General features: G+C 57.0%; 52 protein-coding genes and 1 tRNA gene (2 of these 53 running past the window's edge). 19 read left to right on the forward strand and 34 right to left on the reverse strand.

Annotated elements, in window-relative coordinates; all coding sequences use genetic code 11:
* The 3 genes in view from OZX73_RS04850 to OZX73_RS04860 are tightly spaced (at most 10 nt apart) and all read right to left on the reverse strand, a layout consistent with a single transcriptional unit that may run on beyond the window.
* Positions 1-980: the 5' portion of an ABC transporter permease gene (locus OZX73_RS04850; RefSeq protein WP_277148074.1), read on the reverse strand. Its footprint begins 301 nt before the window's first position; 980 of the gene's 1281 nt are visible here — the first part of the coding sequence; the start codon lies at positions 978-980; its stop codon lies beyond the left edge, outside the window.
* Positions 967-2196, reverse strand: coding sequence for an ABC transporter permease (locus OZX73_RS04855; RefSeq protein WP_277148076.1), 1230 nt, complete (start codon positions 2194-2196; stop codon positions 967-969). Before OZX73_RS04855 ends, OZX73_RS04850 begins: the two co-directional genes overlap by 14 nt.
* 10 nt (positions 2197-2206) lie before the next feature.
* Positions 2207-3178, reverse strand: coding sequence for an ABC transporter ATP-binding protein (locus OZX73_RS04860; protein ID WP_277148078.1), 972 nt, complete (start codon positions 3176-3178; stop codon positions 2207-2209).
* A gap of 304 nt (positions 3179-3482) precedes the next feature.
* Between OZX73_RS04860 and OZX73_RS04865 the strand changes: the two genes are divergently transcribed.
* The 4 genes from OZX73_RS04865 to OZX73_RS04880 all read left to right on the forward strand — a co-directional run bounded on the left by OZX73_RS04865 (position 3483) and on the right by OZX73_RS04880 (position 6355).
* On the forward strand, positions 3483-4784 hold the full coding sequence (locus OZX73_RS04865; RefSeq protein WP_277148080.1) for a histidine kinase: 1302 nt from the start codon (positions 3483-3485) through the stop codon (positions 4782-4784).
* Positions 4781-5527 (forward strand): response regulator transcription factor, encoded by a 747-nt coding sequence (locus OZX73_RS04870; protein WP_277148082.1) that lies wholly within the window; start codon positions 4781-4783, stop codon positions 5525-5527. The genes OZX73_RS04865 and OZX73_RS04870 overlap by 4 nt, the downstream gene beginning before the upstream one ends.
* Before the next feature lie 329 nt (positions 5528-5856).
* Positions 5857-6090 (forward strand): hypothetical protein, encoded by a 234-nt coding sequence (locus tag OZX73_RS04875; RefSeq protein WP_277148084.1) that lies wholly within the window; start codon positions 5857-5859, stop codon positions 6088-6090.
* Positions 6083-6355 carry a DUF4160 domain-containing protein gene (locus OZX73_RS04880; RefSeq protein WP_277148087.1) on the forward strand — a complete coding sequence of 91 codons (273 nt, stop codon included), beginning with the start codon at positions 6083-6085 and terminating at the stop codon, positions 6353-6355. The genes OZX73_RS04875 and OZX73_RS04880 overlap by 8 nt, the downstream gene beginning before the upstream one ends.
* 37 nt (positions 6356-6392) lie before the next feature.
* Here OZX73_RS04880 and OZX73_RS04885 read toward each other — a convergent pair whose 3' ends face one another.
* Both OZX73_RS04885 and lepA read right to left on the reverse strand, forming a co-directional pair.
* A complete protein-coding gene (locus OZX73_RS04885) occupies positions 6393-7076 on the reverse strand; it encodes a nitroreductase family protein (protein ID WP_277148089.1) in 684 nt (227 codons plus the stop codon).
* A gap of 101 nt (positions 7077-7177) precedes the next feature.
* Positions 7178-9070, reverse strand: a complete 1893-nt coding sequence (gene lepA / locus OZX73_RS04890) for a translation elongation factor 4 (protein WP_277148091.1) — start codon at positions 9068-9070, stop codon at positions 7178-7180.
* A 262-nt stretch (positions 9071-9332) separates the two neighbouring features.
* On the opposite strand from lepA, the gene rpsT reads away from it, so the two are divergent.
* The 3 genes from rpsT to OZX73_RS04905 all read left to right on the forward strand — a co-directional run bounded on the left by rpsT (position 9333) and on the right by OZX73_RS04905 (position 10943).
* Entirely contained in the window at positions 9333-9593 is a 261-nt protein-coding gene (gene rpsT, locus OZX73_RS04895; protein WP_277144664.1) for a 30S ribosomal protein S20, read from the forward strand.
* Positions 9594-9838: 245 nt separating this feature from the next.
* A complete protein-coding gene (locus OZX73_RS04900) occupies positions 9839-10480 on the forward strand; it encodes a hypothetical protein (protein ID WP_277148093.1) in 642 nt (213 codons plus the stop codon).
* 277 nt (positions 10481-10757) lie between these two features.
* A complete protein-coding gene (locus tag OZX73_RS04905) occupies positions 10758-10943 on the forward strand; it encodes a helix-turn-helix transcriptional regulator (RefSeq protein WP_277150933.1) in 186 nt (61 codons plus the stop codon).
* Positions 10944-11102: 159 nt separating this feature from the next.
* Here the strand turns inward: OZX73_RS04905 and OZX73_RS04910 are convergent, their stop codons facing one another.
* From OZX73_RS04910 to OZX73_RS04925, 4 genes are all read right to left on the reverse strand, one after another.
* Positions 11103-12986, reverse strand: coding sequence for an ABC transporter ATP-binding protein (locus OZX73_RS04910; RefSeq protein WP_277148096.1), 1884 nt, complete (start codon positions 12984-12986; stop codon positions 11103-11105).
* 320 nt (positions 12987-13306) lie between these two features.
* The gene (locus OZX73_RS04915) at positions 13307-14020 is read right to left on the reverse strand and encodes a TRIC cation channel family protein (protein ID WP_277148098.1); all 714 of its coding nucleotides are present in this window, start codon (positions 14018-14020) and stop codon (positions 13307-13309) included.
* 172 nt (positions 14021-14192) lie between these two features.
* Positions 14193-15320 carry a branched-chain amino acid aminotransferase gene (locus OZX73_RS04920; protein ID WP_277148100.1) on the reverse strand — a complete coding sequence of 376 codons (1128 nt, stop codon included), beginning with the start codon at positions 15318-15320 and terminating at the stop codon, positions 14193-14195.
* A gap of 267 nt (positions 15321-15587) precedes the next feature.
* Positions 15588-16271 (reverse strand): 50S ribosomal protein L25/general stress protein Ctc, encoded by a 684-nt coding sequence (locus tag OZX73_RS04925; RefSeq protein WP_277148102.1) that lies wholly within the window; start codon positions 16269-16271, stop codon positions 15588-15590.
* A 339-nt stretch (positions 16272-16610) separates the two neighbouring features.
* Between OZX73_RS04925 and OZX73_RS04930 the strand changes: the two genes are divergently transcribed.
* From OZX73_RS04930 to OZX73_RS04955, 6 genes are all read left to right on the forward strand, one after another.
* Positions 16611-17648 carry an alpha/beta fold hydrolase gene (locus tag OZX73_RS04930; protein ID WP_277148104.1) on the forward strand — a complete coding sequence of 346 codons (1038 nt, stop codon included), beginning with the start codon at positions 16611-16613 and terminating at the stop codon, positions 17646-17648.
* 244 nt (positions 17649-17892) lie between these two features.
* Positions 17893-19935, forward strand: a complete 2043-nt coding sequence (locus OZX73_RS04935; RefSeq protein WP_277148106.1) for an AMP-dependent synthetase/ligase — start codon at positions 17893-17895, stop codon at positions 19933-19935.
* Positions 19936-20198: 263 nt separating this feature from the next.
* Complete coding sequence (locus tag OZX73_RS04940) at positions 20199-20852, forward strand: amino acid ABC transporter permease (protein WP_277148108.1); 654 nt, start codon at positions 20199-20201, stop codon at positions 20850-20852.
* Positions 20839-21513 (forward strand): amino acid ABC transporter permease, encoded by a 675-nt coding sequence (locus OZX73_RS04945; RefSeq protein WP_277148110.1) that lies wholly within the window; start codon positions 20839-20841, stop codon positions 21511-21513. Before OZX73_RS04940 ends, OZX73_RS04945 begins: the two co-directional genes overlap by 14 nt.
* The gene (locus OZX73_RS04950) at positions 21506-22354 is read left to right on the forward strand and encodes an amino acid ABC transporter ATP-binding protein (protein ID WP_277148112.1); all 849 of its coding nucleotides are present in this window, start codon (positions 21506-21508) and stop codon (positions 22352-22354) included. Before OZX73_RS04945 ends, OZX73_RS04950 begins: the two co-directional genes overlap by 8 nt.
* 324 nt (positions 22355-22678) lie before the next feature.
* A complete protein-coding gene (locus OZX73_RS04955) occupies positions 22679-23584 on the forward strand; it encodes a cysteine ABC transporter substrate-binding protein (protein WP_277148114.1) in 906 nt (301 codons plus the stop codon).
* A 30-nt stretch (positions 23585-23614) separates the two neighbouring features.
* Here the strand turns inward: OZX73_RS04955 and xylB are convergent, their stop codons facing one another.
* The 9 genes from xylB to OZX73_RS05000 form a co-directional block, all read right to left on the reverse strand.
* On the reverse strand, positions 23615-25111 hold the full coding sequence (gene xylB, locus OZX73_RS04960; protein WP_277148116.1) for a xylulokinase: 1497 nt from the start codon (positions 25109-25111) through the stop codon (positions 23615-23617).
* Positions 25112-25183: 72 nt separating this feature from the next.
* The gene (locus tag OZX73_RS04965; RefSeq protein WP_277148118.1) at positions 25184-25789 is read right to left on the reverse strand and encodes an SIS domain-containing protein; all 606 of its coding nucleotides are present in this window, start codon (positions 25787-25789) and stop codon (positions 25184-25186) included.
* A gap of 557 nt (positions 25790-26346) precedes the next feature.
* The gene (gene era / locus OZX73_RS04970; protein ID WP_277148120.1) at positions 26347-27411 is read right to left on the reverse strand and encodes a GTPase Era; all 1065 of its coding nucleotides are present in this window, start codon (positions 27409-27411) and stop codon (positions 26347-26349) included.
* 1 nt (position 27412) lies between these two features.
* Positions 27413-28825, reverse strand: coding sequence for a CBS domain-containing protein (locus tag OZX73_RS04975; RefSeq protein WP_277148122.1), 1413 nt, complete (start codon positions 28823-28825; stop codon positions 27413-27415).
* 191 nt (positions 28826-29016) lie between these two features.
* Entirely contained in the window at positions 29017-29562 is a 546-nt protein-coding gene (gene ybeY / locus OZX73_RS04980; RefSeq protein WP_277148124.1) for an rRNA maturation RNase YbeY, read from the reverse strand.
* Positions 29559-30803, reverse strand: a complete 1245-nt coding sequence (locus OZX73_RS04985) for a PhoH family protein (protein ID WP_277148126.1) — start codon at positions 30801-30803, stop codon at positions 29559-29561. Before OZX73_RS04985 ends, ybeY begins: the two co-directional genes overlap by 4 nt.
* Before the next feature lie 7 nt (positions 30804-30810).
* Complete coding sequence (locus OZX73_RS04990; RefSeq protein WP_277148128.1) at positions 30811-31143, reverse strand: histidine triad nucleotide-binding protein; 333 nt, start codon at positions 31141-31143, stop codon at positions 30811-30813.
* Between the two features lie 96 nt (positions 31144-31239).
* Positions 31240-32037 (reverse strand): 16S rRNA (uracil(1498)-N(3))-methyltransferase, encoded by a 798-nt coding sequence (locus OZX73_RS04995; RefSeq protein WP_277148130.1) that lies wholly within the window; start codon positions 32035-32037, stop codon positions 31240-31242.
* Positions 32038-32168: 131 nt separating this feature from the next.
* Positions 32169-33554: a polysaccharide deacetylase family protein gene (locus OZX73_RS05000; RefSeq protein WP_277148132.1), complete on the reverse strand. Its 1386-nt coding sequence runs from the start codon at positions 33552-33554 to the stop codon at positions 32169-32171.
* Positions 33555-33688: 134 nt separating this feature from the next.
* Between OZX73_RS05000 and OZX73_RS05005 the strand changes: the two genes are divergently transcribed.
* From OZX73_RS05005 to glgC, 4 genes are all read left to right on the forward strand, one after another.
* Positions 33689-33777 (forward strand) — tRNA-Leu (locus OZX73_RS05005).
* Positions 33778-34054: 277 nt separating this feature from the next.
* The gene (locus OZX73_RS05010; protein ID WP_277148134.1) at positions 34055-35422 is read left to right on the forward strand and encodes a DUF2142 domain-containing protein; all 1368 of its coding nucleotides are present in this window, start codon (positions 34055-34057) and stop codon (positions 35420-35422) included.
* Positions 35423-35525: 103 nt separating this feature from the next.
* Positions 35526-36626 (forward strand): RNA methyltransferase, encoded by a 1101-nt coding sequence (locus OZX73_RS08815; RefSeq protein WP_348519450.1) that lies wholly within the window; start codon positions 35526-35528, stop codon positions 36624-36626.
* 186 nt (positions 36627-36812) lie between these two features.
* The gene (gene glgC, locus OZX73_RS05025) at positions 36813-38054 is read left to right on the forward strand and encodes a glucose-1-phosphate adenylyltransferase (RefSeq protein WP_277148136.1); all 1242 of its coding nucleotides are present in this window, start codon (positions 36813-36815) and stop codon (positions 38052-38054) included.
* Between the two features lie 92 nt (positions 38055-38146).
* Here glgC and OZX73_RS05030 read toward each other — a convergent pair whose 3' ends face one another.
* From OZX73_RS05030 to aroC, 10 genes are all read right to left on the reverse strand, one after another.
* Entirely contained in the window at positions 38147-38731 is a 585-nt protein-coding gene (locus tag OZX73_RS05030) for a metal-sulfur cluster assembly factor (RefSeq protein ID WP_277148138.1), read from the reverse strand.
* Between the two features lie 250 nt (positions 38732-38981).
* Positions 38982-39539 carry a Fe-S cluster assembly sulfur transfer protein SufU gene (sufU, locus tag OZX73_RS05035; protein WP_277148140.1) on the reverse strand — a complete coding sequence of 186 codons (558 nt, stop codon included), beginning with the start codon at positions 39537-39539 and terminating at the stop codon, positions 38982-38984.
* Between the two features lie 2 nt (positions 39540-39541).
* Complete coding sequence (locus OZX73_RS05040) at positions 39542-40813, reverse strand: SufS family cysteine desulfurase (protein WP_277150934.1); 1272 nt, start codon at positions 40811-40813, stop codon at positions 39542-39544.
* Positions 40814-41267: 454 nt separating this feature from the next.
* Positions 41268-42044, reverse strand: coding sequence for a Fe-S cluster assembly ATPase SufC (gene sufC / locus OZX73_RS05045; RefSeq protein ID WP_277148142.1), 777 nt, complete (start codon positions 42042-42044; stop codon positions 41268-41270).
* Positions 42044-43267, reverse strand: coding sequence for a Fe-S cluster assembly protein SufD (gene sufD, locus OZX73_RS05050; protein ID WP_277148144.1), 1224 nt, complete (start codon positions 43265-43267; stop codon positions 42044-42046). The genes sufC and sufD overlap by 1 nt, the downstream gene beginning before the upstream one ends.
* A 3-nt stretch (positions 43268-43270) precedes the next feature.
* Positions 43271-44725 (reverse strand): Fe-S cluster assembly protein SufB, encoded by a 1455-nt coding sequence (sufB, locus tag OZX73_RS05055; protein WP_277144921.1) that lies wholly within the window; start codon positions 44723-44725, stop codon positions 43271-43273.
* A 366-nt stretch (positions 44726-45091) separates the two neighbouring features.
* Positions 45092-46777: a CTP synthase gene (locus OZX73_RS05060; protein WP_277148146.1), complete on the reverse strand. Its 1686-nt coding sequence runs from the start codon at positions 46775-46777 to the stop codon at positions 45092-45094.
* A gap of 98 nt (positions 46778-46875) precedes the next feature.
* Positions 46876-47322, reverse strand: coding sequence for a type II 3-dehydroquinate dehydratase (locus OZX73_RS05065; protein ID WP_277148148.1), 447 nt, complete (start codon positions 47320-47322; stop codon positions 46876-46878).
* Between the two features lie 119 nt (positions 47323-47441).
* Positions 47442-49067 (reverse strand): bifunctional shikimate kinase/3-dehydroquinate synthase, encoded by a 1626-nt coding sequence (locus OZX73_RS05070; protein ID WP_277148150.1) that lies wholly within the window; start codon positions 49065-49067, stop codon positions 47442-47444.
* A gap of 94 nt (positions 49068-49161) precedes the next feature.
* The gene (gene aroC, locus OZX73_RS05075; protein WP_277148152.1) at positions 49162-50346 is read right to left on the reverse strand and encodes a chorismate synthase; all 1185 of its coding nucleotides are present in this window, start codon (positions 50344-50346) and stop codon (positions 49162-49164) included.
* A gap of 123 nt (positions 50347-50469) precedes the next feature.
* Here aroC and OZX73_RS05080 point away from each other — a divergent pair, with 123 nt between their 5' ends.
* Positions 50470-50934 carry a prepilin peptidase gene (locus OZX73_RS05080; RefSeq protein WP_277148154.1) on the forward strand — a complete coding sequence of 155 codons (465 nt, stop codon included), beginning with the start codon at positions 50470-50472 and terminating at the stop codon, positions 50932-50934.
* 353 nt (positions 50935-51287) lie between these two features.
* Here OZX73_RS05080 and mltG read toward each other — a convergent pair whose 3' ends face one another.
* The 6 genes from mltG to OZX73_RS05110 all read right to left on the reverse strand — a co-directional run bounded on the left by mltG (position 51288) and on the right by OZX73_RS05110 (position 57277).
* The gene (mltG, locus tag OZX73_RS05085; RefSeq protein WP_277148156.1) at positions 51288-52472 is read right to left on the reverse strand and encodes an endolytic transglycosylase MltG; all 1185 of its coding nucleotides are present in this window, start codon (positions 52470-52472) and stop codon (positions 51288-51290) included.
* A gap of 24 nt (positions 52473-52496) precedes the next feature.
* Positions 52497-52952, reverse strand: a complete 456-nt coding sequence (ruvX, locus tag OZX73_RS05090) for a Holliday junction resolvase RuvX (protein WP_277148158.1) — start codon at positions 52950-52952, stop codon at positions 52497-52499.
* Positions 52953-52960: 8 nt separating this feature from the next.
* Complete coding sequence (gene alaS / locus OZX73_RS05095; protein ID WP_277148160.1) at positions 52961-55642, reverse strand: alanine--tRNA ligase; 2682 nt, start codon at positions 55640-55642, stop codon at positions 52961-52963.
* A gap of 209 nt (positions 55643-55851) precedes the next feature.
* Positions 55852-56088 carry a hypothetical protein gene (locus tag OZX73_RS05100; RefSeq protein ID WP_277148161.1) on the reverse strand — a complete coding sequence of 79 codons (237 nt, stop codon included), beginning with the start codon at positions 56086-56088 and terminating at the stop codon, positions 55852-55854.
* A 2-nt stretch (positions 56089-56090) separates the two neighbouring features.
* Positions 56091-56516 (reverse strand): DUF948 domain-containing protein, encoded by a 426-nt coding sequence (locus OZX73_RS05105; protein ID WP_277148163.1) that lies wholly within the window; start codon positions 56514-56516, stop codon positions 56091-56093.
* An 86-nt stretch (positions 56517-56602) separates the two neighbouring features.
* A complete protein-coding gene (locus tag OZX73_RS05110) occupies positions 56603-57277 on the reverse strand; it encodes a histidine phosphatase family protein (RefSeq protein WP_277148164.1) in 675 nt (224 codons plus the stop codon).
* Positions 57278-57664: 387 nt separating this feature from the next.
* On the opposite strand from OZX73_RS05110, the gene trpX reads away from it, so the two are divergent.
* Positions 57665-57671, forward strand: the 5' end (the start) of a protein-coding gene (gene trpX / locus OZX73_RS05115) for a tryptophan ABC transporter substrate-binding protein (RefSeq protein ID WP_277148166.1). It continues 1082 nt past the right edge of the window; the window shows 7 of its 1089 coding nt (coding positions 1-7); it begins with the start codon at positions 57665-57667; its stop codon lies beyond the right edge, outside the window.

Raw genomic sequence — 57671 nt, forward strand, 5'->3', positions numbered from 1 at the left:
CTCGCGGAAACGGCCAGGCGCCCAAGCACAAAACCGATCGAGATGCCGAAAAACACATAGATGGCCATCGAACACGTCGCCAGCAGCACCGGGCGCAACGCCAATCCCGCGAGCGAACCGGTCATGATGCCTGTCACCGCAAGCGAGAGGAGCAGATAATAGATGGTCACCAGTACTCCGATGCCCGCGCAGGCCGTCAGCAGGCCGAGGCCGGTGGCACGTGGACGCTCCGGGGACACCTCCATGCGACGACGGGTCGATTCGATCGAGAAGGCACCGATCACCATGGCGATGACCACAATCATGGACGTGACAATCGGGTACGAGCCCAGCGAGAGCGAACGGCCGAATATCAACGTCGCCGAAGCGTTGCCGGAGGTGCGGTGTGTGGCGACTACGGAAACATGGGAGTCTGATTTGACCGAATTGCCGGCCTTCACGACCTCATGGACGGCGCTATGCATAACGGCGGAGTCGTCGACTCGGGAAGTCCCGTCCTGCGCAACATTTCCGGCAAGGTAGAAGGTACGCAGGTTCGAAAGGAACGTCGAAACCTTCGTTTCCGAAAGGTCTTGCGTATCCTGGCCTTTGAGGATCACATTAAGCGGTTTCGGAGCATGTCCATCAGAAGCGGCATCCGCGAAATCATCCATATAGCCTTTCGGCACCACGTAGATGGCGTCCGCGGCATCGGTGGCCATGGCGTCCTGCATCGCACGGCGGTTGTCATCGACGTGCACGACGGTATTCGTGTGGCCCAAGTAGTCCCGCAGCCCGGTCGCGATGCCGCCGGCGTCACCGTCCCGGTCGATGATCGCCACACGCGAGGTATACGACGAATACGTCGATGATGAGCCATGCGTGTCGGAGACGCTTTGGAACAGGATTGCCGTCATAATCAGGCTGAACGCCACCAAATAGAAGAGGATATAGGTCAGATGCCGTTTTGCTACGGTGAGCGCGGCTTTACAGATGTTCATAACGTTGCCTCCTCAGCATCGCCACGACAATCAGGACGAAGACGACCGTGGTGGCGGCCATGACGGCCAGGCCGATAAAGAACGGATGGTAATTGTCGTAATATAACAAGTCGTAGAACAGATCACTCACTTGTCGAGCGGGGTTGATCCGCGCGATGACAGGCGCTTTTCGCTGCAACGCATCCCCCAGCGCCATCGCGCCGGTTCCATAAAGCCCCGTGAACATCGACAGGAAGCAGGTGAGAATGACATTGACCGAAAGCTTGGCACGTGTCGAAAGCTTCGGCAAGGCACCAATAACAAGCCCCAGAGCACTGGCCATCAGGGTCGAGGCCGCCACCGCAAGTACCGCCGCCGGTTCCCGACCCGCGACGCCGACGCCGATGACGTAGCGCATCGCGAAGAAGGCGACCAGCATACAGACAAACGAGATGACCCAAGAGGCCAGAAGCGTGGCGACCGTCTGCCGGATCTTTGGCAACGGCGAGACGCTCGCGCGTATCCCCAAAGCGGTGAGATTGGCCTGGGTAAGCGTGATGAGGTAGATGGATATGGTCGCGCCGAGCAGACAGGCCATGCCGAGCATCGAGAAATAATAGCGCGCGAAACGATGCGGCTTGATGGTCGTTACGCTGACTTGCTTCATGAATCCGCTGGAAGCGCCGATACTCGACCTGACTTGCGGATTGGCCATGACGGCATGGTTTTTCGCCGCGACGGCACTGACCACCTGACCGGTCTCGTTGTATTGCTGCAGGGCGTAGTCAAGCGCGGTCACACTCATCGAAACGGCCTCGTCGCCGGAATTCACCGTCGTGTCCGCGAGCGCCATGCGCAGCGCTCCCGAATCGCTTACGTACAGGTAGCCTTTGGCTTTGCCGTCGGCGACCATGCGTTTGGCGTCCGCGACGCCGGATGCTTGTTTGATGGTGATGAGCTTCTCGTCATCGTTCTTGGTTGTCGTTCCCTTGGCCTGGCTCTTGCCGTCTGAATCGCCCGCAAGCGCCTTGACCACCTGTGCGGCCCCGCTCGCCTTGCCCCAGTTGGAGTCCTCGGCCACGGCCATGGGCTGTGGGTCGACATGAATCATATCGCTGATGTCACTGAACATGAGATGGAGCATCGCCAGCATGATCAGCGGAAAGGCGAACACCCAGAAGACGTTGCTGGGATTTCGCACCCCCGCTTTGAGAAATGTCTTGAAAGACGTGAACATGCCGCCCCCCCTAGTCTCTCAGCGCTTTGCCGGTCATCTCGAGGAACACGTCGTTCAACGTCGGCGGGTTCGAGGAGACGTGGCCGATATTGGCGCCGGAGCGTTCCAGGAGGTCGAGGATGTCGACCAGATTACGTTCGCCCGGCCTGCAGCGTACGGTCAGCGTCTTGCCGTCGTAGTCGGCGTCGACGATGGTCGGCAGTCCCTTGAGATCGGCAAGTGCCGTGTCGGCGAGATCGAGCGTTTCGATAAGTATGCGGTCGCCGGTGGAGACCATCGCCTTGAGCTCGGGGACCGTACCTTCCGCGACATGGCGGCCGTGGTCCATGATGAGTATCTGGTCGCAGATCTGCTCGACCTCTTCCATGTAATGACTCGTATAGACCACGGTGGCGCCGGCACGGTTAAGCCTCTGGATTCCTTCCAAAATCGCGTTGCGGCTCTGCGGGTCGACGGCCACGGTCGGCTCGTCGAAGAAGATGAGGTCGGGTTTGTGCGCGATGCCGCAGGCTATGTTCAAACGACGCTTCAATCCTCCGGAAAGTTTCTTCGGCCTGTATTTGCGGAAATCTTCAAGCCCGACCAATGCGATGGCCTCATCGACCAGCGGCTTGCGCTCGTCCTTCTTCGGCACATAGAGCGCACAGAAATAATCGATGTTCTCCTCGACCGTCAGCTCTTCGAGCACCGCGACATCCTGCGGCACCAAGCCGATGCGGGACTTGAGCGCGTAGGCGCTCGGTGTCATCGGTTCACCGAAAATCCTGATATCGCCCGAATCGTAAGTCAGAAGCGAAAGAATGCAATTGATCAACGTGGTCTTGCCGCTGCCGTTCGGGCCAAGCAGACCGAATATCCTGCCTTGCGGCACATCGAGGTCGAAATCGTCAAGCACCAGATGGTCGCCATAGCGTTTGACCAGATGGCTGATCTTCACCGCCGGAATGTCGGCGGTTCCGTTCGGGTCTTGTTTCGCGTCCATAGATGAACCTTCCTATCTATTGCGAACGTTGTGTATGTTGGTGGTTCCATTGTGACCTAGAAGAGCACGAAAGATATGGTGAGTGTCGTCATTTTCTTGCCATATCACTAATTACATTTGTCACCACTTTTGCTTTGACGTTTTTTCAGTGCACCACACGTGACATCGAAAACCGTTGAAACGCTATGGAAACAACGGTGGAACATGATCGGATTCGATACATCATTCGATTTTCCGCACGGAGACCGGGTGATACCCTCGAATCGTGAACAGACGCCATCTTGAGGACGCGGCCAGAGCCGCATTGCTGCTTTGCTGCGCCCTGCTCGAAGCGGCGAGACAACATGGTTCATTCGATGTCGCCGCCATCGCAGCCGTGCTTGCAGCAATATGCTGTTCGGCACTGAGCCAATGGCTCCGCAACGACGACCGATACTTTGGCGGCAATGCAACCGATTTCGCGCCGCTCCCCTTGCTACTGTTCTGTATACCATCGTTGTTATTCCCTGAATTTCTCGCGTTCATGCCATTGGTCGCGTTCGAATCGATGGCCATTCCAGCCAGTCAATCCGAAAATATCTGGCACAAGTTGATGTCATCATGCTGGATTCTTCCGCTGATATGTTCATATTGGATTTATCGTTATCACGGACTTCTCCCAGTCAGCAACAACAATCGCCCCGCGACCCATCCCGTATTGGATGCCGCCATAGCGATCCTTCTTTCGTGTCTCACTGCCCTACTGGGATATATTTTCTCCGCTGCGGACTCTGAGCACCATGCTTTGCTGTTCCTCAAAGACACCATCAGAATGACCCGCCGCCGCAACGCCATGCAGGTCGATTCGTTGCGCGAACAACAGGAGGAATCAACCCGTGTGGCGACCCTGCGCGAGCGCACGCGCATCGCCCGCGAGATTCACGACAACGTGGGCCACCTACTCACCCGTGCCCTGATGCAGACGCAAGCGGCCAGCGCTGTGGCCAGCGCAACCGGCGACGACACCGCAACCAAACAACTTGCCGGCATCAACGCAAGCCTCAACGAAGCGATGACCATGGTACGACGTTCGGTACATGACCTTGAAGATGACGGCACCGATTTCGAGACGCAGATCGCCGACGCCGTCCATGTTATGGATAGCGCAAGGCCGGATTTTTCCGTTACGCTGGATTGCGACATCCAAAACACCCCGGCCCCGGTGGCCCGTTGCTTCACCGCCGTCATCCGCGAGGCGCTCACCAACGTCATCCGACATTCGGATTCCGCTAGCGCTAATGTTTCCTTGCATGACTATCCGGCGTTCTGGCAACTCGCCGTATTCAACAAGACAACGACGAAACCGCTCACTCAAACCACGAACCAAATCAGCCAAGACCTTCGCGGCATGGGCCTGGCGGATATCGAACAACGTGTCCATGCCCTCGGCGGCACCTCGCTGTGCGGCCCGTACCGCGACGGCTGGCGCGTCTTCGTTTCCCTGCAGAAAGCTCCGTGGATGAGTTCAGATGCGATGAGTTCAAATGCTGGCAATAATGTTGAAACAACAACGAGTGAAGGAACCAGCACAGAAACAAATAAAGACAAGAAAGAGGAAACAGCATGAAAACGGCAATCGTCGACGACGACCCCATTGTCTGCTCGTCACTCACCACGATTCTCGAGGCGACGGACGCCGCGGAGGTCCTATGGACCGCAAACGACGGCGAGACGGCAGTGACGAACTATTTCGATAATCCTGCAAACCGTCCGGATGTGTTGCTCATCGACATTCAGATGCAGGGCGTCGACGGCCTAGAAGCCGCGCGCCGCATCCTCGAGCGCGACAAGGCCGCCCGTATCCTCTTCCTCACCACCTTCGACGACAAGGAATACATCGATCAGGCCATTGCCCTCGGTGCCAAAGGTTATCTCATCAAGCAGGATGCAGCTTCCGTGGGCCCGGCGCTTCAAGCCGTGATGGCCGGCCAGGTCGTCCTCGGCGCACAGGTACTTGGCAAACTGTCTTCAGCCTCTTCCGCAACCAGTAGACACGAGGTCGAAGGCAGCGCTGACATGAACCCTTCATCCACAGCCGACAAACGTGGTACCCGCATGGCCGTCTCATCGAACGCGCCTCAGGAAGGCGTTATCAATGTGCCAGCTTCAGCCTTCGCTGCGTTAAGCGCCCGCGAGCGCGACATCGCCAGTCTGGTAGCCCTTGGCCTCGATAACCACGACATCGCCGCCCAGCTCTACCTGAGCGAAGGCACCGTCCGCAACCGCATCACCAACATCCTCACCAAGCTCAGCCTCGCCAATCGCACCCAGCTGGCCATCGCCTGGCTCCAAACTCAGCAACGTCAATAGTGATGTAATAACGCAACTTCACACAAAACCAGAATCCAAAATTAGAACTACCCTTGATACGAGGTCACATTCATCTTTATCCTGAACCAAAACCGGTTGGATTAGTATACAAATATGAAACAAATCAGGTTGGATAAATGTAAAATTACCAGAAAATCCGGTTGTATTTATACCGGTTTCAATGCAAAATATGGTTGTATTCATCCTGTTTTTCGAGGAAAATCAGGTTGTATTCGTCCATAGAGAACAGAATTGGCAAGATAGGCAAGTTACTCTGCTATACGTTAAAATAGTATGAGTCAACAGTTAAAACACCCGAAGGAGGAGACATGAGCGACGACAATGTATTCATCATCGACGGTATCAAAACGCAATGGGACGATAATTCGCTTTGTATCTCCGAGCAGGGCTTTGACCGCACCGCCGTCATGGACAACCAAGGCAACATCATTTCCTCAACATTCGGTAAAGAAGGAATCCCGTTCCTGAAGCATTGGTTCGCCCGGGTCAAACCAATGATTGATGACTTCCGCGCCATCGACCGGGAATACGCTTATGTCTGAGGTCTTCTTCCTCGCGGGTTACAGCGTCTATTTCAGCACTCTTGACAAAGAACATGGTATCCATGTGCATGTAGCGAGTGGCTCGAAACGAGATTTTGCACGTTTTGTCCTTCAAAGTGACGGTACAGTGCTTCTGGCTCATAACCATGGCCATCTTCCGACGAAGCATATCAAACTGATTGAGGCAGCCATCAGGCAAAATTTCGGTGAGATTGTTGATGATTGGCGCCGACTTTTCGGTAATGACGTTCACTTCGATAAATAAAACAAAGTGCAGAGAACCTAAAACAGTTCGCTTTTAATCATCGCTTCCACGCAAAATCAGTATTGGGGCCGGCACCGATTTCGAAATGGTATTTGGCGATTCCCAGGTCGGTGTGTGTGCAGGGGCCCAGGCTGGCTTTGGCTGTGACGGTGCGACCGTCCGGTTGAAGGGTGAAGACGAATTTTTGCTGATTCAGGGACGTCGGAGCGAGTAACGCGGCTTCTATGCCGTTGCGGAACCATTCTGGAGTTTCCATGCCTTCAGGGACTCGCGCAACCTGGTCGTAACACTTGGAACGATGCTGGTGGCCGTGGTTGGTTCCATAGCCCATGACAATGGCGAAACGTGGCCGCTCCCCTTGTTCGAGCGCGACATGCTTGGAGAGGTGACGGCCGAACTGGCGCACCCAACCGGTGTCGAGTCCAAGTTGAGTAGCCCGCAACAGAACGTGCGCACCGTAATAGCCGCAACGTTCCTCCCAATCCGGCGTTTTATCCGAGACGATGGCGACAAGATTGCGGGCGCCCTTGTAGATGCCGTAACTGGTGAGGAAACCTTCAAATGCCGCCGGGTCGTTGAGCTTCAGTTGCATACTCAAGTTGCCTTCGCGATTGCACTGATCAATGGTTCGCTGCAGATCGTCGGCGATATCCTGCGGAATCGGCTTGTCGGTATAATGCCGAACCGCATGCCGTACCCGAATCGCTTCGTTCAGTTCCATACTTCCCTACTTTGCAACGCATTTCGATTTCATGAGGAATCGTATTCGCTTCCGCCAGATCGGAATCAGGAACAATTCGACATGCGATATTCCTGTAGCAGTTACTTAACCGCCTTTTCGGCGGCGCGTATCTTGTTCTTCGTGTCGATATCCATGGACTGGTTGGGGCCGGCCTCGCCGGTGGACAGTGCGGCGACGAACGCCTCCTGCGGGACCTCGACATGGCCGAGCATCTTCATGCGCTTCTTGCCGGCCTTCTGCTTCTCGAGCAACTTGCGCTTACGGGTGATGTCGCCGCCGTAGCACTTGGCGAGCACGTCCTTGCGCAGGGCGCGGATGGTCTCGCGGGCGATGACACGCGAGCCGATGGCCGCCTGGATCGGGATTTCGAACTGCTGGCGTGGAATGAGCTTCTGCAGCTTCTTGGTCATCATCACGCCGTAGCTGTACGACTTGTCGCGATGGACGATGGCGCTGAACGCATCGACCTTCTCCCCTTGGATCAGGATGTCGACCTTGACCAGGTCGGCGCTCTGCTCGCCGTCCTCGTGGTAGTCGAGCGAGGCGTAGCCTTTGGTGCGGCTTTTGAGCTGGTCGAAGAAATCGAAGACAATCTCGGCCAGCGGGATGCGATAGTGCATCTCGACGCGTTCGGGGCTCAGGTATTCCATCGTGCCCATTTCGCCGCGGTGGTCCTGGCACAGGTCCATCACCGAGCCGATAAACTCCTTGGGTGTGATGATGTCGGCCGCGACCATCGGTTCGACAATCTGCTTGATCTTCCCGTCGGGGAATTCGCTTGGGTTCTTGACCTCGTGCATCGTGCCGTCTTCGGTGGTGACTTTATAGGTCACGTTCGGGGCGGTGGAAATCAGGTCGAGCCCAAACTCGCGGCTCAGGCGCTCGACCACAATCTCCATGTGCAAGAGGCCGAGGAAGCCGCAACGGAAGCCGAAGCCCAACGCCACTGAAGTCTCCGGCTCGTAGATCAGCGCCGCATCGTTCAACTTGAGCTTGTCAAGCGCATCGCGCAGCTCCGGGAACTGGGCGTTGTCGATCGGGAAAATGCCGGCATAGACCATCGGATGCGGGTCTCGGTAGCCAGGCAACGGCTCAGAAGCAGGGCGTATGGCCGAGGTGACGGTGTCGCCGACCTTGGACTGGCTGACGTCCTTCGCGCCGGTGATGATATAGCCGACCTCTCCTGCGCCGAGCGCCTTGGTCGGGGTCATATCCGGGCTGATCACGCCAATCTCGATGGGTTCGTGCGTCATGCCGATACCCATCATGTGCACTTTCTCGCGGCTTTTGAGCTCGCCGTCGACCATACGGATGTAGGTGACGATGCCGCGATAGGTGTCATAGACGGAATCGAAAATCAAGGCGCGGGCGGGAGCCTTCGGGTCACCGTGCGGGGCAGAGATTTCCAAGACAATCTGGTCGAGCAGGTCCTTGATGCCTTCGCCGGTTTTGCCGGAAACGCGCAGCACATCGGAAGGTTTACAGCCCAGCAGGTTCGCGATTTCTTCGGCATGCTTGTCCGGTTCGGCGCTGGGGAGGTCAATCTTGTTCAGGACAGGGATGATGGTCAAATCGTCTTCGATGGCCATATACAGGTTGGAAAGCGTCTGCGCCTCGATGCCCTGCGTGGCGTCGACCAGAAGCACCGCACCTTCGCACGCGGCCAGGGCACGCGAGACCTCGTAAGTGAAATCGACGTGACCCGGAGTGTCGATCATACCGAGCGTGTATTCCTGCCCGTCGAAGGTCCACGGCACGCGCACGGCCTGCGATTTGATAGTGATGCCACGCTCCTGCTCGATATCCATGCGATCGAGGAATCGGTCGTGCATCTCGCGTTGCGGCACGATGCCGGAAAGCTGGAGGATGCGGTCGGCCACCGTGGACTTGCCGTGGTCGATATGCGCGATGATGCAGAAATTGCGAATCAGCGATTGATCGGTGAATCCCGGTTTGTTCTTCGCCTCAGTCACTGATGCCACTCCTTATCCACAAATACCCCATAGCGGAATCTCTCCGATTCCGCCTTTCCTATAGTAAGCCTTATTCTAACGGCCGCGGTAGGCAAAGGAATTACGTGACATGCAATGGACAAAGCGCCCCTGCATTGCGGAATCGTTAAGTCTCCACTGAAAAAGAAAGATGGAATATTCAACGAGAAGTACGGAAATATCGGCATGAGGTGTTATTCTTAACTTTTGTATGTCCTTATAGAAAACGTTGTTTGGAGAAATTGTGGCAAACATTAAGTCGCAGAAGAAGCGCGTGCTGACCAATGAAAAGGCGCACAAGCGCAACGTGTCCGTGAAGTCCAGCCTGAAGACTGCGATTCGCAAGACCCGTGAAGCCATCGAGTCCGGAGACAAGGCAGCAGCCCAGGCCGCTTACCAGATCGCCGGCCAGAAGCTCGACAAGGCCGCCAGCGCGGGCGTGGTTCACAAGAACCAGGCCGCCAACCGCAAGTCCAATCTCGCAGTCGCCATCAACAAGATGTGAGAAACGGCTTAAAGGTTAGATGCCTTTAGATCAGTGAAGTCCTGTGGGCTGTGAACGTATGGTTACGTTTGCAGCCCACAGGACTTTTTGCATTCCGTTATAAACTCCCCTACGTTTGACAGGACAGTTTATAAAGTTTTATTATAACGAAATTCAATATTATTTTAATGATTATCGTTAATTATTTGTTGATTAATGATATGCTCATGATATTCAAGAAGTTGAAATTGACTAAGGAGCACATCATGTACCAGCCCAATAAAACCGACACCGTCATCAAATGGGCGGCCAAGATCCTTCAATGGGTCAACATCGTGTCGGCGGTTCTGGTGCTGATCGGTTCGATCTACACGGGAATCCTCAACGGTTCGTTCCCGAAATCCTGGCAGCATACCCAACTGCCCAGCGTCTACGGATTCAGCATCGCCATCACCTTTGGCAATGCCTCACAACATAAAGGCGAACTGATCTGCTATGCCATCGGAGCCATCGCCATTCTGTGCATTTTCGCTTACGCCTTCATGAACCTTTATAAGGCATTCGACCGGATGCATCGCAATCCCGAATCCGGCGAGCCAACACCATTCAGCCCCGAAATCACGAAAGCCGTACGCAACATCGGAGTCGCTCTGGTCTTGGTCTGGGTCATCGGCACCTTGGTCGCGGCCGCGTTGCCATTTGGTCATGGCTTCTCAGAAGGATGGACGCAAGGAGCCTATGACTTGGATGGCACCACCACCTCTGCGCCATCCGTTAGCGTCAAGCCTGACATCAGCACCTCCCCTATCAGCATCATTTGGCTTGTAGCCGGCATCTTCATCTTCTGCGTCGCAAGAATCCTAAGATATGGAGAAACCTTGCAGCGTGAACACGATGAACTGATCTGAAGAGGACACCATGATTTTCAGAAAGCCGAAAAACACCCAATCAACTGGCGAGTCGCAGGAAGATTCCTCTTTTCGACTGACGGAAAGCAGCGCTGCTGGCGACTCCGTCGATGACACCACCGCCCGTGCCGATAACCAACACGAGACTTCAGCCGTACAACCACAGCACGCCACAACCGATGCCATCTCATTGCCCAATCAAAGCGAACAGGACAACGGTACCGACGAAACATCCCACCAGCCGACAGGCACTATCGTGCTCGAGCTTGACAAGGTGATGGTCGACCGGCATATGTCGCTCAAGGAGCTGGCGGACGAGGTCGGAATATCCAACGTCAACCTCTCGAAAATCAAGAACAACCGCGTGGCGGCCATCCGTTTCACGACACTGGCCGGCATCTGCGAAGCGCTGGAATGCCAGCCCGGCGACATCCTCAAGTACGAACCAAAACAGCCGACGTGATAAACGCCCGCCCACACGACGAAAAGCACGCTTTCGGGCCGTTTTTCGTGACTTTCGTCGTATGACAGGAATTCGAATACCTGGAATTCCAGCGATATGCGATGACAGAATCTGCGGGCAATCAATGATTGCAACAGGAAGTACCTGCACCGGCGAATCTTATTCTCCTTCGATATTCTCCGGACGCAGCATCGATGCGGGATCCTCGTGCCGCTGACTGACCACTTGGGCCTCATATAAACCGCGGTAATACGGGCAATCGGACAATAATGTCTCGTGATCACCCTCTCCGACTATATCGCCGTCACGCAGGACGACTATATGACTGGCGTGGGTGATGGTGGTGAAACGATGGGCGATGAGGATGGTGGTGCGCCGCGGCCCTTCCTCCGTACTATCCGCCCGATCCAGCGAGTCGAAGAAGTGCTTCTCGGAAAGGGCGTCCACGGATGCGGTCGGCTCATCCATAATAAGCAATGACGGCCGTCTGAACAAAGCGCGGGCCAGGGCGACGCGCTGCCATTGCCCGATGGAAAGTTGGTAGCCGCCCTCGAAGTGCCTTCCCAATACAGTATCCAAACCCTCGGGCAGTGACTGCCCCAGACCCTTCATCCCTACCAGATCAAGCGCATGTTCAATGGCATCATCATCGTTGATTCCATCCAGATCACCAAATCCCACATTCTCACGTAAGGGCCGCTCGTATCGTATGTAATCCTGGAAAATCGCAGAACACCTCTCGTACAATGACGCACGGGAATACTCACTGATATCCCTACCGTTAATGAGAATCGACCCGGAAGTGGGCTCATAGACACGTAAAATCAGTTTTGCGATAGTTGATTTACCGGCACCATTGAGTCCAACAAGAGCCGAACATTGACCGGCGGGAAGATCAAAAGAGACACCATGGAGAATTTCTTTGCCATCGGTGGAACCAGGATAGGCAAATCTTACTTTTCGGAAAGAAACGGTCACGGGCGTTCCATCATCGAGTTTCTCGCCGCCAGAGCGAATCACAGCCGGCTCAGTGTCCATGAGATGAACCCAATTGCCGGCGTAAAGCAGACTCTGATAAATGCTGGAGACCGAAACCAAAATGAGTAATACCGATTGCCCGAATGACCCTGTCGCACTGATATAACCGGCCAGCTGCCCGACATCGCCTGTATGCATAGCCTGAATCGCACCCACGGCGACCGCCCCGATATTGGCCAGAGTCGTAAGAATTCCCAAGCCAAGCGCAATCCACAGATAGGTACGTGACATAGCGAGATCCTGTTTGAGAAAACCACCGATAAGCGTCTTATAACGCCCTGATAACAAACCACCCAGACCAAACAGATGGATTTCCTTGGCTGCATTATCCGATGTCAGAATCGAACGATAATAGTCCGACAAGCGTTTTTCCCCTGCCCGCCGGTAATCGATATTGTACTGTTTGGAACTGGCCATCAATGTGCCGATGGTACCTGGAATAGGCGCCAGCAGAAGGAAAAAGGCCACCCATTTGTTCCATGAAACCAGTAAAGAGAATACGGATACAATAGTGAGGAACGACTGTAGAAAATCACGTGCACTATCAAATATATTGAAGATATGTCCGCCGGTATCTCCTCCGACCCGCTGTATGCGATCGAAGGTCTCCGCATCCTCGAACTGCTGCGTTTCGAGCGTAGTGAGCTTATCGACGATACTGCAATTAGCGCAGTAGGATAGTTTTTCTCGAATTGAGTCGGATAGATATTTAATGACGTTCTCGGTAACGAACATTCCCACTAGGACCACAGCGAAAAGTACCGCCGAATCGACAACCTTCGGAAGCAAACCCGTACCCACGGAATTCACGATCTGTGTCGTGGCCAAAATCTGAAGGGGCGACAGCAGGGCCCGCACCACAGTAAGAATGAGGAGGACAATGACGGCTATCGGCGCCACTGCCACGAGTAGCCGTAATGACTTCCGCAATGTCGTCAGAGACGAGATGCGAGAACGCTCCTTTGCCGAAGGCTTATCATCTCTCGTACTATCACCAATCGACATGCTGCCTCCTTCGAGTCGATTTCACGTGCTTGAGCTGAAGGTTTGGTGTCAGGTACCTCGATTTTCCCGCCCTGCTGGGACAACAAATGCTTGTAATAAGCCATGCATGGTTTTCCCGTTGCAAATAGTGATCTTTACTCTGATCATTCTTGATACCGGTACCCAATAATATATATGCGGAAAGCCATTCACGATTCACCCGCTCAAGCATGAAGTCGAAGGAGAACAGCAATAAACAATTAATCAGCTGATTGGCGAATGGAAACATAAAAGCAAAAACAATCAACCGATTAATCAGTCAACAATAACCAAAACGCATTTCACTTGCTACTATCGGTCTTCTCGTCATCCTGTTTTGCCGGCAATGGCAAGTACGCGTGATGCCGCTTGATCGCCCCCGGCACCTTCCAATCGAAGCGTACGGAAAGCACACGCAAGATGACAACGAAGGCCACGATGGCAATATCGAATGTCACCTCAAGACTGAACGGAATGTGCCCGGCTTGGTAGGCACGGGTGACGAAGACGGTCAGAATACTGCCGATCAACGCCGGAACCGCATACCAATGGCTGTCGCGGATGACCGACGGGACGTCGTTGATGAGGATGTCTCGAATAAGGCCTCCCCCGATTGCCGTAATCAGTCCCATGAAAACAGCTGTCATGCCGGACGTATGATAAATCAACGCCTTTTGTGTGCCGTTGACCGCATATAAACCAAGCGCCAGCGCGTCAAGACCGACCATGATCCATTTGAGCCGGTCAACTTCCGGGTAAATGATGGCGACCGTGACACTGGCCAGCAAGCAAGTGATGACCAGACCTTTATCCGAGACACCGACGGGTGGGAATATGCCCAGCAGCACATCACGGATGATTCCACCTCCGAGACCAGTGAGCCAGACGGTCATCAAAATGGCGATAAAATCGTATTTTTTCTTGACGGCACAGAGCCCACCCAAAAGGCCGCAGCAAAAGGTCGCGATGTATTCGATGGCCCAGAAAAAGACGTTACTTTCCAGCGCCAATTGCATACCGCACATCCTTCTTCGAATTGTATAAAAGCCAATAGCAAAGTATAGCAAACACCGGCCAAAACAACGAGCAAACGGCCTGTGCCGTCATCATGATGAATCATGCGACGGCACAGGCCGTTTTTAATACGAAACTTCAGAGTCTCAAGTTCGCTTTAACGCTTTCGAGCGCTCAGCAGACCTTCCACATCCAGTCGTGCGGATCCTCGATCTCGCCCATCTGGATGCCGAGCAGCTCGTCACGCAGCTTCAACGTCAAGTCGCCGGACTTGCCGCCGTTGACCTCAACATCGAACTTCTCGGACTTGAAGCGGCCGATGGGCGTGATGATCGCCGCGGTGCCGCAGGCGAAGACCTCGGTGACCTCGCCGGACTTGATGTCCTCGAGCAGCTGGTCAAGCTTGATCATGGTCTCGACGACGTCGTGGCCGTGGTCCTGCGCCAACTGGATGAGCGAACGGCGGGTGACGCCAGGCAGAATGTTGCCCGTGAGCGACGGGGTCTCCATGTGGCCGTCCTTGTGCACGGTGAACATGTTCATGCCGCCCAGTTCCTCAAGGTAGGTCTTGGTGGCCGCGTCGACGAAGCAGACCTGCTCGCAGCCGTGGTCGGCGCCGCGGTACTCGCCAAGAAGCGAGGCCGCGTAGTTGCCGCCGCACTTGGCGAAGCCGGTGCCGCCGGGGCCGGTGCGGAACCACTTGTCTTCCACCCAGATGCTCACCGGTTTGACGCCGCCCGGGAAGTACGGGCCGGAAGGCGAGGCGATGACGCAATAGTCGACGGTCTGCGGCGCACGCACGCCGAGGAACGCCTCGGAGGCGAACATAAACGGACGCATGTAGAGCGTGTATTCGCGGCGGGTCGGCACCCAGTCGACATCACGCTTGACCAGCGCGGCCACGGAGCCCAAGAAGTCTTCCTTGGAAAGTTCCGGCAGATAGAGACGCTTGGCGGAATTGGCGAAACGCTCGGCGTTCGCGTCCGGGCGGAACAGCCAGGTGCTGCCGTCGGCGTGGCGATAGGCCTTGAGGCCTTCGAAGCACTCCTGTGCGTAATGCAGGACGGAGGCGCCAGGGCTCATGGGCAGAGGACCGAAAGGCTCGACTTGGCGATCGCCCCAGCCGCTGTCCTTGTGCCAGACCATGTGGGTCATGTTATCGCTGAAAAGCTGGCCGAACGCCGGCTTGTCAATCAGCTTCGCGCGCTCGGCGTCGGAGGCGGGATTCGGGTTGTCGAGAACCTTGAACGGTTCGGTCAATTTCGACAACGCCGCTGGATCATGATGGGATTGCTCAGTCATTTGCACTTCTTCTTTACTTCAGCCGTCTGGCGGCCGGAATGGTGGTTTGCCATACGCTTGTGGCGCTTGGTTATGCTGCTACTTTCGCACATAACCGCACAGGTATGGTGAAATCGTTCACATTATGAAAAAGACAAGTGCCTGGGCGCACCCTGTTTTTCTATGAGTACAAAGAAAAAGGCCTGCACCTTCACCGTTATGGAAAAGGTACAGGCCGAACGAATCAACCGTATCAACGGAAGTGTTCACATCTGCTGAAAGACGGAATCACTTCTTGTCGGCGTCAGCGGCAGCGTCATCAGAGGCAGCGGCATCCGTGTCGCCCTCGGCGGCAGCGCCTTCCTCACCCTCGGCACCAGCAGCGGTGGCAGTGGCGTCCTCAGCGGAGACCGCGGTGGTGGCGGTGGCGTCCTCAGGAATCTCGACGGAGACGACGGACTCGTCGGCGTCGGTGTTGACGAACTCGACGCCCTTGGGCAGCTCAAGATCCTTAGCGAAGACCTTCTCGCCGTCCTGCAGGCCATCGACGTTGACATCGATGCGCTCGGGCAGGGCGTCGACGCTTGCGCGCACACGGAGCTGCTGGATGTCGACGAACGCGACGGCCGCGCCCTTCGGGGTGCCCACGGCGAAGACCGGGACGTCGACCTCGATCTTCTCGCCGGCCTTGACCTCGTAGAAGTCGATGTGCTCGACGATGCGCTTGACAGGGTTGCGCTGGACGTCCTTGACGACGGCCATCTTGGAATCCTTGCCGTACTTGATGGTGAACAGCGCGTTCGTGCGGCGCAGGGCCAGCGTGGTCTCGCGCATCGGCAGCTTCACGAAGATGGGGTCGTTGCCGCCGGCGTAGATGGTGGCCGGAATCTCCTTTGCCACGCGCATGCGGCGGGCAGCGCCCTTGCCGAACTGGTCGCGGACTTCGCCCTCGATGGTAATGGTGTTTGCCATAATGTAATCTCCTTGAGATCATTTACCTATATGTACTGCATTGTTCCGGTGCACCGACGCGCCGAAATCGCAGCCTCAAAGAGACCCAACACATTCAGCCCAGTCGATAACGGGAATCGCTTCCCCTCGCCAAAGCGCGACAGATATAAAAACCTGCCGAAACAACGTTATTAATAATAAGTCCTCAAGTAGACATGGCATATCGCGTATTCAAGTCAGAGCGTTGAAATAAACGCTGAACGTAACAAACATGGAAGATTCGCTAATCATCATCCAAGATTGTGAACCCAAACATTTATGATGGAAGATAATTCTTGGCCCAAAGGAAGGAAGCCCATCATGGCCCGACGTCGCCACACAACCACCGTTGTCCGCGCGCTTCTTTGCACAGGTGCCGCCACGGCCGGCGCGCTTTACCTGACGGCCGATTACCTCTTCCGGTTCGTCCTTGAGCCCGGCTGGAAGCATTCGCTCTTCCACAGCGACCAGCCAGACACCACCTTGGCCGCGCGCCAACCCCACCATGATGCCAAGGAGGAGGCCGAGGCCGCGCAATGGTTCGAGGACGCGAAACGAGAGACGACCATCACCGCTTTCGATGGCGTCCGCCTTCATGGCTGGGTGCTCGATCCGGATTGCTCCAATCCCCTGCAACATCTCTATGCCATTTGCTGCCATGGTTATTCAGGCGTTCCCGCCGAGATGGCGAAATACGCGCATCGCTTCTCCAAACTCGGTTTCACGGTGTTCACCCCGGCCCACCGTTGCCATGAGCGTAGCGACGGCAGATATATCGGCATGGGGACCCTCGAACACCGCGACCTGCTGCGTTGGATCGATGCCATCGTCGCCGATGACCCGAAAGCGAGAATTTTGCTGGATGGCAATTCCATGGGCGCGGCGACGGTGATGCTGGCCGCCGGTGATCCCAAACTGCCAAGCAACGTCAAGGCGGCGATAGCTGACTGCGGCTATACCAGCCTTCAAGACCAATTCCTTTACAGCGCCAGTCACCTTTACCATGCGCCGGAGCTCCTCGCCAAACCGGCGATCCACATCATGAGCTCCATCGCGCGTCGCCGCGCAGGATACGATTTCACCGAAGCCTCATGCGTCCAGGCGTTGCGCCATACCTCGATTCCCATGCTGTTCATCCACGGCTCAGCCGATGATTTCGTCAACCCGGCGAGCCTCGAGCGCAATTTCCGTGCCTGCGCCAGCCCAATCAAGCAGAAACTGATGATCCCAGGTGCGGCGCACGCGATGTCTGCCTCCACGGACCCCAAGCGCTATTGGAAGACCGTGACGGCTTTCGTGACCAAGATCTTCCACCTCAACAAACCCAAAGGCGTGTCGGGATACATCGTTTTCAACTGATAGCACAATCCCGAACGAATGAGTTTTCCTCGTCGACACAGGTTGAGCGACGAATATATATGGTCATTTTCGCTTGGTCGCACCGTTCCCACCCACACGTTCCACTGATGTGGAGATACGCTGGAGGCCTTGTGAAACATGGCTTCCCTTACGCTACCGTAAGGTGACGAAACGCGACAAACCCTATAGAATTGGCTTCATTGCTTGAATACAACGCCGCTATAGAAGGTCGAGGAGTGCACACGTGTCAGTCATCAACTCACTGAAAAAGGAAACACTGAAGCTGAGCCAGAAGGCCTTCCATTTGGGCAACGGTTTCGAGCATCCGGTCAACACCGAGGATCCGGAAACGCCGGACTTCAATGACGACCGTCATCTCGCCACTGTGAAGCCCGTCGATTATTCGACATTGCCGCACAGCCACGAATGGGGCCCCGGCTACCCCACCAAACTGTTCGTCGACGACAAGACCGGACTGCTCACCGTCACCACGGCCGGCAACCCGCCAATCGACGACGACATGTCGATCTACGACCTCTATGTCGAACGAGCGGAGCGCATGGGTGACGATCCGTTCTACACGTTCAAGGCCGATAACCGTTGGGTCACCAAGACCGCCAACGAGTTCCTTGAGGACGTGCGCAGCGTGGCCAAAGGCCTGATGCATTACGGAATCGACAAAGGCGACGGCGTCTCCTTCATGTCCCACACCTCATACGAATGGGACGTCGTGGACGCGGCCGTGATGGCCGTGGGCGGCGTGCTGGCGACCATTTACGACACCGATTCGGCCGAGCAGATCCGCAACATCGTCAACAATTCCGACTCGCGTCTGCTCATCGTCGAAACCAACGAGATGCGCGAGAAGGCCGACGGCGCCGTCGAGGACTGCCCGACGCTCGAAAAGATCTATACGCTCGAGGCCGGGGCGCTTGAGGAACTGCGCGACTACGGCAAGTCGGTGAGCGACGAGGCGCTCGACCAGCGCATCGATTCCATCAAAAAGACCGACCTGTGCTCCATCGTCTACACCTCCGGCTCAACCGCCGCTCCCAAAGGCGTCGAGATGACGCACGAGCATTACTGCACCACCGCGCTGAACCTTCGCGACTACATGCCGAAACTCTTGAAACAGAAAGGCAGGTCCGTCCTGCTGTTCCTGCCGCAGGCACACACCTTCGCCCGTGCGGTCAATTACATCGTGGTCGCCAGCGACCTGCGCATCTACATCGCCGGCGGCATCAAGACACTTATCAGCGACCTACAGGTCGCCAAGCCCAGCGTCACCATCCTCGTGCCACGCGTGTGGGAGAAGGTCTACAACGCAGCCTCGCAGAAGGCTGGAAACGGGGCCAAGGGCGTGGCATTCGCCGCTGCCGTGGTGGCGGCCCAAGAGTACGAGAAGGAAATGAGCGAGAACGGCAAGGCCAGCTTCGCCACCCGCGCCCGCCGCGCCGCCTTCGATCCAATCGTCTACAAGTCGCTGCGAGAAGTGCTCGGTGGACACGCCGAGTGGTTCGTCGCCGGTGGCGCCCCGCTCGATCCGGAACTGCTCGCCTTCTTCCGCGGCGCCGATATACCCGCCTACGAAGGCTACGGCCTGACCGAAACCACCGCGCCCTGCGCGTTCAACCCGAAGGGCACGCCGTTCCATGAGGGTTCGGTCGGCGTCCCCTACCCCGGCTTCTCGATCCGTCTGGCCGAAGATGGCGAGATTCAGGTCAAGGGAACCTGTGTCTTCCACCGTTACCACAAGAACGACGAAGCCACCGAACTCGCCTTCACCCCAGACGACTGGTACGCCACCGGCGACCTCGGGCGCCTGAGCGATGACGGGTTCCTTTACATCACCGGCCGCAAGAAGGACCTCATCATCACCGCCGGCGGCAAGAACGTCGCCCCCGGACCGATCGAGGAGATCATCCAACGCTGCCCGTTCGTCTCGCAGGCGCTGGTGCTCGGCGACAAGCGCCCATTCATTTCCGCGCTCATCACGCTGGACGAGCCCTCGTTGCGCCAGTGGCTCGACGCCGCCGGTCTCGACCAGGACATGCCCATGGAAGAGGCATGCAAGAACGCCGTGGTCCGCGCCGAAGTGCAAAAGTGGGTCGACAAGGCCAACGAAGGCGTCTCCCGTGCGGAATCCGTACGCAAGTTCATCCTGCTGCCCGAGGAGTTCAGCCAGGAGAACGGCATGCTGACCGCCTCGATGAAGGTGATACGTCCTGCGGTCATCAAGCACTACGCCAACCTGCTCAACACGCAGATGTACACCAAGAAGAAGTAAGCAAAATCGTTTCCATGCTTTATGAATCGGCTGATGCTGGGATATCCTCATTGCCAGCCGATTTTATGTTGACAAGCAGATGCCGAATCCTGATTTGAGCCGATAACGCTTTATCGGTTATTTATATGGCGCAAAGCGTGCATTTGGGTGTCTCCGCGTCTAGTATGGCAACAAGCGCGCAGTGGTCCGCTGGAGTTTCCAATCGTTTGGGACGTGGCGCAGGCAACGAGTAAGCATTCATATCACGAAGTGGGAGGGCATCCATGGACTGGAGCTTCATAGCCCATAACGCTCACTACTTCGTCAACGCCGGTTACATGACCGTCTTCATCTCGTTCTTCGGCATTGTCTTCAGCATCGTTCTGGGTGTGGTTTGCGCGGCCATCGAAGCGGCCAATATCCCGATCTTGAAACAGATCGTCCGTGTATATATCGAACTTTCACGTAATACACCATTGCTGGTCCAGCTCTATTTCCTCTATTTCGGACTGCCGAAACTCGGCGTCTCATGGTCGGCGGAAACCTGCGCCATCGTGGGTCTCACTTTCCTCGGCGGCTCGTATATGGCGGAAGCGTTGCGCGGCGGGTTCGAGGCCGTGCCGCAGATCCAGCGTGAATCGGCGCAAGTGCTCGGCTTCAGCCCCTCGCAGATGCTGGTTCATGTCACCGTGCCGCAGGCGCTTTCCACCGCCATTCCGGGCGTGGTGGCCAACATCATCTTCCTCGTCAAGGAATCGTCGGTGGTCTCCGCCATCGCGCTGGCCGACGTCATGTACGTCACCAAGGATCTGATGGGCCAGACCTACAACACCTACGAATCGCTGACGCTGCTGATCATCACCTACCTCATCATCCTGCTGCCGATTTCCATCATCGGCACGGTCTTGGAGAGGAGGTTCGACTATGCACGGCGCTGAGATACTGCTGCAGCCGGGTGTTTTTCCGCGTCTGCTGCAAGGCCTATGGGTCACCATCTGGATAGCTGGGGCCTCCGTCCTGCTTTCCCTGCCGGTCGGCCTCATCGTCGGCTGGCTGATGACGCTACGCAACCCGATCATCCGTTTCGTGATGCGCGTCTACCTTGATTTCATCCGTATCATGCCGCAACTGGCGCTTCTGTTCATCGCATTCTACGGCTTCGCCCGCGCCTTCAACTGGAACCTCGACGCCACCGGCGCCTGCGTGCTGGTCTTCGTGCTTTGGGGCGGGGCCGAGCTCGGTGATCTGGTCCGTGGCGCTTTGGAATCGATTCCACGAACGCAATACGAATCCGCCCAAGTACTCGGACTCAATTCGTGGCAGACCTTCAGCAGGGTCATCCTTCCGCAAGCATTGCGTCGTCTGCTCCCTGCCAGTGTCAATCTCGTCACCCGCATCGTCAAGACGACCTCGTTGGCGGCGTTGCTTGGCGTGATCGAGGTCATCAAAGTCGGCCAGCAGATCATCGACGCGAACCGCTTCCAATACCCGGACGCTACGCTGTGGATCTACGGCGTGATCTTCTTCATGTATTTCTTCGTATGCTGGCCGCTCTCTATTGTGGCCAGAAGGCTTGAAAAGAGGTGGGCTCATGACTGATACTACGGTTACGACCAATGCGAACGCACCGCACGAAACCCTGCATATCCGGCATATCACCAAGCAGTATGACAATGCCGAGAAGCCGGTTCTGAACGACATCTCCTTCGACGTTCCGGCCGGCCAGGTGTTCGTCATTCTCGGGCCTTCCGGCTCCGGCAAGTCCACGTTGCTACGCACCATCGCAGGTCTCGAACCCATCCAGGGCGGCGACATCACCATCGGCGACGAGGTGTTGCGCACGTCCGGCAAGAAGAAGGATATCGCCAAAGCGAACGCGGCCAATGGTTCAGGTTCGAAGGCCGGCAATGACAACGAAAACCCGGTCAAGGTGGGTATGGTCTTCCAAAGCTACGACCTCTTCCCCAACAAAACCGTGCTCGGCAACATCATGCTTGCGCCGGTGCTGGTGCAGAAACGCAAGAAGGATGAGGTCAAGGCCGAGGCCATCCAATTGCTGAAGCGCGTGGGGCTCGCCGACCGTCAGGATGCCTGGCCGCACGAGCTTTCCGGTGGGCAGCGCCAGCGCATCGCCATCTGCCGCGCGCTGATCGAGCACCCGCAGATCATGCTCTTCGACGAGGTCACCGCCGCGCTTGACCCGGAAATGGTGCGCGAAGTACTTGACGTCATCGTCGAACTTGCCGACAGCGGCCAGACCATGCTCATCGTCACCCACGAAATGGCGTTCGCCCGCGCAGTGGCCGACCATATCATCCTGCTTGAGGACGGCGGCATCGTTGAGGAATCCGACGACGCCGAACAGTTCTTCAACCATCCACAATCCGAACGCGCCCAGCAGTTCCTGAACACGTTCACGTATGCTCGTGAGAGACAATAGCTGATAGTTTTTACCGGCATCAACCAATAAGGAAGCAAAGGGAGGTCGAATGATGAACCGGAACATACCGAATATGCGTTTGGTGGCACGAATGTGCGGCACCACGGAGCCGAACCGATGTCAACTCATGGCCTCCATGTCTCGCTGATCTGCATCAATAAGATTTGATATGACATATCGCCAATTACGCCGGAAACATATAGGTCGCGGTCTGTAATCGGCAAAACTAGCGTAATGCTGGAATCCTGACATTCCATCATCCGGCTAGACCAGTATTTTTTACATCCCTATTCAAAGAACTTGTAAATAAAAAGAAAGAACATCATGACAACGAACGTATTGAAACGAGTGGCACAAGCGATGATCTCCGCGGCGGCAGCCGTGGCCATGCTGGCTGGATTCGCCGCATGCGGACCCTCCGGCGCGACTCCGAGCAGCGACAACAATTCGGGTTCCAGTTCCGCAGGTGCTGGCAAGCAGCAGACCGCCCGCACCATCGCGCAGATCAAGAAGTCCGGCAAACTCAAGGTCGCGGTCTTCTCCGACAAGGCGCCATTCGGTTACGTCGACAAAGACGGCAAGAACCAAGGCTATGACATCGTCTTCGCCGAGCGTCTGGCTAAAGACCTTGGCGTAAAGCCCGAATACACCACCGTCGATCCGGCCGCTCGCGTGGACGTGCTCGCCAGCAACAAGGTCGACGTCACGCTCGCCAACTTCACCGTCACCCCCGAGCGCGAGGAGAAGGTCGACTTCGCCAAGCCCTATATGAAGGTCGCGCTGGGCGTGGTCTCTCCCGACTCCAAGCCGATCAAAAGCGTCGACCAGCTCAAAGGCAAGACGCTGATCATCGCCAAGGGCACCACCGCCGAACCATACTTCGCCAAGTACCCTGACATCAAGCTGCAGAAGTACGACCAGTACGCGGACGCCTACAACGCCTTGCTCGATGGCCGCGGCGACGCGATGAGCACCGACAACACCGAGGTGCTCGCCTGGGCCAAGGCCAACAAGGGCTTCACCGTGGGCATCACCAAGCTCGGCGACGAACAACCCATCGCCCCGGCCGTGCAGAAGGGCAACAAGGAACTCTTGAACTACATCAACGAGGAGATTGTCAAGCTCGGCAAGGAGCAGTTCTTCCACAAGGACTACGACGAGACCCTGAAGCCAGTCTATGGCAGCTCCTCCAACCCCGATGACATCGTCGTGGAAGGTGGAAAGCTCTGATTATTCACCGAATATAAAAACTACAGCACATCACTCTTTACGGTCCATTCCCCTCCATTGTGATGCGATGCGATACCTCTGGATGATTTCATCAGCATGGGTCACCGCCAGAGGGCGAGGAGTCGCCAACTCCGTCCGCTTTGGCTTCCAATCGTCACGGATTTTCGTCACTTTTTCGTCACGCAGCACCGCAGCCGCCTGTATCGTGGCTCCTCTTGCCACAGCCTGCTCGACATCAGTGCCGTAAATGCTCTGGCCCATGAAGTCCGCCAGCGCCTGCAGGAAAGCGGGCGAGTGAATGGCCCCACCTGTGGCGACGATCGTGCCGTCAAGGTTCACGCCAGCGTCAATCATGAAGCGCCGGCCGGAGTCCATGCCCAGGGCGATGCCTTCGATAAGCGCCAAAGCCAAGGACTCCCTTGTGGTATCGCTGGTCAATCCGTCGATCGAAGCCGTGGCCAAAGGGAGGTCCGGAGTACGTTCGCCATCGAGATAAGCCACAAAAATAGGACGATCCGCATTGGTGGCCGCCTTGGAAGCCAAGACATTGAGCTCCTGCAAATCAACCCCAAGCCAGGAGGCGACCACGCCGAACGCCTTCGCACAGTTAAGCACGCAAGTCAGCGGCAACCATCCTCCAGCCGCATCAGCCACACCGCTGACCAGGCCGTTCTCATCATAGACAGGCTGTTGCGAAGCGGTGAAGGTGACGCCAGAGGTTCCCAAGGAAAGGGCGAGGTCTCCGGGAAGGATTCCCAATCCCAATGAAGAGACCTCCTGGTCTCCGCCGCCGGGCCCTATGACGATTCCCGGACGGAGTCCGAGTTCCTGCGCGGGCGCTTTCTGCAAGATCCCGGCACTTTGCTCGGGGCCCAGGACCTCGGGGAACGTTATATCTTCGAATTGCGGGCCCTTCCCACCAACGGCCGCATTGAAGACTTCAGGAAGATAACGGCCGTGCAATGAATCATAATAAGCGGTGTTTGAAGCGTCGGATCGATCGGTGGTATAACGCCCCGTCAGCCTGAACGTCAAGTAGTCATGTGGAAGCATGACCGTTTTGGCACGCTTCCAGATTTCCGGTTCTTTTCTCGCCATATAGGCGACTTTTGAAGCGGTGAACGACGAAGTCGGCAGGGAGCCGGTCAGATGGATCCATTCCTTCCTGCCAATCGTGCGGATGAGCTCATCGTTTTGCGGCGAGGTCGTGGTGTCGTTCCACAACTTCACTTTTCTGATGACGGCATTGTCTTGGTCCAGCATCACCAATCCGTGGCACTGCGCCGAAATCGAGACGGCGGATACATCTTCGGCGCGGTAGCCAGGTTGCAATCCGTCGATCGCCTGGTGCGTCGCCTTGACTAGGGCATCCCACCAGTCGGAGGTGTACTGCTCGCTCTTCGGCGGATGGGTTGGAGGATGAGGCCCTTTCCCATGGCCGACAAGCCTGCCGTCATAGGCGTCACGCAATTCGACCTTGCATGATTGTGTGGAGGAATCGACCCCCATGACCAATGTCGCCATCATGTTCTCCTTTCCGTCGTTCCGCGACCTTGGGTCAACAGAACAACGAAATTCACCAATTGCTGTGATGATTGCCTATTTCGCGGAATTCGCCAACTTGCCTACCAGGCCCGCAGGATGGCGCGAGGCTATGTCCTTGGCGTTTTCTCCACGCCTTAGATGGACGGCCAGAGCCAAGGCATCACCCCAGGCGGCTTGCGCCAAAGAGGTTCCCATGCCGATATAGCCTTCAGGGTCGGCATCGCAATGAGGCAGCGCTTGGACCATCGTCGCCATATTGGCCAACGGCGATTCGGGCGACTGCGTCACAGCCACGATCTTCGCTCCGGCTTCAAGCGCCAACTTCACGAACGTGTTGACTTCGTCCGTCACGCCACCCTTGCTGATGGCGATGATGACATCGCCTTCTTTCACCGCGCCGACGGACCCATGAAGGGCCTGATCGGCGTTGAGATAAAGAGCCGGAGCGCCGCACAACGCAAGGATATGCGCCAGTCGGGAGGCAATCGAGCCTGAATCGCCAACAGCCGTGGTGAGCACAAGCGGAGCAGAGAGAACCATGTCCACCACCTGCTCGAAGCGCTCATCAAACACGCCTTCAATGTCGGCGACAGCCTGCGACTCTCCTTGGTTGAGTTCCCTGATTTGCTCCATGATTTCATGGCGATTATCAGTCATCATTCACCTTCCTTATCTTTATTCCATGTCAATTTTCTCCAGCGCCCCACCATGGGATACCGGAACGCATCGTCGGCTCGGCGATGATACCGTCCAAGGCGATATTGGGACCGACCACGAATCGATGCCACAATGAGCACTCCCAACTCCCGTGGCATTCTAAAACGAGATTCCATATAAGCTCTTTCGCTACTTCGCCTTATACCGGCTGTTCAAACACTTATCAATATAAATGCACTCGAATGTCATTACAACCACATTTTTGCGCTCATTTGAGCGATTTTGATGTCTTCAGAAGGCTTTATTTGGACATTGCCAACAGACTTGATAATCAAAAATGTATTTTAAATAAGAAAATAGCTGTTTGACAGCCAGAGGATGACAGATTGATCAGTGAGATCGCAAGACGATCTCATATTGGTGAGGAGACCAATTCCGAAACCGCGTCATCCTAGGGACTCTCAGGTTTCAACATTCATCTCTGCCAAGCACCTACCTAGTAATAGCAAACGTGCGCATCCCTGATTGAGGATTGCGCACGTTTGGACTCATATCTCCGCTCAGAAACCGAGTCGCTCCAGCTGCTTGGGGTCGGACTGCCAGCCTTTGGCGACTTTTACGTGCAGGTCGAGCTTGGATTTTTGGCCTACGATGCGATTGACTGCGGTACGCAGGCGCTTCTTGACCTGCACCAGGTGCTCGGCGCGGTGGCCGATGATGATGGGCTTCTGGGAGTCGCGCTCGACGTAAATCGAAACCATGACGTGCGCCTTGCCGTCCTCGGTTTCGGGATTGTCGGATTCGCCGGGGCGGTCGATAGAATCCACGACCACGGCCAACGAGTGCGGCAGCTCGTCGTCCAGCTCCTCGAGGAACGCGCCGCGCACCAGCTCGGCGATGGTGTCCTCCGGCTTTTCCTCGGTGATTTGGCCATCGGGGTACATCTGCGGGCCCTCAGGCATGTTGTCGATGAGCACGCGCTTGACCTCGGCCACGTTGTCGCGTTCCAGAGCACTGACCGGCACCACATCGGTGAAGTCGGCGAATTGGCTGATCTCGATAAGCTTCGCCATGAGCTCCTGACGGTTGAGCTCATCAATCTTGGTGACAATGGCAATCAGCGGCACCCTCCAGACGAACTTGCCCTGTTCGTGGTCGCCTTCTTGCTTGTTATGTTGAGAACCTTTGCCGCTTTTGTTGTTATCGGTTTTCTTGCCGTTTTCGCCGCCATCAACCTTGCGCGCGAACTCACTGCGCAGGCGGCTGAGGATGCGCTTGTCCCCAGGCCCGATCTCCTGATCGGCGGGCAGCAGGAACGCGATCTCATCCACATCGCTCAACGACTCGTCCACCACATCGTTCAGACGCTGGCCGAGCAGCGTGCGCGGGCGATGGATGCCGGGGGTATCAACGAGTACCAGTTGGGCATTGTCGGTGGTCAGAATGCCGCGGATGGCCTTACGCGTGGTCTCCGGACGCGAGGAAGCGATGGCAACCTGCGTACCGATCAAGGAATTGATCAGCGTGGACTTGCCGACGTTCGGCCGCCCGACCACCGCGACAAAGCCAGAACGATACGGTTCCTTGTTGTCAGACTGTTTTTCGCTATTCTTGCTCTCGGTCATGTTATTCGTTTCCTTTTACGTCCTGTTGCGTCTCTCGGTTGATTTCGTTTTCGTCGTCTTCGTCCTGTTTTTCGGCCATATCAAGCGTTGCTGGCTCGACCACGATGGTCGAGACCTTTTTGCGACGACCGGCGGAATCGACGGCAGTCAGACGCAAGCCACGCGTCACCGCGCTCATGCCGACGATCGGAACCCGGCCAAGCAGCTTGGTCAAGAGGCCATAAACAGTGTCGACATCATCCTCGTCGATATCCACTTCGAAGAGTTCTTCGAGGTCGGCGATAGGCGTGCGAGCGGGCATCTGCCACTTGTGGTCACCGATCTTCTTGGGCTCGGTGTGCTGAATGCGGTCATGCTCATCCTCCAGCTCGCCGACAATCTGCTCGATAGCGTCCTCGATGGTCACCAGTCCGGCGATGCCGCCGTATTCATCGACCACCACGGCCACATGCTGACGAGTGCGCTGCATCTCGTGGAAAAGGTCATCGACGGGTTTGGATTCGGGTACCAGCATCGGCTGGCGGCAGATGGATTTGACTTCACGGCTACGAGCTTCGGGGTTGAAGGCCGTGGCACGCACGGCATCCTTCAGATAGGCCATACCTACCAAGTCGTCGACGTCCTCGCCGATGATCGGGATACGCGAAAAGCCTGAACGTGAGCACAATTGCAGGAAATGTTCGAGCGTGGAATCGGATTCGACGCAGATCATATCGGTGCGCGGCACCATGATCTCGCGGGTCAATGTGTCGGAAAGCATAAGCACATTGCGTAGCATTTCCGCGACTTCAGGGTCGAAATCATCGGTCTCGACCAACCGGTCGATGGTCGCACGTCCCTGCTCACGCTGAATTTTTTCAAGTTCCTCGTCGTCGGAAAGCTCGTCTTCCTTGTCGCGTCGACGCTGCTCTTTGCCTTCTCCGGCCTTGGCGAACGGTGTCAACACAACGGCCAGCGAGATGATGCCAGAGAAGCGCATCATCACGTCGAGCGGCTTGGAAGCACCGGCAGAACGTGGACGGAGCAGAACCGATACCACAGCGACGATTAGTGCGAAAACCACTCCGGTAACCAACGCCACCCAGACAGGCTCCGAGAACAGCATGACGATAATGGCCACAAGAACGCCGTCAAAGACGTTGCAGAAGATACGGAAGAACGCGCAGGAACCGGCTGTGGCGTAACGGTCGACAATAAGCCGCTGCACTTTGTGGACCTTGCGAATCTGCTTGGCCTGCACGAACTTGCCGAGGTCCTCGTCGTCAGTCTGAATCTCGATAATCCGGTTGTTAAGGCTGGCCTTGGTGACACGCGAAACGGCGGATTCGCTCGACGCCATCATCATCGACAGCCATACCAGCAGCGCCGCGACGATGACGAGCACAACCACGGTGGCGATGGTCAAGGTATCCATATTCTGCGTGCTTTCCTATTTCTCGATACGATTTGCTGGTTCGTTGCGATGGTTATTTGATTTGGGTTTATCAAATCGTTGGTATCTTCAAGTTTATTAGCAAGGCGGGATAGCCAGTACATATTGTCGATAGATTCCATCAAGATATAAAATCCATCGACAAGGTCTCGAAAACAAACCAAGAGCTGCCATCACGATTCTTTATTATTACCGGAGGCGTGATTCGCATCCCACTGGGCCAGCAGATCGGTGGAACCTGCCGGCAGCACAGCCTGCGGCACCGGCTCGTCTCGGACGGCGAAGAATGTCAGCAACAGCTGGCGTTGCAAGCCGAACATCTGCCGTTCCTGCTCGGGGTCGACGTGATCGTAACCCAGCAAATGCAGGATGCCGTGGATGGCCAGAAGCATCATCTCGTCCATCGTTGAATGACCGGCGGCCGCGGCCTGCTGCTGCGCGACCCACGGGCAGATGACGATGTCGCCCAGAACACCTTCCATGACTTGCCCGTCCTCGCCAGGACGCAACTCGTCCATGGGAAAGCTCATCACATCGGTCGGGCCTTCGAGCTGCATCCAGCGCATATGCAACTGCGCGATCGGATCGGGGTCGACGAAAAGGATGGTCAGGTCGGACTGCGTGCTCACCTGCATGCGTTCCATCACCCACAAACCCAAGTCGGAGAACAGTTTCGGGTCGATCTGCCAGACTGTCTCATTGGTGACTTCGACGCTCAACGGCGTTCCCTTCCACTTGGATCCGTTTCATCTTGTGAAACCTTGAACGCTGAATCAGTGGTTTCATCTGATTTCGGTACAATATCGGGCTTGGCCGTTCCTCGTCCTGACTTGCGTCCGGTTTGATCGGTTGCATGAGCGGCATGCGCATCATAGGCCTGCACGATCTTGCCGACCAACTCATGACGCACCACGTCCTTGGCGCCAAGATGGGCAAAGCTGATGCCGTCGATGTTGCCAAGAATCGATTCAATGGATTTCAGTCCGGAATGCGGCACCGCCAGATCGATCTGCGTGACGTCGCCGGTGATGACAATTTTGGTATTGAAGCCAAGTCGCGTAAGGAACATCTTCATCTGCTGCTCGGTGGTGTTCTGCGCCTCGTCGAGGATGACGAAGGCGTCGTTCAACGTGCGGCCACGCATGTAGGCGAGCGGCGCGACCTCGATAGTGCCGTCGGTCATGTAACGATGCATCTGGCCAGCTCCGAGCATATCGGAAAGCGCATCGTAAAGCGGGCGCAGGTACGGGTCGACCTTGTCGTTCAAGGTTCCCGGCAGATAGCCGAGGCTTTCGCCGGCCTCTACGGCAGGACGCGTCAGGATGATGCGGCTTACCCGTCCATCCTCGAACGCACGAACCGCTTTGGCGACGGCAAGATAGGTTTTGCCGGTTCCAGCAGGGCCGATGGCAAACGTAATCGTATTGGCATCGATGGCACGGACGTAGAAAACCTGACCGGCGGTTTTCGCACGAACCGGCTCACCGTTGGCGAAGGCTATGACACCTGGAACATGGCGGTTTGCAATGGAACGCTTGCCTTCATCGCCATAATCTTCGTCATCATGGAATGAACGAGCCTGCGACCGCGAGCCAACCCCGGCACCAGCGAATCCGCGCGTATACGAATGCCCGGCATAGCCATGCCCACGACCGCCATCGCCCATCAGTCCGGCCTTCTTACCGACCTGCCGGGCCTCGAGCATCCGTCGCACGTTCATCGCGTCGGCCGGAGCCTTGTACGCCGCGTCGATGATGTTGTTGAGCACATCCGAAACCTTGTCGGCCTCGATGTCATCGCGCTTGTTGTAGGCGGAAATCTCGATGCGATTGCCCCGCACGAACACGTTGACCTCTGGGAAGGCGTGCTGCACCTCGGCGAGAACCTTATCTCCCGAACCCAGTACGGCCACCGGGTCAAGCTCAGTGGGGATGGTGATGACTCGTTTTGCGCTGGCCACCGCTCTCCTACTCTTCCATCGTCTCACCGGTCAGCACGTGCGCGTGCACATGGAAGACCGACTGGCCGGCATCCTCGCCGGTGTTGAAGATGAGACGATAGGCGCCGTGGAATTCCTTGTCGGCGATGGACTGGGCGATCTCGACGATGTGGGCGAGCTCGGCAGGATCGGACTTGGCCAGTTCGGCCACGTTGGCGCAGTGCTTCTTCGGCACGATCAGCACGTGCACCTTCGCCTTGGGGTTGATGTCCTTGAACGCGCAGGTGGTGTCGTCTTCGTACACCTTGGTGCTCGGAATCTCGCCCGCAATGATCTTGCAGAACAGGCAATCGTCGGCCATATATGCTCCTTACCAAAAGCTGTCAGGACGCGGTTGCGCCCTACTCCCCCATGCTATTAGCCCGCACGGATAATTACGCTGGCCGATACAGCGGAATCAGGCGAATCGTCCCAGCGCACGAGCCAGCAACGACAATGCGACCGGACCGGCGGTCGAGGCACGCATGATGTTGCCGCCCAGCACACACGCTTCGGCTCCGGCATCGGTGAATTGCTCAACCTCATCGTCGCTGATGCCGCCTTCGGGGCCGACCACAACGTAAATCGTACGTGGCTTGCCGTCGTCAAGGCAGCGTTGCTCAAGAAGCGAGACCTTCTGCTCGATGCCGTTCCATGTCGAGGTCGCGTCCTGATGCAATACAATTACCAGCTCATGGTGGACGCAGGCACGTCGGCAGATAGCCACCACCTGCTTGCTGGAGACGCAGTCATCCAAAGCCGGCTTCCAAGCGCGACGTGATTGCTCCGTAGCCGCGACCAACGTCTGATCCCATTTGCGGTCAGTGCGTCCGGCCTTCCACTTGGAAATCGAACGGTTGGCCTGCCATGGCACCACCTCGTCAACGCCAATCTGCGTGGCCATGTCGATGGCCTGCTCGTCGTGCCCGGTTTTCGCGAGCGCCTGCACCAGAGCGAGCCGTGTGACCGGCTGTTCCTCCGTGGTGAATTCCGAGACCTTGACCAAGCCGTTCTGCGTATCGGCCACTTCGCAATTGATGCGCAGCCCACGTCCGTCGGAAAGCTGGAGGTCGTCACCGTTCTGCAAGCGCATGGCACCCATCGCGTGCCTTTTGATGGCCGGCGGCAAGGTTATCGTCCAGCCTGCGCGCAGCTCGTCACGGTTGACCGGCACGTCATCGTGCTCGGCGTCGAATACAAAAAGCGGACTTGTCATAGTTCAAGGCTACCGGAACCGCGGACGAAGGTTTTGGAAGATACCGAAATAAGTACTTTGATTATTTATCAATAACCCACAGACCAATATGTTATCGACAAATCACACCGAAACATCGCATACAGGGGCTCTCACATCCGCAGGATATCGTCACGTGAATAATAAACCGCCCCGGCTCGTGGATATTCGCCTGTCAACTCGGGAATGGTGACGAAACGATAGCCCTTCTTTTTCAGTTGCGCGATGATATCGGGAACGGCCGCAACGGTATGCGGGTGGATATCGTGCATCAGCACAATCGCGCCTGGTTCGATCTGCGCCATGATCTTGCGCGTCAAGGACGATGAGGTCGCGCCATCGGACCAATCGTATGAATCCACTCCGTACATGGCAATCGCGGCGCCGGTCTGCTGGCCGATATACGTGCGGCTGGCCTCGTCGGCGGCACCGTGAGGCGGACGCACGAAGTTGACGGGAAATCCTGTGGCCGAACCGATGACTTCGCCGGTATCGTCGATCTGCTGCTGCTCGTGATGGTTCTGCATGATGGCCGGCAGGTCCTCATGGCTCCACGTATGGCTTTCCACCGGGAAACCAGCTTGCGAGACCTGACGCGCGAGCGCCCCGCCGTCGGCCTGCACCTTCTGCCCCATCTCAAAGAACGTGGCCCTCGCGTTCCCGGATTTGAGGTCAAGCAGCAGTTCCGGCGTCAACTTCGGGTCGGGCCCATCGTCAAAGGTCAGGGCGACACACTTCTGGACATCACAATCGACGTCGCGCGCCTTGTTGTGCGCCGCCACGGCTTGATCCGCGGCGGCATAAAGCCTGTCTTCGTCCCGCTTGCAAACCGAATACGGAGCGGCTTTCGTCACATCCTCATTCGCTTGATCGACCGCCTTGGTGAGTTGTGCCAGCGTCGCGCTCTTGATACTGTTTTTCTCGGACTTGGCGAAGCCCGCCACCCCGGCGGAGACGGCCTCAAGCTCTTTCTGCGCCGCCTTGGAAGCCTCAGCGTCAGTATCTTTCAGCACGAGCATGGGCTTGAACGCCTTGTCCAACGCCGCAATCTGACGCTGCAACGTAGCCGTCCATCCGTGTTCGCGTTTGGTTTCGGCGTTGAGCTTGGGTGTCAACGCTCTGCTCGTGCACGCCATGACGGGATTGGCGGATTCCTGGGCCGTGACTTGGTCACGGTGGCCCTGCGCGGTTTTCAAGGCGCTTTTGGCTTGTTCAAAGGCATGAATCGATATGGTCTTCTGCTGAGGCCCGCCATCCATCCCGGCTTGCTTGACCAACGCGGCATCTTGGGCAATCACCGTATCCAGATGCGCGGCGGCAAGCTCATACGAATTCCCCCATTGCACGCACTGCCCCATGCCCTTGCGGTAATAGGAATACGCGGGATCGAACAGCACCACCCCCAGAACGATCACCAACGCAACCACCAGAACCATGGCCAAGGCGATACGCGTGCCACGTCTTCCCCCGCTTTTCCGCGACCGTTGAGCTTTTGCCATATCGTCCCCAATTTCCGGTGCACCAACAAACACGGCCTTATTCTACCGTGAGTCCCATAAAGTCATCCGACACACCGGCCTGCCGAACGACGCCGGGAAGGTGTATAGTTCTATCTGTTGCTTGAACGACACCTGCCCAGGTGGCGGAATGGTAGACGCGCTAGCTTGAGGTGCTAGTTCCTATAATTTTACAGGAGTACGGGTTCAACTCCCGTCCTGGGCACGAAAATTGAAAACTTGAGACCCCTTGGAAATCAAGGGGTTTCAGTGTATCTGGCCGCTTTTAAAACGTCGGATTTGTCAGCATTTTGGCAGCAGAGGGCACAAAAAGGGCACAGAATTCCCGGAAGTCGTTGCATCGCTTTGGCTGCTACACGGCGGCCTTATACTATATAAGCGTAGTTACCGATGGAACAGTGAAACACTGGACTTCAGGCCTTAGATGCCTGCAAGGCCGCGAGGACAGCAGGAAAGGCGCCATGACCTCCCACAAATCGTTATTGACCGTCCTGCGCCGATTCATGCCCGCCATCACCATCATTCTCACGCTCGTTATCGGTGGGGCTTCCATCGCACGCATCCCCCCGGGCCACACCTACGACGTATGGTCGCATACCTATCGCATTTCCGCCATCCTCAACGGCAGCCACACCCATCATGTAAAAGCCCAAAGCACCTTTCACCACGGCAGCGACAATGTCGGCGGTAAAGTGGACTGGGAATGGATCAACTATTCCCTTGAGCATTACGACAATTGGGATCCGGCGGTGGTCATTGCCGACACCATCACCGTCAAGGATTCCAAAGGCGCGGATGTGCCGTACAACAACACGGCCATCAACAGCGCGGTCACCTATCTTCCGCAGCTTGTCGGTTTCGGCATTGGAAAGGTATCCGGCCTGGGCGCGAACGTTACGTTTTATCTGGCGGAGATACTGACCCTTGTCGCCAATGCGCTATGCATGGGCCTTGCGGTCTTCTTCCTGCCACGATGGCGTATCATCGTCGGTCTGATTCTTCCCGTCGTCAATGTCCATCCGTTCGCGATTTCGGCGGATCCATACATCCAGGCCATCGCCGCGTTGTTCATCTGCATGCTCTATCGCGCGACCGAGCGAAAAGTGTCCACGAAATACCTTGTCGGCCTTTCGGTCGTAGGTGTATTGCTATCGATGGGCAAATTCGTGTACGCGCCGCTCACGCTGTTGTTGCTGCTTATTCCGTGGCTACAGTCAGCCTTTGCGACATCCGCGATCTCATCGGGAGGGCTCGACGCCGATCCCAGTGAAAGCGCGGAAAAGGAAAACAGCAAATCGCACCACCTATCGGCACGTACTTGGATTCCCGTTGCCGGCACCTGTTGCTCGTTTATATGGCTGGCCGTCTGGATGAAGCTGAACGACTGGTACTCGACGACCCCCGGACTGCTTCCTTACCATGACATGCTCCAGCGAAAACACGATTTGATGACGAAGCCCTCGACTGCTCTTCAAGCAATCAAAAGCATCGCCTATTCCATCATCCACAGTCAGTCGAATTTCAATTCCATGACCGATACCAAACGCATACGCGTTTTCTGGATTCTCCTGGTCATATTGCTTGTCATCATATTGGTCACTTTATGCACTCACCGCATGCCGACGGCGCAAAAAACGTTCTGGCTTCTTACTTATCTGATTTCGATAGGCATTCTTCTACTGACTTATTTGGCGCTTTGGCTGCAATACACGCCGAAGGGGTTTGTGGGAGTACCCGGCATGCAATACCGTTACTTCATGCCATTGGCTCCCTTGTGGGTTCTTTGTGGCCTGGTCTGTTGCAGTGCAATCATCGGAAGGATTGCAAAGCCGAAGGTTGGACGCCAATAATCACGAAGCTTCCTTCTACGTATCCGATACCTGTTCGTCATTTGGCCACGAACGATAGACTTGCTGGTAAAGTCAAGCACTGGAACGGACAGGAGAGACAGATATGCGGATCATCAACATCGAGTCGGTCAACGACGAACGGGTGGCCGCGTACGTAAGCCTCACCGAGGCGCAGCTTCGTAACCGCCTGGAGCCTGAAAAGGGCATTTTCATCGCGGAATCCCCCAAAGTCATCGATCGCGCGTTGGCCGCTGGGCGAGAGCCGGTCTCGTTACTGGTCGAGAAGCCTTGGCTTGACGGTATGAAAGACATGTTCGAGCGCATCGACAAACGCTGGGGCAAGAACGTTCCCGTTTATGTCGCTTCACCGGCACAGCTCAAGAAACTGACCGGTTATCGGCTTCACCGCGGGGCCCTGGCCGCGATGCGACGTTGGAAACTGCCAACCGTCGCCGAGCTTTGCAAGGATGCCCGGCGAATCGCCGTCATGGAGAACATCGTCGACCACACCAACGTCGGCGCGATCATGCGCTCCGCCGCCGCGCTTGACGTCGACGCCGTGCTGGTCACGCCTTCCTGCGGCGACCCGCTTTACCGTCGTGCCGCCCGCGTTTCGATGGGCACGGTATTTCAGGTTCCATGGACACGTATCGACGCCGAGACCTTAGAAGACGATGGTGAAAATAGCAATACATCCAATGATGGGACATCATCACAAAACGGCGCGATAACAGCTTTCGATAAAGTTGGGGCCGAAAAACCAAAGGCCAATAACGGCAATGACAACGATTCGACCGAATCACTTGCAGACACAGACAATCAGCGCGATAAGAACAATACGAGACCAAACCCCAATTCCGATTTCAGCAACCGCCACACTAAGGAAGAAGACCGGAAATACTGGCCGGTGCGGGGGCTCAAGGACTTGAACGAACTCGGTTTTACCACCGTGGCGATGGCGTTGTCCGACGATTCCATCAGCTTGGACGAGCTGATCAGACGCCTCGACAACGACCCGAACGAACCTGACCATATCGACAAGCTCGCCCTCATCTTTGGCACGGAAGGCGACGGGCTGGCGCACCGCACCATCGCCAACACGGATCTGACCGTCAAAATACCCATGAGCAACGGTGTGGACAGCCTCAACGTGGCCGCCTCCAGCGCCGTCGCCTTCTACGCGACGAGGGTGAAGCGGAACTAGATGTCCCGTTCGCCCTCGGGCGTTTCGCGTCTGCTCAATCCGATACAGTGATGGTAAAAGGTCGTGTGCAAAGATGAACTTCTCGCGGCCGTACAGGTGGCGTGAGAGCGGTTCACATCGCACCTGTGCTGGGACCAGGAATGGAAAGTGGCCGCCAGGACGCGGCATCCAGAGGGAGTAACGGAAATGGCGAAAAGTCCTAAAGTACTGGCGATCGTATTAGCTGGCGGCGAAGGCACGCGTCTGATGCCGTTGACGCGTGACCGCGCCAAGCCCGCGGTGCCATTCGGCGGCGTCTACCGTCTCGTCGATTTTCCGCTGAGCAACCTGGTCAATTCCGGGTATTCGCAAATCGTCGTCCTCACGCAATACAAATCGCATTCGCTGGACCGCCATATCTCCAAGGTCTGGCGCTTCTCCCCTCTGCTCGATGCGTATGTCTCGCCTGTCCCGGCGCAGCAGAGGCTTGGCAAGCATTGGTATCTTGGCTCGGCGGACGCGGTTTATCAGACCATCAACATCATTCAGGACGAACAGCCCGACTATGTGGTCATCGTCGGCGCCGACCACGTCTACCGCATGGACTTCAACCAGATGCTGCAGCAGCACATCGAGTCCGGGGCGGAATTCACCGTGGCCGGCATCCGCCAGCCCGTAGAGGCGTCGAACCAGTTCGGCGTCATCGACGTCGACCCCGAGCACCCGCACATGATTCGTGGATTCAAGGAAAAGCCCGAGACCACCGAGGGCCTGCCCGGCCATCCCAACCAGATCCTCGCCTCCATGGGCAATTACATCGCCACCACTGACGCGCTTTTCGCAGCGTTGGCGGAAGACGAAAAAGCGGAGAACACCAAGCACGACATGGGTGGTGACATCGCCCCCTATTTCTCCGAACGTCACACGGCCGGCGTCTACGATTTCAGTGAGAACGAGGTTCCCGGGGCGACCAAATACGACCGCGCCTATTGGCGGGATGTGGGCACCATCAAGCAGTTCTACGAGGCCCACATGGATCTGATCGAGTACAATCCGCCGTTCAACCTCTACAACCAGGATTGGCCGATCTACACGCTTTCCGGCAACATGCCGCCGGCCAAGTTCGTCCGTTCGGAAACCAACCGCATCGGCAGGGCCACCGAGTCCATCATCTCCCCAGGCGTCATCGTCTCGGGCGGCGACGTGCAGCATTCGGTGCTTTCGCCGAACGTCCGCATCAATTCCTGGTCACAGGTCGTTGATTCCATCCTGTTCGACGGGGTCATCGTCGGCCGTCGCGCCCGCGTCTGCAAGGCCATCCTAGACAAGAACGTCATTCTGGAGGAGAACGCGACGGTAGGCATCGACCACGAGCATGACCTCGCCCGCGGATTCACCGTCAAGGATGGCATCACCATCGTCCCCAAGCGCACGGTGATCAAGGACTAATCGACTACTCGATTGATAACCGTTTTTAAAAAGAAGCGCCGCACAGGAATTAATTTCCGTGCGGCGCTTCTTTATTTTGATAATGATAGAAATCAGTATTTCGGCATGTTGTCGAAGTTGAAGCCGATGGCCTCCAGCTGTTCGCGGCCCTCCGGACGGATCATGTCCAGCGTCCAGCGCGGCTGCCACGTCCAGTCGATGCGGAATTCCTCGACCAAGCCAGCCAAAGTCGAAGCACACTCATCCTCAAGCAGATCGGTCAACGGGCAGGCAGGGGTCGTCAACGTCATGGTGATGATGGCACGGCCTTTTTCGTCGATTTCGATGCCATAGACCAAGCCAAGATCAATGACGTCAATGCCAAGCTCTGGGTCGATGACTTGGTGCAACGCCTCACGCACGTCGGCGGCCGTAGCCCTGCCGATGTCGTTAAAAGAAGTCAACGGGATGCCGGTTTCCTCATCCTTGACGGTGTTGCCTGCCGATTGCGCGGAATCATCGGCTGTATCAGCGTTCTGGGAACCCATTTCATCCTGCTTATCGAACTTATCAAGCGAACCCACCGCAGCCGGGTTAGCAACGGCTGCCTCACCCTTCTCCTCGCTGCCAAGGGCCTTGACGGCCGAATCGAGAATCGAGGATTGCGGGGTCGGGACGAGATTGTCTTGGCTTTCCATGTTGCCTCCTGTTGCGGTGAACCAAAATTATTATGCCATGTATTCGTGCGCTTGACACAAGCGGATAGCGTAATCAAGCCATCTGCCCGTTGTGCCACATATTCCTGGGCCGTTCTTTGCTGCTTATTTCCTGGACATTTGCGGATTAGCGTTGCGGTCATTGCATATCGACCGTCACTATCATCACTTATGTGTCGAACATAAGTCGATTGCTATCATGACGGCAATATATCGACCGACGATTCCCACGTTACTTATCCGCCGCCAAAGCCTTAGCCAGCGAATCCTTCAAACCGGCCCAGCCGAGCAACGCGCATTTGATGCGCATAGGGTATTTCGAGACGCCTTGGAACACCACGGCATCGCCCAACGCCTCTTCATCGGCATCGTTATTGAGCCCAGCCCCGCGCGATTTCATCAGCTTTTGGAACACACCCTCGAGCTGCATGGCCTCGTCCACCGTCTTGCCATCGACCAGATCGACCATCATCGAAAGGCTCGCGGTGGAAATGGAGCAGCCGCTGCCGTCCCATACCAAGCGCTCGATCTTGTGTGGCTCGGATTCGGAGACCTCGACGTGGACAGTCACTTGATCGCCGCAGGTTGGGTTGAATTGGTGGGACTCCCCCGGCGTGCAGTATTCGTGGCTGGCACGCACCGTCGTTTCGCCGGTATCGCTGCTGGCATTCGGTTCTTTCGTCACGTCCGCGGCGAAATGCTCTTTGCCATGCGGATGCTTCGACGCGTCAAGGATGACCTCCTGATACATCTGCTCGAGATCGTCACCGCTCATACCAAAATCACTCATTGCTACACCTCAAAGAACGAACGGACCTTACCGGCCGTTTCGACTACTTGCTTGGCCTCCTCGACGGTATTGTACACGCCGGTCGAAGCGCGGGACGAGGCAAACAGACCAAAGTGACGGTGGACAGGCTGGGCGCAGTGATGGCCGACACGAACAGCGATGCCTTGCGCGTCAAAGAACTGTCCGACATCGTGGGGATGCACACCTTCGACATCAAACGACACCGTGCCGATACGATTCTTGTTCTCCAACGGCCCAAGTACGCGGAAACCGGGGACATCATTCAACTTCAAAAGCTCTGCAGTAATGGTCTTCTCATGCGCTTCGACATTTTCCATGCCAATTTTGCGCATCCAGTCAGCGGCCACACCTGCGGCCACAACCTGTGCGACAGGCTGGGTCCCGGCCTCAAAACGGGCTGGCGGATCCATATACTCTGCAGGCTTGTCCATCCAAGCGAGCTCGACCATCGACCCGCCGAAACTGGCCGGTGGCAAGGCTTCCAGCAGTTCACGTTTGCCATACAAGAAGCCGACACCGGTGGGACCGTACATCTTGTGGGCGCTCCATGCGGCAAAGTCGACATCCATCTTATGGAAATCGATTTTCAGATGCGGCACGGACTGGCAGGCATCGAGGATGAAAATGGCCCCGACCTCGTGCGCCCGCTTGACGATGGGTGCAATGTCGGTGATCGCACCGGTGACATTGCTGATATGCGTGATGGCAACGATCTTGGTGCGATCCGTAATCACTTCATCGGCGGTATCAGAACGAATCCGCCCATCATCCGTCAGATCGAACCACTTCAGCGTGGCGCCAGTACGATAAGCCAATTCCTGGAACGGCAACAAGACAGAATGGTGCTCGGCCTTGGAGACAACGATTTCGTCCCCAGGCTTCAGCGCAAACCTCTTGGCCGCTTCCCCGCCACGCCCGAGCGAGGCATTGCCAAAGGCGGTAGCCAGCAAATTCAGCCCTGCCGTGGCCCCAGCCGTAACGACAATCTCTTCCTGCCCCTCTTCAGCATTGGCACCAACCAACTTGGCAACTTTCGCCCGTGCTTCTTCAAAGGCAACAGTGCTACGCGCAGCCAATTCATGCGCCCCCCGATGCACCCCAGCATTGATGGTCTCATAAAATCGACTCTCGGCATCAATCACACCCTGCGGCTTCTGCGCCGTAGCCGCGGAGTCAAAGTACACCAGCGGACACCCATGGATCTCCTGCCCCAAAATAGGAAACTGCTCCCTAATCCCCAAAAAATCCACCATCATTGCCTCTTATCATCATTCGATTCTGTAAAGCTTCGACTCCCGTGGCGGGGAGGGATATACAATGTCCAACACGCTCCGGGCCGCTCAGGCCAAGTCTTTACGGTCTGACATCGCATATCCCTCCCCACCACTATTAACGTTATCTAACTCAACATTAGTCAATAAACATCAACTAAGCAGAAGCATTTCGTAACTGAAAAGATTACTCAGGTAAACTAAAACTGATTCAGGCGAAGCCTGCTGATTTTGACACTCGATGTGTCAAAATCATCCAAAGCCCTCCAAAAATAACCTGACCGCAAAACGCAACATAAGCGGATGGGAAGAGGATGTCATGTTGAGGAGTAAAGCTTGGCCTACCGGCCTTGAGGGTTCCGAAACATGACATCCTCTTCCCATCCGCGACCAACCGCAAAAAGCAAGTTACCTACGGAAACAAGCCAAGACTAAACTAAGCTAACGCCGATTCCGTAGATCCCTCCGGCAGATACTGATCATACCCAGTCTCTTCGAGTTCATCAGCCAGCTCGGGTCCCCCAGTCTTGACAAACCGTCCCCCCGCAAACACATGCACAATATCCGGCTTGATATACTTCAAAATGCGCGTGTAATGCGTGATGAGCATGATCCCGAGTCCAGTGTTCTCCTTGGCGCGATTGACGCCTTCGGAGACGATACGCAATGCATCCACATCGAGCCCTGAATCGGTCTCGTCCATGATGGCGAACTTCGGCTTCAAGAGCTCGAGCTGCAGCACTTCGGCGCGCTTCTTTTCGCCGCCGGAGAAGCCTTCGTTGACGGAACGCGAGGCGAACTTCTTGTCCATCCTGAGGTTCTTCATGGCGTCCTGCAGTTCCTTGGTCCAGGTGCGGATGGCCGGGGCTTTGCCGTCGATTTCGGTCTTGGCGGTGCGCAGGAAGTTGGTCATCGAAACGCCCGGCACCTCGACGGGATACTGCATGGCTAGGAACAGACCGGCCTTCGCGCGCTCGTTGGCGGTCATCTTCAGCAGATCCTTGCCGTCAAGCAACGCCTCACCAGAGTCGACGAAGTACTTCGGATGGCCGGCCAGCGTGTAGGCCAGCGTGGACTTGCCGCTTCCGTTGGGGCCCATGATGGCATGGGTCTCGCCGGAGTTGACGGTCAAGGTCGCGCCTTTCAAGATCTGCTTGCGGCCTTCCTTGGTCTCCACCGATGCGTAGAGATCCTTGATTTCCAATGTTGACATTACTTATCCTCCAATACCGCTTGCATGTCGGCGCTTTCACCGCGCGCGAGCCTGCGGTCAATGACATTCATAAGGTGTTCGGCGATGCTGGGCACGCCGATTTGTTCGATCAGGTCGGCGAAGAATCCACGGACCACGAGCTTGCGGGCCTCGGATTCGGTGATGCCGCGCGACTGCAGGTAGAAGAGCTCCTCGTCGTCGAAATGGCCGACGGAGCTGGCATGGCCGGCGCCGATGATGTTGCCGTTCTCAATCTCAAGGTTGGGCTCGGAATCGGCCACCGGTCCGGGGGTCAGCACGAGGTTGCGGTTGAGCTCGTAGGAGTCGGTGTTCGGCGCCTGCGGCTGGATCAGCGCGTTGCCGACCCAGGTCGAATGTGCGTCCTTGCCGTCAAGCGCTCCCTTGTAGACCACGCGGGACTTGCACTCCGGGTAGTTGTGGACCACCATCGTGCGGTGCTCCAGGTGCTGGCCGGCCTCGGCGAAGTAGATGCCGAGCATGTTGAGGTCGCCTTTCGGCCCACCGAATTCCTGGTCCATGCGCAGACGCACGATGTCGCCGCCGAGCGTGACCACGGCGTGGCGCAACGAGGCGTTGTCGCCGACATGGATGCGCTGATTGCCCACATGCTTGGAACCCTTGTCCCACTCCTGCACGAAGGTCGTGGAGACGTGGGAATCCTTGCCGGTGATGATTTCCACACCCTCGGCGAGACGGGCCAAGCCCTGATGCCGCACGACGATATCACCGTGCGTCCGGTCAGCGACTTGCAGGACCAGGTGCAGCGAGTCAAGATCGCTACCGTGCCCTTCGACCTCAATCAAAACCGGCTGATCGAGTTCGCCGGAAACGGAGACAACAACGGTCTTGCTGCCGCTGTTCCACTCGACGGCCGAGACGCGGTCGTTCGGCTTCATCACAGAGCCGGAAGGCGCTTCACTACGATCGATAACCGATGTGGTCACTTTCGCGTCGTCAATCGGCGTACCATCGATATTGCTGACACTCACCTTGGTCTCACCGCTGGGGTTGAAGACGTTGAAGAACTCCTCGATGCGCTCGAGAGGCGTATAGCGCCAATCCTCCTGCTTACGCGTCGGCATCTTGAAATCCTCGACCTCAAACGAGCGACGCTCATTGTCGGCGCTGGACGGCATGGCTGCCGGCATCGCGTAGGGATTGTTGGGATCCGCCACTGGGATATTCACTTCTTTTTCGGCCATCGATCAGCCCACCGATCCTTCCATTTGCAACTCGACAAGCCTGTTGAGCTCCAGCGCGTATTCCATCGGAAGCTCGCGGCTGATCGGCTCGACGAAGCCGCGTACGATCATGCCCATGGCTTCCTTCTCCTCCAGCCCGCGGCTCATCAGGTAGAAGAGCTGATCCTCGGAGACCTTGGAAACGGTCGCCTCGTGCGCCATCGTCACGTCGTCCTCGCGGATATCGACGTGCGGATAGGTGTCGGAACGCGAGTAGTCATCGACCAACAACGTGTCGCAGACCACCGAAGAGCTCGAGCCCTTGGCCCCGTCGATCACCTTGACCAGGCCACGATAGGCGCAACGTCCGCCGCCACGCGAAATCGACTTGGCAACGATAGTGGAGCTGGTGTGCGGCGCGAGATGGATCATCTTGGCGCCGGTGTCCTGGTACTGTCCCTTGCCGGCGAAGCTCAGCGACATGGTGGACGCCTTCGCGTACGGTTCGGCCAGGATGCAGGACGGGTACTTCATGCTCGCCTTGGAACCGATGTTGCCATCGACCCATTCCATGGTGCCGCCCTCTTTGACGTAGGCGCGCTGGGTGACCAGGTTGTAGACGTTGTTCGACCAGTTCTGCACCGTCGTATAGCGCACGCGGGCGTTCTTGCCGACGATGATCTCGACGTTGGCCGCGTGCAGCGAGTCCGTCGCATAGATCGGGGCCGTGCAGCCCTCGACATAGTGGACGTAGGAGCCTTCCTCGGCGATGATCAGCGTGCGTTCGAACTGGCCCATGTTCGGCGTGTTGATGCGGAAGTAGGCCTGCAGCGGGATGTCAACGTGGACGCCCTTGGGGACGTAGACGAACGAGCCGCCGGACCACGCCGCCGTGTTGAGCGCCGCGAATTTGTTGTCATCGTAAGGAATGACGGTGGCGAAATATTTCTTGACCAAATCGGGGTACTCGCGCAACGCGGTATCCGTATCGGTGAAGATCACGCCTTCCTTTTTCAAGTCCTCCTGAATGGAGTTGTAGATAACCTCGGACTCGTACTGTGCGGCGACGCCGGAGACCAGACGCTTCTTCTCGGCATCGGGAATGCCCAGCTTGTCGTAGGTGGTACGGATGTCCGTAGGCAGGTCTTCCCAGCTTTTGGCCGGCTTATCAATCGGCTTTACATAGTACTTGAAATCATCGGCATCGAAATCGGAGAGGTCCACACCCCACTTCGGCATGGGCTTTTCGATGAAGGCTCGATAACCCTTGAGACGCATGTCGAGCATCCACTGCGGTTCGCCTTTGTCAGCAGAAATGGCGCGGACGACGTTCTCGTCAATGCCCTTCTTCGCGGCCTCGCCAGCCGCATCGGAATCGTGCCAGCCATAGTTGTACTCGCCGAATTCCTGGATGATCTCGTCATCCTTTTTGATCTTATCCTCGTTGACACGTTCGCGATCAGCCACATACTGGCTCATCTCCGTATCAGACGCGGCGTTTGGTGTTGGTTTTTCTGCCACCGTACGCTGCCTCCCATCATTGACTACACTCAATATAAACCTAACAGAATCGGACTTTTATTACTAGGGTTGCGCAGAAAACAACGCTGACAATGAAAGTGATTTAATTCACAAGCGTTCCGTATGCGCTTGATTCTACGATTTTCCCAATTTTGTCAGTGACCTGTTGTCGTTTACTTGTGATTCTTTTGTCGCTTCAAACAACCCAAAACGTATAGCAGAAGACCCCACCGAAGCAGGGTCTTCTTACATTCGATTTCACAGCTTCGAAAGCGCATCACCGATTAACGGTGATGCCACAACAATCACGCTGCTAGCAACTGGTCAGCTCAGTTCCTCTTCAGGCTGGCTTTTGCGTGCTTCCTGATGGTCGAGCGCAGCCTTCACCAGACCCTTGAACAGGGGGTGCGGCTTGGTCGGACGGGACTTGAACTCCGGATGGGCCTGAGTGCCGACGTAGAAGGGATGGACGTCCTGAGGAAGCTCAACGAACTCCGTGAGCTCGCCATCCGGACTCTGGCCGGAAATCTCAAGGCCAGCTTCCTGCAACGGCTTCTTGTAAGCCACGTTGACCTCATAGCGATGGCGATGGCGTTCACTGACATTGGTGGTGCCATACAGCTTTTCGACCAACGAGCCCTCTTTGAGCACGGCCGGGTAAGCGCCAAGGCGCATGGTGTGACCCATGTCGGAATTGGCGAGGATGTCCTTCTGCTCCTCCATCGTGGCGATGACGGGATTCTTGCAGTCAGGCTCGAACTCGGAGGAATCCGCGTCCTCAAGCTCCAGCACGTCGCGGGCATACTCGATGACCATGCACTGCAGGCCGAGGCAGAGACCCAAGGCGGGCAGCTTGTGCTCGCGGGCGTAGCGAAGAGCGCCGATCTTGCCGTCGATGCCACGCACGCCGAAACCACCGGGAACGATGATGCCGTCCATGTCGCGCAGCTCGGCGTCGGCACCGGCTTCGGTCTCGCACAGGTCGGCCGCGACGAGCTTGACGTTCGCCTTGGCGTAATTGCCGAAACCGCCGGCCTTGACGGCCTCGATGACGGAAAGGTAGGCGTCGGGCAGGTCGATGTACTTGCCGACGATGGCGATGTTGACCTCTTCCTTCGGATGGTGCACGCGCTCCAGCAGATCGTCCCACTCGGCCCAATCCACGTCGTGGGCGGACAGCTCAAGGTAGCGGACCACGTAGGAGTCGAGGCCCTCGTTGTGCAGGATCTTCGGCACGTCGTAGATGCTCGGGGCGTCCACGCAGTTGACCACGCCTTCCTCGTCGACGTCGCACATCAGGGAGATCTTGTCCTTGATGCCTTGGTTCAGCGGACGGTCGCTGCGCAGCACCAGCGCGTCGGGGGTGATGCCGAGCTGACGCAGGGTCATCACGGAATGCTGGGTCGGCTTGGTCTTGAGCTCGTGGGCGGCCGGCAGGTACGGAACCAGCGAAACGTGAACGAACATGCAGTTATGCGGGCCAAGTTCGCGCTTGACCTCACGCGCGGCCTCGAGGAACGGCTGGGATTCGATGTCGCCGACGGTACCGCCGATTTCGGTGATGATCACGTCGACGTCGTCCGCGGCCTGGGCACGCATACGGCTCTTGATCTCGTTGGTGATGTGCGGGATGACCTGGACGCACTGGCCCAAGTACTTGCCGGCGCGTTCCTTTTCAAGAACGGACTGGTAGATCTGGCCGGTAGTGACGTTCGCCTTCTGGGAGAGGAAAACGTCGAGGAAGCGCTCGTAGTGGCCGATGTCCAGATCGGTTTCGGCGCCGTCTTCGGTGACGTAGACCTCGCCGTGCTGGAACGGGTTCATCGTGCCCGGGTCAACGTTGATATAGGGATCGAGTTTCTGCTGCAAAACGCGGAGACCACGGCTGCGGAGGAGACGACCGAGAGAGGATGCTGTCAGGCCCTTACCAAGGGAGGAAACAACGCCACCGGTGACGAAAATATGCTTGGTGACATGTCCATGGGAATTATCATTATTTTCTCTTGCCATGGAACTTCAGCCTATCATTCGCTATTGACTCGGCGTGTTCGTAGGCGGGAGCAGAGAAACGGATTTCTCCCGCCGGTTTCACTGCGTCTTTTTCGTATTTATTGCGCCAACAAATGGGCCACGGCGTCGAGGGCCAGCTTGTAGCCGTAGAAGCCCATTCCGGTGATGGTGCCGGTGGCCACTGGGCTGATGACGCTGTGCTTGCGGAACGAATCGCGCGATGACGGGTTGGAGATGTGCACCTCCATCAGCGGCAGGCCGGCGTCCGTGACCATTTTGGAGGCGTCGGAAAGGCCGTAGCTGTAATGGGTGAAGGCGGCGGGGTTCATCACCACTGGGGTCTGCTCGTCAACGGCCTGATGCATCCAGCCGATGACCTCGGCCTCGTCGTCGGACTGTCGCACCTCAACCTCGAGGCCAAGCGCCTCGCCCCACTCGGCGCAGTCCTTACGCAGGGTTTTGAGGTCCTGATGGCCGTACACGTCCGGTTCACGTACTCCCAGACGCCCGAGATTCGGCCCGTTGACGACGATTACCTTGGTCATTTGTTTGTCCTTTTATTGGGTTTGTTTGAATTGTTCCCAGCACAAGTCGCTTAATAGTTTTTAAGGAACCTTGGTATTGCGCCAATCCTTAAAACCTATCCACCGACTTGTGCGATCGCTCAACTACGAATGCGCTTGAACGCCTCCACCAACGCATCCATCGGCGGATCTTCGAGGTGCATCGGATGGCCGTCACTGTCCAGGATGACGAACCGCAACGTGTTGCCGCGCGCCTTCTTGTCCTTGTGCATCAGCGCGAGCACCGAATCCCAATCGCCGCCGTTCCAGGAAATCGGCAGGCCAAGGGAGGAGAAAATCGAACGATGCAGATTGACGGTCTCCTGGTCAAGATGACCGAGAATATGGGAAAGCTCAGCGGCATAGACGCAACCGACGGCGACCGCGTTGCCGTGACGCCAACGGAAATTCTCGAGTTTCTCGATGGCGTGGGCGAGCGTGTGCCCGTAGTTGAGGAACTCGCGCAGACCGGCCTCCTTCAGATCACTGGAGACGTGATAGGCCTTGACACGGACAGTGCGTTCGATGAGTTCGGCGACCACGTCCTCAAGCGGCGAGCCGAGGAAATCGTCACCATTGAAGTTCTTGAGCTCGTCTGCATGCTCTTGGAGGATGTCAAGGATCTTGGTGTCGCGGATGAACCCGGACTTGGTGACCTCCCCGAGCCCTTCGATAAAAATATCCTGCGGCAATGTCTTGAGCGTCCGCAGGTCGGCAAGCACACCCGCCGGCGTGTAGAACGAGCCGACCAGGTTCTTGCCCTCGTCGGTGTTGATGCCGGTCTTGCCGCCGGTCGAGGCGTCGACCATCGCCAGCAGCGAGGTCGGGCAGTTGACGTAGCGGATGCCGCGCATCCAGGTGGCCGCGATGAAGCCGGCGAGATCGGTCGCGGCTCCCCCACCAAGGCCGACGATGGCGTCGGAACGGGTGAAACCAATCTCCCCGAGCCGCTTCCAAATGGTTTTGGCCACGTCGATGGTCTTGCCTTTTTCCGCGTCGGGAATGACCATGTCATACACTTCATAACCAGCCTGGCGCAACAGGGCACGGGCCTGGTCGGAGTGGCGTTGCACCGGTTGGGTATGGATCAGCGCGACACGCAGCACGTCCGTGCCGATCATTTCGGGCAGACGGTTCAACGTGCCTTCCCCGATGCAGACGTCGTAGGGCTCGATGCCCGAACCGGTGACATGGACGATGCGTTCCTGGATCATATTGCTCAGCTTCCTTGCCGCCACGCGCGGCGTCGAACCATGGGTGTGTACATGCAGATTGGAGATCTCGCGGAAAACGGGATCGCGCTCCTCGTAAAGTTTCAGCCAGCGTTTGTTGGCGTCGCCATTGAGCATCGGCCGGTTGCCGCTGCGCGAGGCGCGTTGCATGGCCTCGTGTTTGTCGGCTTCCAGATAGACCAGTTTGCCGCCCTCGGCGATGTAATCCGCCAGCGCCTCTCGCGTCGATTCCGTCATCGGGGCACCGCCGCCAAGTGCGAGCAGACCATCGAACGAGACCAGCAAGTCCGCGATGACCTCGGCCTCCAGCTTGCGGAACGCAGGTTCCCCGTATTTCTCGAAATACCGGGGAATCTTCATGCCCGCTTCCTGCTCGATCTCGATATCCGCATCGGCGAAATCGACATCGAGCATCTGCGCCGCCTCGCGCCCCACGCGCGTCTTGCCGGCACCGGGCATCCCGATGACGACGGCAAGCGGACGATGACCACTCATGATCGTTGCACCTTGTCTTTCCTTATCAAGCATTTTTTCTATTTTGTCAGGTTCCATCCCAGCCACTCAAATTCGCAGTATCGCAAAGCGCCGATCAGCGCATGTGCTCAGGCCACGAATCAAGATAATTCTGGGCGTTGCGACGCGTCTCCTCGACGCTGTCACCGCCGAATTTCTCAAGCACGAACTTCGCCAGTGTCAGACGCACCATCGCTTCGGCAACGACGGCAGCGGCCGGCACCGCGGTGGTGTCGGAACGTTGGTTGATGGCCTTGGCCTCATCGCCAGTGGCGACATCCACGGTGCGCAACGCACGCGGAATGGAAGGGATCGGCTTCATCGCGGCCCGCACACGAATCGGCTGGCCGTCGGACATGCCGCCTTCGGTGCCGCCGGAGCGGTTGGAATAGCGTTCGATATGGCCGTTGTCGTCCGTGAACATCTCGTCGTGCGCCTCGGAGCCGAACCGATCGGCCTCAAGGAACCCATCACCGACCTCGACGCCCTTCATGGCCTGGATGCCCATCAGTGCGCCGGCCAGCGCGGCATCAAGTCTGCGATCGCTTTCCACATATGTGCCCAATCCCGCAGGAACGCCGTAAGCGATGACCTCCACGACGCCACCAAGCGTGTCAGCGCGGGACTTGGCCTCATCGATTTTGGCCATCATGCGCTTCTCGGCGTCCTTGTCGAGCGTGCGCACCGGCGAAGCGTCAAGCGCCTCAACATCCGCGGGCGTCGGCAGTGTGCTGGTATCGGCCTTTTCGCCACCCAGAGAAACAACGTGGGCAACGGTTCTGATGCCAACGGTTTGTTCCAAGAACTTCGCCGCCACTTCACCCAAAGCCACACGCGAAGCGGTCTCGCGGGCGCTGGAACGCTCGAGCGCGTTTCGGGCGTCATCGAAACCATACTTGCGCATGCCGGTCAGATCGGCATGGCCCGGACGCGGACGGGTCAGCGGCTCGTTGCGTCCTGTCGGCGGCAGTTCATGGTCAAGCGGATCGGCGCTCATCACTTCGGTCCACTTGGGCCATTCGGTGTTGGCGATCTCGATGGTCACCGGTGACCCCAGCGTCTTGCCATGGCGTACGCCGGTCAGCATCCGCACTTTGTCCTGCTCGAATTTCATGCGCGCCCCGCGGCCGTAGCCCAGACGCCGCCGCGCCAGCGCATCCACCACGTCCTGCGAGCGCACCTCCACGCCGGCCGGAAGCCCCTCGATCATCGCGACCAGCGCCTCACCGTGCGACTCCCCCGCCGTCTGCCAACGCAACATACCTACTCCTTGCCGAACCTTGACGAATCGATTCACAAATTCAAACCTCGAAAAATCTTTAATTTTCCACGCTTTCGCGCTTTCCATTCGTCAAATCATGGATTTATCAACTATCTTACCGATATGGCCTACATTGCTGTGCTTCCGAGTCTGATCTGCGGACTGGCGCTTGCCGTCGAAGACATCCGCCGTTTTCGCGTGCCCCGAACATGGGTCGCCCTCGGAGTCCTGATACAACTGGCGGTCTTTCTCGCGCTTGCCCTCATCGAACGCAATCCCGTCAAAGTCCTGCTCCCCCTAGGATATGCGCTACTGTCAGCCGTAATCCAGTTCGTACTCTCCCGCCTGAAGCCCGGTGCCCTAGGATTCGGCGACGTCACCACATCATTCCTCATCGGCCTTGCCATAGGCTCATTCGGCCTGATGCCGTACCTCTACTGGTGGCTGCTCATGGGCGCCCTAGGACTACTCTGGATTCCCCTCTATCCCCAGCTCGCCAAGCTCTCATCCTCTCCCTCGTCAAAAGCCCCGTTCGTCCCGGTAATAGTACCCTCCGCGATTATTGCCGTATTGTTGGCCGCTTTATAATTATTTTGCGTTTCAGTTTCGGGTTTAGTTACGTTTCGTGGTTGGTCGTGGATTGGCGGGATATGTAATGCTTCGGCACCCTCAAGGCCGGTAGGCCAAGCTTTACGCCTCAGCATCACATATCCCGCTAATCCACTCATGTTGCTCAATTACCTTACGAAATTTAGCAAGACCGTTTTCTTTTAATCGTTACATAAGCAGGTTTGGCGGGATATGCGATGTTCTGGCGTAGGCTTGGCCGAACGGCCTTGAGTGTCCAGAACATTGTATATCCCGCCAAACCTGCGACCAACCGCTTATAGCAACTGAAGTACGAAACTGAACCATAGAGGGCAAAAAATATAAAAAACAACTCAGTTGGCGTTGGGGTTTTGGGTCTTGTATTCCTGACGGATCTGGTTGAATTCATCTTGGGTGGCGACGAACTTGGTCTCGCCGGTCTGCAGGTTCGTGGTGACGAAATAGAGCCAATTGCCAGGGGTCGGATTCATCGCGGCCTTGATGGCCTCGTCTCCCGGGGAACTGATTGGCGTGGGCGGCAGACCCTTGTTGATACGTGTGTTATAGGGGTTGGAAGCGTTGTTCAGCATGGCGTTGGTCAGTTGGCTCGCCTTCACATTAACCCCGTAGGCGACGGTGCTATCCATGCCCAAGACCATGCCTTGGTTCAGACGGTTGACGATGACGCGCGCGACCTTGCCGTAGTATTCCGAATGGTTGACTTCAGATTCGGCGATCGAGGCCATGTTGAGGATGGTCTCGCGCTGGGATCCTGTCGGCACCTGCAATTCATTGAGTTTCTCGACACGCTTGTCAACGATCGACTTCAAAATCGACGCAGCGGTGCTGCCCTTCTTTTTGACATCGTAGATGCCTGGCTGCAGCCAGCCTTCGAATTTGCCTCCGGCTTCGGCTGGAAGAATGCCTTGTCCGCCACCGTTGACCACCGCGTCGAACTGTGACTTGTCGATGCCGGAAAGCTGCACCGCCTCGGCTATGATCTCCGAGCTGCGTTCACCGGCCTTGACTTCAAGGAAACCGGTCGCCTTGGTCCGATCGGAGAGGATTTTCACCACGTCGACGGAAGACATGTGTTTTTTGAGCTGGTACATGCCCGGATACAGCGTGCTGTTGTTGGCCGCCACGGTGCTCGCGAACGTATCCGCGTTCTTGACGACGCCGGCTTTGGCCAGATGAGTCCCGATGGAGGCGACACCTTCACCGGTCTCGACGGTGAACCAGACTTTGCCGGTTCCAGGCCCCGGATAATCGGTGGAAACGTTCTGGGAATTGTCATCGAAATGATGGACCACGGCCCTTACACCGAAGAAACCACCACATCCCACGATCAGCACGACAACTGCGACGATGGCCGCGATGGCAAACTGCCGGTGACGCTGGCGACGCTGGCGTTGACGCCGTTGGCGCATCTCGTGACGGGACTTGGGAGGTTTCGGGGGTTGGGCATCAGAAGAGGAGCCGGTGGAATCCACCCACTCGGCGTTCGTGTCGAAAAGCTCATTGAAGTCTTCTGGCATGAATTCCTCTCCGCTTCAGAATCGTCAGTCGCGTTTATCCAAAGCCGACTGAAGGATGACAACCGCCGACTGCTGGTCCACCACCGGCCTGTGTTTTCTGCTCTGAACACTGGCTTGGCTCAATTGGTGGTGCGCGCTCACCGTGGTGAGGCGCTCGTCCTGAAGTACTATTTCAGGAACCTTGTCTATTTTATATTCCCCACTCTGGACGGCAACCTCAAGACGTTTGGAGAGATTGGCCGCCCAACGTCTGGCTTTTTTGGCGCTTTTGCCGGCTTCGCCACTCAACAGCAGCGGCAGTCCCACGACCACCCGATCGATATCGGCATGGTCGTCGATGAAATCCACGACCTCATCGAGCGCTCGGAACGAATCGCCGTTGGCTTGGATGTTGCCTTCCGGGTGTGCGAAGGAGAGCTCAAGGTCGCTCAAAGCCAAGCCGACCCTGGCGTCTCCCAAATCCACGCCCAGCCAAGTCATAGACGGTTTCAGTCCTTGCGCACGGCCTGGCGCAGGGCCTTCAACGCCTCGTCGATCTTGGAGGCATCGGCTCCGCCACCTTGGGCGAAGTCGGGCTTGCCACCGCCACCACCGCCGAGCACCTTGGAAGCCACACGGACGAGGTCACCGGCCTTGAAGCCAGCCTTGCGGGCGTCGTCATTGGTGGCGACGGCGACCATTGGCTTGCCTTGCTCGTTGACACCGGAAAGCGCGATGACCGCGGACTTCTTGTCGCCGATCTTGGCGCGGATATCCATCACGGTCTTGCGCAACGCATCGAAGGAACCGAAATGGCCGACATTCGAAGCGACCAGCTCCACGGGGGCATCCCCATCGGCTTCCGCCTGCGCGATCAAGCCAGGCACCGCGGCCTCGAGCTGGGATTCGTAGAGCACGTTCAAACGCTGGTCGGCCTCCTTGACCTTGGATTCAAGGGCAAGCACGCGGTCACGCAGCTCCTCGGGACGGACCTTGAGCTCATCGGCCAGGCCGGAGACGGTCTTGTGCTGCTCGTCGTTGAATTCGTAGGCCTTCTTGCCCATGAACGCCTCGATACGACGGACGCCGGAACCAACCGAAGACTCGGAGGTGATGACGAATTCGCCGATCTTGCCAGTAGCGTCAAGGTGGGTGCCGCCGCAGAGCTCACGGCTCCACGCGTCCTCACCGATGGTCACCACACGCACACGGTCGCCGTATTTCTCACCGAAGAGGTGCATGGAACCAAGTTTGATGGCGTCCTTGTAATCCATCTCCACCATGGTGACCGGCAGATCGTCGCAGGCGCGCTGGACGACGCGGGCTTCGACCTGGTCGATCTGTTCGCGTGTCATGGCGGTGGGCCACTGGAAGTCAAAGTGCAGGTAATCGGGGGCAACGAGCGAGCCACGCTGGGTCGCCTGCTCGCCGAGCACCTCGCGCAACGCCTTGTGCAGCATGTGCGTGGCGGTGTGGGAACGTGCCAGGCCGCGACGACGCTCCTCGTCGATCGTGGCGTTGACCTTCTCTCCGACGCTGAGCTTGCCTTCGGTGAGCCGGCAACTGTGCACAATCAGATCCTTGATCGGCTTCTGCACGTCGTCGACCTCGAGCACGGCGCCGTCATCGGAAATCATCTCGCCTTCGTCGGCCAGCTGGCCGCCTTGCTCCGCGTAGAACGGAGTGCGGTCGAGCACAATCTCGACGTTGGCCGGCCCTTCGACGCTTTGGACGCTGCCTTTGCCTTCCACGAAGATGCCGAGGATGGTAGAACGGCTGGAATGGTCCTTGTAACCAAGGAATTCAATCGGATTCTTGAGCGTCTTCTTGAAGTCGTCGTACACGCTGACGTCCACGTTGTGACGCTTCTTCAGCGCGTCGGCGCGGGCGCGGGACTTCTGCTCGTCCATCAGCTCCTCGAAGCCCTTCTTATCGACCTTGACACCCTGTTCACCGGCGATCTCAAGCGTGAGCTCGATCGGGAAGCCGTAGGTGTCGTGCAGTGTGAAGGCGTCCTTGCCGGAGACCTCGCCGTTCTCGGACTTCTTGGCCTTCTTGACGGCGGTATCGAGGATGGTCGTGCCGTTTTCAAGCGTGCGCCGGAACGCATCCTCCTCGCCGTAAGCGGCCTCGGAAACGTCGTGGAACGTGTCGTTGAGCTCCGGATAGCTCGGGACCATCGCGTCCTTGGACACGGGGAACAGCGTGGGCAGCACAGGCTCGTTGACACCGAGCATCTTCATCGAGCGCACGGTACGGCGCAGCAGGCGGCGCAGCACATAGCCGCGGCCGACGTTGCTCGGGCGCACGCCGTCGCTCATGATCATCAAAGCCGAACGCACATGGTCGGCCACGACGCGGAAGCGGACATCGGATTCCTGGTCCTCGCCGTACTTGTGGCCGGAGATTTTCTCAGCTGCTTCGATGACGGGATAAATTTCATCGGTTTCGTAAATGTTTTGCTTGCCCTGCAGGAGATAGGCCACACGCTCCAAACCGGCACCGGTATCGATGTTCTTGTGCTCGAGCTCGCCGACGATGTGCAGGTCGGTCTTGGACTTGACGTTGTCTACAGCGTAGTTCTCGAAGACCAAGTCCCAGATCTCGATGTAGCGGTTGTCGTCGGCGCTGGGGCCGCCTTCCTTGCCATACTTCGGGCCGCGGTCGACGTAGATTTCGGAGCACGGGCCGCCAGGGCCGGGGCCGCCGGTGGTCCAGAAGTTGTCTTCCATGCCGAGGATTTCCATGTGCTCGGGGTTCATGCCCTCGTTGACCCACAGGGAGCGCGCCTCGTCGTCATCGGTGTAGGTGGTGACCCACAGCGTGTCCGGATCGAAACCCAGGCCGCCCTCGCTCTGCGGGGTGGTCAGCAGATCCCATGCGTAATGGATGGCCTCGGCCTTGAAGTAGTCGCCGAAGGAGAAGTTGCCGAGCATCTGGAAGAAGGTGCCGTGGCGGGTGGTCTTGCCGACTTCGTCGATGTCAAGGGTGCGCACGCACTTCTGGTTGGAAGTCACACGCCTGCTTGGTGGGGTCTGCTCACCCAAGAGATAAGGAATGAACGGCACCATGCCGGCGATGGTGAACAACGTCGTGGGGTTCGGCGAGATCAAAGACGCCGAAGGAAGAACCAGATGGCCCTGCTTCTCAAAATAGGTTTGGAACCGGCTGGCGATTTCAGAGGTGCGCATGCTTCTTGCTGCTCCTTGCTTCACTCGCAACGCAATGCTGCGATACTGCTTATCAAATGTAAAAACTAAAACGTCACTATTGGAAACCGATGATTCGATTCCATTGTCCCGAAAGATTCATTTAGGAATTCCGGTTAATCGAATTGTTGATGACATTCGCACCAAACAAACGGCTTCGAACTCCCTGTCTCAATCAACAGATCAGCAAGTCAGCCAAGCTTGTCGGCGTATTGGGAGTTGAGTTCCTCTTCGCGGGCGATACGGGTGGCATTGAACTCATCGAACAAACCACGCAACGAACGCTGCATGACATGGTCCTGGTCGGGGCCGAGCACGAACTGACGCGCCTTGTCAGGCGTGTTGGCGCGTACGTAGGCCTCAGCCTTCGATACGGCGACCACTCCGATGACGACACCAAGCGACACCCAGAATATTCGTTTGACCATCGTTACTCCTTGCCGCTTCTGGCCTTGGAGGCCGCCGCCTTGGGCCTACCGGCCTCTCCCGCCGGAGCCGCTCCTTTGTTATCCATGAAGCTTTTCGCGGTGGATTTCAAAGCGTAGAAGGACGACGCCAGCTTGATGACCGGCTTACCCAGGAACGAACCATAAAGGTCGGTCAACGCGCCGATGTTTCCGGCCGTGGTCGAAGCAGCGGAGGAAATCTTGTTGACATCCTCAAGCGACTTGTTGACCTGACGGACCGTGGTCACGCCTTCGTCAAGCGCCGGGATGGCATGGTCGCCGGAATCCTTGACGGTCTGCGCGAGCTGGTCGAACAGCTTGCCCAACCTGACGAGCGGATAAATCAGGAAACCGGCCAGCACAGCGAACGCTATGGCGGCGATGAGCCCTGCGATGTCTCCAATACTCATGTAAGCCTCTTTCCCTTCAAAGCCTTGACGTTTTCACACATATAAAGCCCAAGGTTACCCAACGCCCGCGACGCTGAAGCCTTGGATCATTGATTGTAGGAGACGACCGTCACCGCGCTCCCGATTGGCTTGCTGGTGTCGAAATCAAGCGAGGTGACACTGCCGTTCGCCGGGCGTTCGGAGAGATCGTAGCCCGGGCCCGCGAAACGGTGCATGAGGCTCAGCAACGTGTTGCCGTGCGAGATCTGCAGGACATCGTCGCCGTCCTTGAGCGTGGGGTTCGAGGCGATAAGCGCGAAACCGCCCTCGACACGCTTCCAGTATTCATCGTCGCTTTCGGCGTCGTGGAACGGATCGGCCTCCTTGAGAAAGTCCCTGGTCTCCTTGAGACCATATTTTTCGACGATCTCATTGTAGGTCTTGGCACCGTGCGGGGCCCCGGCGGCCCACCAGGCCACGTTCATGTCCTGGCCTTCGAAATAGCCATAGAACTGCTCGCGGAAGTGCATGTCCGCAATCAATTCCGGGCGCCTGTGCCCAGCCTGCTCGTTGATGTCGAGAATCCGCGCGGCGCTCTGCTCGGCTCGGGTGGTATCGGAACAATACGCGGCGGCGAAATCGAAACCTTCAAGCTTCGCGCCTGCCTTGTCGGCATCGGCCAGTCCGGAGGCCGTCAACGGGGAATTCGACCAACCTTGCAGACGATTGTAACGGTTGTAATAGGTCTGCCCATGGCGGACCAAGTGAAGATGCAACAACATGGCTCCATTATCGCACAGCGCCATGTCTCATGATGCGAGCCGCGGTTCCTTGTTGTTCAGGTGTTCTCCTATCGTTGAACTGTATTTGAAATGCCACGAAAGGAGAAGTCATGATATATCCGTCATCACCGCTCTCGTCGCATTTCGATTGGCGTGGCTGGCGTAGCTAATTCAAGCAATGAAGCAAACCAGAATTTAATATGTGCCTTGCCAGGCGTCATTTATTTGTTGTAAGAATAGAACCTTCGTGGCGAATTCCGCATGTATGAATGTGTCAATCAATGTCAACGTGTGATATCGGCTTGATTCGCTGATATGCCGATACATTGACCATGCACCCCACTTGGCGCAAGGACGGACAATCAATCGAAAGAGCAAGAGAACATCATGAGCA

Source organism: Bifidobacterium sp. ESL0775 (assembly GCF_029395475.1).
Taxonomy (GTDB): Bacteria; Actinomycetota; Actinomycetes; order Actinomycetales; family Bifidobacteriaceae; genus Bifidobacterium.

Excerpts from the sequence above, each read along its gene's own strand:
- OZX73_RS04855 (WP_277148076.1), bottom strand. The coding sequence starts at position 2,196 with ATGTTCACGTCTTTCAAGACATTTCTCAAAGCGGGGGTGCGAAATCCC.
- OZX73_RS04860 (WP_277148078.1), bottom strand. The coding sequence starts at position 3,178 with ATGGACGCGAAACAAGACCCGAACGGAACCGCCGACATTCCGGCGGTG.
- OZX73_RS04870 (WP_277148082.1), top strand. The coding sequence starts at position 4,781 with ATGAAAACGGCAATCGTCGACGACGACCCCATTGTCTGCTCGTCACTC.
- OZX73_RS04875 (WP_277148084.1), top strand. The coding sequence starts at position 5,857 with ATGAGCGACGACAATGTATTCATCATCGACGGTATCAAAACGCAATGG.
- OZX73_RS04880 (WP_277148087.1), top strand. The coding sequence starts at position 6,083 with ATGTCTGAGGTCTTCTTCCTCGCGGGTTACAGCGTCTATTTCAGCACT.
- OZX73_RS04885 (WP_277148089.1), bottom strand. The coding sequence starts at position 7,076 with ATGGAACTGAACGAAGCGATTCGGGTACGGCATGCGGTTCGGCATTAT.
- OZX73_RS04900 (WP_277148093.1), top strand. The coding sequence starts at position 9,839 with ATGTACCAGCCCAATAAAACCGACACCGTCATCAAATGGGCGGCCAAG.
- OZX73_RS04905 (WP_277150933.1), top strand. The coding sequence starts at position 10,758 with ATGGTCGACCGGCATATGTCGCTCAAGGAGCTGGCGGACGAGGTCGGA.
- OZX73_RS04910 (WP_277148096.1), bottom strand. The coding sequence starts at position 12,986 with ATGTCGATTGGTGATAGTACGAGAGATGATAAGCCTTCGGCAAAGGAG.
- OZX73_RS04915 (WP_277148098.1), bottom strand. The coding sequence starts at position 14,020 with ATGCAATTGGCGCTGGAAAGTAACGTCTTTTTCTGGGCCATCGAATAC.
- OZX73_RS04920 (WP_277148100.1), bottom strand. The coding sequence starts at position 15,320 with ATGACTGAGCAATCCCATCATGATCCAGCGGCGTTGTCGAAATTGACC.
- OZX73_RS04925 (WP_277148102.1), bottom strand. The coding sequence starts at position 16,271 with ATGGCAAACACCATTACCATCGAGGGCGAAGTCCGCGACCAGTTCGGC.
- OZX73_RS04930 (WP_277148104.1), top strand. The coding sequence starts at position 16,611 with ATGGCCCGACGTCGCCACACAACCACCGTTGTCCGCGCGCTTCTTTGC.
- OZX73_RS04940 (WP_277148108.1), top strand. The coding sequence starts at position 20,199 with ATGGACTGGAGCTTCATAGCCCATAACGCTCACTACTTCGTCAACGCC.
- OZX73_RS04945 (WP_277148110.1), top strand. The coding sequence starts at position 20,839 with ATGCACGGCGCTGAGATACTGCTGCAGCCGGGTGTTTTTCCGCGTCTG.
- OZX73_RS04950 (WP_277148112.1), top strand. The coding sequence starts at position 21,506 with ATGACTGATACTACGGTTACGACCAATGCGAACGCACCGCACGAAACC.
- OZX73_RS04955 (WP_277148114.1), top strand. The coding sequence starts at position 22,679 with ATGACAACGAACGTATTGAAACGAGTGGCACAAGCGATGATCTCCGCG.
- xylB (WP_277148116.1), bottom strand. The coding sequence starts at position 25,111 with ATGATGGCGACATTGGTCATGGGGGTCGATTCCTCCACACAATCATGC.
- OZX73_RS04965 (WP_277148118.1), bottom strand. The coding sequence starts at position 25,789 with ATGATGACTGATAATCGCCATGAAATCATGGAGCAAATCAGGGAACTC.
- era (WP_277148120.1), bottom strand. The coding sequence starts at position 27,411 with ATGACCGAGAGCAAGAATAGCGAAAAACAGTCTGACAACAAGGAACCG.
- OZX73_RS04975 (WP_277148122.1), bottom strand. The coding sequence starts at position 28,825 with ATGGATACCTTGACCATCGCCACCGTGGTTGTGCTCGTCATCGTCGCG.
- OZX73_RS04990 (WP_277148128.1), bottom strand. The coding sequence starts at position 31,143 with ATGGCCGACGATTGCCTGTTCTGCAAGATCATTGCGGGCGAGATTCCG.
- OZX73_RS04995 (WP_277148130.1), bottom strand. The coding sequence starts at position 32,037 with ATGACAAGTCCGCTTTTTGTATTCGACGCCGAGCACGATGACGTGCCG.
- OZX73_RS05000 (WP_277148132.1), bottom strand. The coding sequence starts at position 33,554 with ATGGCAAAAGCTCAACGGTCGCGGAAAAGCGGGGGAAGACGTGGCACG.
- OZX73_RS08815 (WP_348519450.1), top strand. The coding sequence starts at position 35,526 with ATGCGGATCATCAACATCGAGTCGGTCAACGACGAACGGGTGGCCGCG.
- glgC (WP_277148136.1), top strand. The coding sequence starts at position 36,813 with ATGGCGAAAAGTCCTAAAGTACTGGCGATCGTATTAGCTGGCGGCGAA.
- OZX73_RS05030 (WP_277148138.1), bottom strand. The coding sequence starts at position 38,731 with ATGGAAAGCCAAGACAATCTCGTCCCGACCCCGCAATCCTCGATTCTC.
- sufU (WP_277148140.1), bottom strand. The coding sequence starts at position 39,539 with ATGAGTGATTTTGGTATGAGCGGTGACGATCTCGAGCAGATGTATCAG.
- OZX73_RS05040 (WP_277150934.1), bottom strand. The coding sequence starts at position 40,813 with ATGGTGGATTTTTTGGGGATTAGGGAGCAGTTTCCTATTTTGGGGCAG.
- sufC (WP_277148142.1), bottom strand. The coding sequence starts at position 42,044 with ATGTCAACATTGGAAATCAAGGATCTCTACGCATCGGTGGAGACCAAG.
- sufD (WP_277148144.1), bottom strand. The coding sequence starts at position 43,267 with ATGGCCGAAAAAGAAGTGAATATCCCAGTGGCGGATCCCAACAATCCC.
- sufB (WP_277144921.1), bottom strand. The coding sequence starts at position 44,725 with ATGAGCCAGTATGTGGCTGATCGCGAACGTGTCAACGAGGATAAGATC.
- OZX73_RS05060 (WP_277148146.1), bottom strand. The coding sequence starts at position 46,777 with ATGGCAAGAGAAAATAATGATAATTCCCATGGACATGTCACCAAGCAT.
- OZX73_RS05065 (WP_277148148.1), bottom strand. The coding sequence starts at position 47,322 with ATGACCAAGGTAATCGTCGTCAACGGGCCGAATCTCGGGCGTCTGGGA.
- OZX73_RS05070 (WP_277148150.1), bottom strand. The coding sequence starts at position 49,067 with ATGAGTGGTCATCGTCCGCTTGCCGTCGTCATCGGGATGCCCGGTGCC.
- aroC (WP_277148152.1), bottom strand. The coding sequence starts at position 50,346 with ATGTTGCGTTGGCAGACGGCGGGGGAGTCGCACGGTGAGGCGCTGGTC.
- OZX73_RS05080 (WP_277148154.1), top strand. The coding sequence starts at position 50,470 with ATGGCCTACATTGCTGTGCTTCCGAGTCTGATCTGCGGACTGGCGCTT.
- mltG (WP_277148156.1), bottom strand. The coding sequence starts at position 52,472 with ATGCCAGAAGACTTCAATGAGCTTTTCGACACGAACGCCGAGTGGGTG.
- ruvX (WP_277148158.1), bottom strand. The coding sequence starts at position 52,952 with ATGACTTGGCTGGGCGTGGATTTGGGAGACGCCAGGGTCGGCTTGGCT.
- alaS (WP_277148160.1), bottom strand. The coding sequence starts at position 55,642 with ATGCGCACCTCTGAAATCGCCAGCCGGTTCCAAACCTATTTTGAGAAG.
- OZX73_RS05100 (WP_277148161.1), bottom strand. The coding sequence starts at position 56,088 with ATGGTCAAACGAATATTCTGGGTGTCGCTTGGTGTCGTCATCGGAGTG.
- OZX73_RS05105 (WP_277148163.1), bottom strand. The coding sequence starts at position 56,516 with ATGAGTATTGGAGACATCGCAGGGCTCATCGCCGCCATAGCGTTCGCT.
- OZX73_RS05110 (WP_277148164.1), bottom strand. The coding sequence starts at position 57,277 with ATGTTGTTGCATCTTCACTTGGTCCGCCATGGGCAGACCTATTACAAC.